Origin of the sequence: Cyanobacterium sp. HL-69 (assembly GCA_002813895.1) — a bacterium.
Taxonomy (GTDB): domain Bacteria; phylum Cyanobacteriota; class Cyanobacteriia; order Cyanobacteriales; family Cyanobacteriaceae; genus Cyanobacterium.
Window position 1 is genome coordinate 865,072 of sequence record CP024912.1, and the last position, 57,671, is coordinate 922,742.

The following is a 57,671-nucleotide window of genomic DNA, read 5'->3' on the forward strand; positions in this document are numbered from 1 at the left end:
TTGGGATCGAATATCATTATATCCCCATCACCAAAGAAAATAAAGCCGAACAAGAAGCCAAACAAATAGAAATACTAAAAAAAGCCCATATCGACTTAGTAATACTCGCTAAATATATGCAAGTACTAAGCCCGCAATTTATCCAGCAAATTCCCAACATAATTAATATTCACCACTCCTTCTTACCAGCCTTTGTGGGGGCAAAACCCTACCATCAAGCCTACTCTAGGGGAGTAAAAATCATTGGGGCAACAGGGCATTATGTCACCCAAGATTTAGATGCAGGGCCTATTATTGATCAGGATGTAGTCAGAATTAGTCACCGTGATACCGTTGCCGACTTAATCAGAAAAGGAAAAGACCTTGAAAAAATAGTCCTTTCTCGGGCTGTCAGACTACACCTCCAACAAAGGGTATTAGTATATGGCAACAAAACCGTAGTTTTCGGATAGAAGTCAAGGATATTGAGAACATTACAAACAATTATCCATTCTCAATTATTTATTACATCCACAGCCAGTGTGTCCGCAACCACTACCACTAGGATGTCCGTCAGCACAAGCCTGACAACAATAATACTGCTCATTTTTTTGAATGGCATCGCTCAAGTTAACGATACATAAACAAGAAGGACAAGCACATTTCATTTGAGTAACCGTAGTCATAATTTTTCTCCTAATAAATTTAGAAATTGATTTATGTCAATATCATAACACATGAACAGTTATTCATAAGTAAGTAACAAAAAATTAACAATGGCTTTATTTTTTAGAAGATTTCTGTTGACAGTAATCACAAACGCCAAAAAATTCTAAGGTGTGGTAATAGACGGTAAAATTTTTCGACTCACACCACTGATGTAATTGTTCATCAATGGGACAATCCCTGAGAGGAATAGACTCACCACAAGAAACACAGTTGAGATGATGAGGGTGATGCTCATGTTTGATGATACTGTAAAAAGCCTCACCGCTGGGGGAAACTCGCTCTTGAATTAATCCTTCTTGGTGCAATGCCTTGAGACTACGATAAACCGTTGCTAGTCCTGTGCTAGAACCCTGCTCACGGAGTTTAAAATGTATTTGTTGGGCGCTAATTTCTTCTTTTATTTTCTTGAGTAAAGCTAAAATGAGTGTTTGATTTTTGGTAGTTCGCATTATTTAGTAAAAAAATTGCAATGATAATTGGTAAGATTTTGCGGAAAGGGCTGTAGCCCTTATTTTACCAATACAATGAATAAAATTAATTATTAACTGCCTGACTATACATCTTTCTCACTGAACCCAAAAGACTCTTGAAAATAGATTGAGAAGTTTGATTTTGAGGATTCAAATCTTGTAGATAGTGTAATAGTTTTGCTTCCTCCACGTCAATATCACCATCACTGTAAACTAGACCACTAATAGACTCTAATAGTTTTTGATAATCTTTTGTACCATGATTTTTCCCTAAATAAAGTTCTAACCATTCGTAACACTGATTAATAGAAATAGGCTTTACCTCTGATAATAAACTTTTAATTTCTGGATCGTTTATTAAGTCGGTTTCTGTGGCCATTTTTTTTAAATAATCTCTTTCTTCTTGATGAATGATGCCATCAATCCAAGCGGCACCGATAACAATTTTCATCAATAGTTTTGTTTTATTGGCTGTATTCATTTAATTTATCCCTTGGCTAGTTTGATCATAAAAAAACCATCCATATTATGACGGTGAGGGAAAATTTTTATTGCCCCCTTTGATGTTATCGGAAAATTTGCGGTTATATTGTTTCTTTCTGTAACAATGTGCCAATCAGGGTGAGACGTAAGAAAAGCCTCGATTACTTCTTCATTTTCCATAGGGTTTAGGGTACAAGTGGCATATACCAGACAACCGTTATCTTTTACCCCCTTCGACATATTACTTAAGATGGCTAGTTGTTTTTTTGCTAACTCAACAATTTTTTCTGGTTTTTGTTGCCAGCGAATGTCGGGGCGTTTGTGTAGTGTACCTAATCCAGAACAAGGAGCATCGATTAAAATTTTATCATAAAGTTGTACGGTGCGATCGCACTTTACCTCCTCACCATCAGCATTTATCCCTGCTAAAAACTCAAAACTACTACTATCCCCCTCTTTTATCTCAATGGATTTTAAACCCAAACGCTCCACATTTTCCCTAATTTTTTCTAATCGAGAAGATCTATTATCACAGGCAACAATCATCCCCTTATCTCCCATCAACTCAGCTAGGTGAGTAGTTTTGCCCCCTGGGGCCGCACAAGCATCAAAAACAGTCTCACCAACCCTCGGCTCTAAAAAATGACCAACTAACTGGGCGCTACTATCCTGCACCGAAAATAAACCCTCCGCAAAACCTTTTAAATTGCGTACATTACCCACCGATGATAACCTCAACCCTTGGGGTAAATGGGACAACAACTCACTTTCGATGCCATCGGCTTTAAAAGAATTTTTTACCTCTTCAGCGGTTGTCTTTAAACTATTTACCCTTATATCAAAAGAAGGAGATTCGTTGTACCACTGCAATAACTTTTTAGTTTCCTTAACATTTAACTGTTTCAAAAAAACTTCCACAATCCAATCAGGAAAACTATACTTTACCCCTAATTTTGGTATCAATTCCAAAGGCAAAATTAAAGGATCTTCTATTTCAGCTTTTCTAAGATAAGATCTCAAAATACCATTAACTACCCCTGACAACTTTGTTAAGCCGTTTTGTTTTGCCAATTCTACGCTAGTATTTACAGCAGCGGATGGGGGAATTTTATCAAGATACCTTAGTTGATATAAACCCAAGTGTAAAATAACTCGCAACGGCAAAGGTTGTTGAGCAGCTTTTTTTGTACCCAATTGATTTACTAAACTGTCGAGAGTCCTTTTTCTTCTGACTATTCCATACAACAACTCCGACACCAAGCCCTTATCCATAGGATTGAGGTTTTGATTTTTGCTCAAAATTCTTTCTAAGGCAATATCAGTATAAGCCTTGTTTCCATAAACATCCTGTAGGGCAAAAAAGGCTAGTTGACGGGGAGAAATTTTTGGATTCATTTAAAACTGGGGAATAGGGAATGATGATAGTAAGTAAGTAGGCATAATTAAATCGATTTAGGCAAGGGGTTTCAACCCCTTGTTCATAAGAGTCTTAAGAAAATAAGAGCTATAATTAATTTCGCCAACCTACTTATTTCTTGGCGTTTTTTTACTCTTTTAGAGGATATTATCATCTCACAAATTTATTACTTTTCCATTAAATTCTCAAGAATGCAAACTTTTGCTACAAATAATCTTTTGACCACAAAAAACAGTGCTACCGTATAAGTATAGATACAATCAGTTAATGGAGTTTAATCCATGTATAAACCCAGCACCACCCAAGATTTCTGCGCTCAAGACTTAGAATTAGAAATCTTGGGTAGATTTCGCTCCATTGTTGCCATACTACCCTCAGATTGCAAAATATTTCGTGAACCTTGGGACTCATCAACGATACTATGTTTTGATTTTAGCCTTTGTCCTTATCAACTAGAAATTGTTAAAGAAAAAGCAGATATTTTAATCAATGCGGCTCAACGATTGTATTTAGGAAAATCCATTGTATTCCGTTACAATAACCAACCAAAAGCATTTCGTCAAGTTTCTTAATAATTGATGTACCAAGTTAGTAAAGAAGTTGCTACCACGAAAACCCGTGATGGGATAACATTGGTGGCGGATATTTATCGCCCTAAAACCGAGGAAAAGTTACCTATTCTGTTGATGCGTCAACCCTATGGACGGGAAATTGCTTCTACGGTGGTATATGCCCATTCCAAATGGTATGCCTCCCAAGGATATATTGTGGTTATCCAAGATGTGAGAGGGAGGGGTGATTCGGGAGGAGAGTTTCATTTATTTGAGTCAGAAATTGATGATGGGGAAGATACTCTTAACTGGCTTAGTACCCTCGAAGGTAGCACAGGGAAAGTGGGAATGTATGGTTTTTCCTATCAGGGTATGACTCAGATATATGGTGCTATTAGTAAACATCCTGCCTTGAAAACCATTTGCCCTGCCATGATTGCTTCGGATTTATATGGTGATTGGGCCTATGAAAATGGGGCTTTTTGTTATGAGTTAAATTTGGCTTGGGCGATACAGTTGGGGGCGCAAACGGCAAGATTGAAAGAGGATTTTTCTGCTTATAATTTACTTTTTTCGGCTTCTCGTAATTTACCTGTATGGGGCATTCCCTCTGGTGTGGAGGAGGCTTTGAGAAAGTATGCTCCTTTTTATTATCTTTGGTTAAATACTCCCCCTGATGATGATTATTGGCGAAAATTATCTCCTCAAAGTTATCTTGATAGGATTGATTTACCGATGCTTCATATTGGGGGTTGGTTTGATGGTTATTTGCGGGGTACTTGGAATTTTTATCGGCAAATGAGGGCTAAAAGTGCTTTTCAACAGTCTTTAATTATTGGGCCTTGGTGTCATATTCCTTGGGGTAATACTAAGGGCGATCGCACTTACTCTGTTACGGCAAATAATAATATTAATGAGGCTCAAATAAGTTGGTTTGATTATTATTTAAAAGGTGTTAAAAATAATAAAATTCCTAAAAAAAATATAAATTTATTTCTCATGGGACAAAATAAGTGGATAAAAAAGAAAACTTTAGACAAAGAAAAATACACTAAATTCTATCTAAACAGTACAGGATTAGCTAATGTTAGAGACGATAATGGTAAGTTATTAAGCAAAAATAAAAAAATATCAGAGGATATATTAGTAACTGACTTTTGGCGACCTACCCCTAGTTTAGGGGGACATAATAGCGTTAATGCTGGAAGTTTTGAAAGAGGAGAGTTAGAGCAGCGCACTGATATTATTACTTATACTTCAGATTTTTTGACGGAAAAGCTAACTATAATTGGGGATATTTCTTTACAGTTAAAGGTGGCTTGTAATCATTCTACTTTTGATATAAGTGCGGTACTTTCTCAGGTTTATCCTGATGGGAGGGTATATAATTTTAGTCAAGGTCATATCACGGTACAAGAGCATCAAGGGAATAAGCCCATTATATTTAATCTCCAACCCAGTGCGATCGCCCTTAAGAAAAATACAGCCCTCCGTCTTAGTATCAGTGGTAGTGCTTTTCCTGCCTATGCCCTGAATAAAGGAGATAGTCAAGAAGCCCAAACCATTACCTTAAGAGTTTTTTGTACCGAAGAATCATTTTTGAGATTGTAAAATATTAGTATAAGCACCACGGGCATTAGAATTTACACCACTACGCCAGTTATCATCGTTGATAGGTTGCCATGAAACATTACCAATTACCTTTGTGGGGTCAAAATTGTTATTAAAAGAAGCATAAACCCTGTCTGTGGAAATGGGAATCACCTGAATTTGTCGTAATTCCAAGGTTTCCTTGTCAAACAAAACTCGACCAATAATGTTCTCAGGAATAGGTAAAAGAACAGGATGAATAAAATTTCCCAAGCTCTCAAAAATAACCCCTCTCTTGCCCCTAGGAGACTCTACAATCCTTATGGGTGCAAGGCGATGGGGCCCGTGACCAAAAACTATATCCCCCTCAAAATTTTGCACAAAATTAACGCCTATATCCACTAATTGTTTTTGAGTTTTCGCTGTCCAACTATGAATAGAAAGGATGCGAATATCGGCTTGGGAGTCACGGAGCGATCGCAATATAGTTAGTTCATCCTTTAAACAAGCGGTGTAGGTACAATCCCCGTAAGCAAGATAGAGACTAGCAAAAGCAACCTTGACGGGTGTATCTTTTATCATCATGGTTTTAACTACCGCTTCTTTTTGTTCCCCTACCCCATGCCATAACCAACTAGCATTTAATTCCGAAGTTAACCTTTCCATGTGCCTAGCGGTGGCAAATACTCCGTCAACCCCTTCCTCAGCGCGATCGCAATCACGGGTATGATTATTCGCCAAACCAATTAAATTAAAACCCCTTTCATAGATGCCCTTCATGTTGTCAGGATGGGATGCAAACGCAAAAGAGCGAGGCCCCAAAGGCGCCCAAAACTGTTGACATGATAAGCCCAAGGTGCTTTCCCAATTCATAAAAGATAAATCTGCCCGATAGGATTTTCCCGTATCATCAAAAGCATCTAATAACTTCCCAAAGTTTGCTTGTACCCCAGGAAAGACGGCATCGGTTAACGTCATGGGTTGCCGATGGGTGTGAGCCATTCCTGCATCTCCTACCCCCCGAATATCGATAAAATCCTCTGCCTGTTCATAGTCAAGGGCGATCGCCCCTAGGGTGTCATAAAAATTAGTTTGATTAGGCTTATTTTTAATATTAATGGCAACTACAGGGGTTGTAGGCTCAGGGAGAGGAAACCATTTTTGCTCTACCATATCCCCTTCACCCTCATCTTTTTGGGTTACAGTATCAGAAACAACCTCCACCACAAGCTCATCGGAATGATGACAACCCACTAGATGGAAAACAAACAAAAATCCCAGCAAACATTTATTTATCATAAATCAAGATAATTCTTTTAAAAATGTCCTCAGATGTAAACAAAAATTAAAAAAGTTTTTTTTGAAAGGAAAATGTTCATCAGATAACCATTACAGCCCAAAAATTTAGAAATAACCGAGACATTTATGAGGCTGATTTTTTTTCCTCCACCATGAATAATAAGCAATAATCTTAAAAAAATATTACGAAATGTCAAGAAATGCTACTAAAATAGGATAGAGAAATAGTAGTAGTAACAAAAAAAGAGATGCGAGTAGCAATTGCAGGAGGAGGGCTAGCAGGTTTATCCTGTGCCAAATATTTAACCGATTTAGGACATCAACCTATTTTGTTGGAAAGTAGAGATGTATTAGGGGGTTTAGTAGCCGCTTGGAAGGATGAGGACGGAGACTGGTTAGAAACTGGTTTACACGCCTTTTTTGGTGCTTATCCCAATATGTTACAACTCATGGGAGAATTAGGCATTTTAGACCGCCTACAGTGGAAACAACACACCCTCATTTTTAACCAACCCGAAAAACCTGGCACTCTCTCCCGCTTTGATGTGCCTGATATTCCTTCCCCTTTTAATGTAATTACTTCTATTCTGCGCAACAATGATATGTTGACTTGGAGTCAGAAGATTCGTTTTGCTATTGGTTTATTTCCTGCCATTATCCGTGGTCAAAAGTATGTGGAGGATATGGACAAATATAGTCTTATTGAGTGGTTAAGGATTCAGGGCATTGATGAAAAAGTCAATACTGATATTTTTATCGCTGCTTCTAAGGCTCTTACTTTTATCAACCCCGATGAGGTATCCGCTACCATTATCCTCACGGCGTTAAATAAGTTTTTGCAGGAGCGTTATGGCTCAAAGATTGCTTTCTTGGATGGAGCGCCCCCAGAGCGTTTATGCGCACCCATTGTGGATTATGTCACCGAAAAGGGTGGAGAGGTACGCACTAGTTCACCTTTGAAAAAAATTGTCTTAAATGAGGATGGCTCGGTAAAACATCTTTTAATTAGAGGTTTGAATGGAGCAGAGGATGAGATTATCGAGGCGGATGCTTATGTGTCGGCTATGTCGGTGGATGCCATGAAGTTATTGATGCCTGAGCCTTGGAAAGAAGAGCCTTTTTTCCAAAAATTAGAAGGGCTTGAGGGTGTACCTGTAATTAATGTCCAAATTTGGTTCGATCGCAAATTAACCGATGTGGATCAACTTTTATTTTCCCGCTCTCCTTTACTCAGTGTCTATGCGGACATGAGTGTTACTACTAAGGAATATTATGACCCAGAACGTTCTATGTTGGAGTTAGTGCTTGCCCCCGCCGAGGAATGGATTGGTAAATCCGATGAGGCTATCATTGAAGCCACCATGGAAGAGTTGGCAAGGCTTTTCCCTGAACAAATTCCCCACGAGGCGAAGGTGCGCAAAGCGAAAGTACTAAAAACCCCTCGTTCGGTATATAAAGCCATTCCAGGTCGTCAGGCTTACCGCCCTAGCCAAGCCACTCCTATTTCTAATTTCTTCCTTTCTGGTAGTTATACTATGCAGGAGTATTTGGGAAGTATGGAAGGGGCTGTATTATCTGGTAAATTGACCGCTCAGGCGATCGCCAATAAAAAAGTACCCGTGAGAAAACCAAGTATGGCAAAAGGTGAACCTACCTTTGTAGGATAATCAAAATTATTTATTTCCCAAGGGGTGTAACTTTTGTGGATTTTTCATAACTTTGTTAGACTCCTAAAGAAATAAATAGTTAAAATTTGTCAGAAAGTGAGACAATACTAGAGAATTGTCATTATTTTCATTTTTAAACTTAATCTAGTAATTATTTCAGCAGGGATGAATGCTGCAACTGCCTAAAAAACTAAAACCAAAACACCCCCTAGCTTCCGTCGAGGAGTCCTATGAATATTGTCGTCAGGTAACGGCGAAGTATTCCAAGACCTTTTATCTTGGTACTTTGTTGATGCCCAAACAAAAAAGAAAGGCAATCTGGGCTATTTATGTCTGGTGTCGTCGCACCGATGAATTAGTAGATGGACCTCAAGCTAAATTTACCACCCCTGAAACCCTTGATTCGTGGGAGACTCAACTAGAGTCGGTATTTGATGGACAACCCATTGATGATCCTGATGTGGCTCTGGTGGATACTCTTACCCGTTTTCCTATGGATATTCAACCCTTTCGGGATATGATAGCTGGTCAGAGAATGGACTTGTACCGCAACCGCTATGATACTTTTGAGGAATTAGATTTATATTGTTACCGTGTGGCGGGTACGGTAGGCTTGATGTCTTCGGCGGTGTTGGGGGTTGATGATCGCAATGTCAGCGTCCCTTGGAATCGTCAATCTATCATTGTACCCGAACAAGAGGCGATCGCCCTTGGTATTGCCAATCAACTAACTAATATTCTCAGGGATGTGGGAGAAGATATTGATCGTGATCGTATTTACCTACCCCTCGAAGATTTAGCAATGTTTGACTATACCGAAGAAGATTTATTTAACAAAGTAATCGATGACCGTTGGCGTAGCTTGATGAAGTTTGAAATCCAACGGGCCAGAAAATACTATGTGGATGCGGAAAGGGGTATTAGAGCCTTAAGCCCTGATGGTCGTTGGCCTGTGTGGTCGGCATTAATGTTGTACCAAGGTATTCTCGATGTGATCGAAAAAAATGGCTATGATGTTTTTAACCGTCGTGCCTTTGTACCTACCGCCAACAAAATGCTTTATTTACCTGTGGCACTATTGAGGGCTCAAGTTTTGTAACCTAGAAATTAGATCTTAGATAAAACTTGTTTTAGATTTTCTAGGTCAATGGGTTTAGAGATATAACCATTCATTCCTGCATTCAAGCATAAAGTGCGATCGTCTCCCATAGCCCCCGCCGTCATGGCAATAATATGGGGTTGTTTGTTGGGAGGATGATTTTTCCTAATCCAGCGGGTCGCTTCTAAACCATCCATCTCTGGCATTTGCACATCCATTAAAATAACGTCATAGTCTTGACGTTGTATTGCTTCGATAACTTCTAATCCATTGGATGTCACATCTGCTGAGTAGCCTATTTTCTTGAGGTTTAGTACGGCTACTTTTTGATTGATGGTATTATCTTCTGCTAGGAGTATTTTAAGGGTTTTATTATGGGAAGATGGTTCCGATTCATTGGTACAGGTTTCTTTATTTATGGGGGCTATGTGCCTAAGCGCAGGGACTTTAATGGTAAAGTAAAAAGTCGCTCCCATGCCTATTTCACTTTGTACCCAAATTTTTCCTCCCATATTTTCCGTTAATAATTTACTGATAGCTAATCCTAGCCCTGTACCGCCATATTTACGATTGGTGGCCGAGTCAACTTGACTAAAAGACTTGAATAATCTATCTTGTCTTTCTTTAGGAATACCAATGCCGGTGTCTTTAACCGCAAATTGAATTTGATATTCATTATCTTTGGTATTATCAATTTTAAAACCGTTGATGGTTAAACTTACTTTTCCTTTTTCTGTAAATTTAAGGGCATTTCCCAAAAGATTAACCAAAATCTGACGGATACGGGTTACATCTCCCATAAATATTTGAGGAAGTTTTGAGGAGTAGTCATAATTGAGGTCTAGGTTTTTCTTTTTTGCTTGAAATTGTAATAAATCCAAGACGCTTTCAATACATTGTTGAAGATTAAAGGCTTGGATTTCTAAATCTAGGTTTCCTGACTCAATTTTGGAAAAGTCGAGAATATCATTGATAATGGTTAATAGACTATCGCTACTACTGCGAATTATCTCGACAAAATTTCTTTGTTCTGGGGTTAATTCTGTATCTAATAATAAGCCTGTCATACCAATTACCCCATTCATGGGAGTACGAATTTCGTGGCTCATCATGGCGAAAAATGCACTCTTAGATTTGGTGGCACTTTCGGCGGTTTCTTTTGCTTGGACTAACTCTTGCTGGATTTTGATGCGATCGCATATGTCACAAATAAAGCCATGCCAAACAATACTACCATCGGGCTGTTTGGTGGGGGTTGCCTGTGCCGAAATCCAAATAATACTACCATCTTGGCGACAAATTCGATATTCACAATACCAAGGAGTTAGTTTTGTGGCGGATTCTTGAGTGGATTGATTAACCAATTCCAAATCTTCGGGATGAATTAAGTTAATTATGGGACTGGCATCTTCGATGACATCCTCTGGCTTCAATCCGTATATTTCTTGAATGGCATTACTGGCATAGGGAAGGCAAGAAGTACCATCGGGGCGAAGGCGATATTGATAAATTAACCCCGGAATGTGCAAGGCAATTTGATCTAATCTTTGCTTAAATTCTATTAGTGCTAGTTCCGTTTGACGGCGATCGCTTATATCCGTTATCATAGCCAAAGCTCCGAGATATTCTCCCCTTTCGTTAAGATTGGGAGTAGTAGAAACGATCGCCCATAAATCAGAGCCATCTTTGCGACTAAATCGGAAATCATGTTGTTCTTTAATACCCTGAGCTCTTTGTTTTAAATACTTTTGAGCTAATTGTTGGGCTTCTTGATCCATAAAATAAAATAAAGGCTTACCCAACATTTCCTCTGGACTATAACCCAATATCTGTGCCATTTGAGCATTCACAAAGTTGGTTTTACCCTCCTTATCAATCATCCAAATCCCCTCGGTGGTGGTTTCTACGATACGGCGATATTTTTCTTCACTATTTTTGCGCTGGGTAATGTCAATAATGGTACCAAAATAACCAGTTATGTTTCCTTCTTCATTTTTTATACTGACTCCATGACCAGAAACCCAGTAAATTTCTTGAGTTTTTTGATTCACAAAACGATAGTCAGAGGTGAAAAGAACATCATTAATAATTGACTGATGCCACTCTTCAAAAACTCGCTCTTTATCCTCTGGATGTAATGCCTTTGCCCAACCTGTACCCATAGCGTCTTCATATTCCATGTTCGTCATTTTGAGCCATTGAGGATTAACATAGTGACAAAATCCTTGCTCATCGGTTTGAAAAATTCCTACAGGAGCATTATTCACTAAAATTCTAAACTTTTCCTCACTTTCTTTGAGAGCCGTTTCGATAATTTTTCGGTAATCAATATCGCTATGGGTACCGATAAATCTTACTGGTTTGCCCTCTGAATCTTTTTCTATGACTTGCCCTCGGTCTAAAATCCATTTGTACTGACCATTTTTACAGAGCATTCGATGCTCATTTTGATAAATGTAAGTTTCACCGCGCAAATACCTTTCAATATCCTCATAACAAGAGTCTATGTCGTCAGGGTGTACCCTGTCGCTCCACTCCTCGAGGCGATCGCTTATTTCCTCATCTTCAAAACCCAACATTCGTTTCCACTGCTTAGAAAAATGAACTTCATTGGTTTGAGGATTCCAATCCCAAGTACCATCCCCAGAGCCTTCTACAGCTAATTGCCAACGGGCTTCACTTTCCCTCAAAGCCTGTTCTGTTTTTTTGCGCTCAGTAATATCGAGAATCGTTGCCAAAAAAACTTCCTGATTTTCTTCTTTGATTAACTGTAAATGAACTTCTACGGGATACAAAGTGCGATCGGCTCTTTGATGAATGGTTTGATATATTAATGAATCTTTTTCCCCGGTGCGTAGAGGTTCTATTTTTGTTTGAAATTGCCCCCAATCAAGCTCTGGTTTAATATCCACCATAACCATTCTCTCTAGGGTTTCCATATCGTACCCTAAGTTATCGATAGCTTTTCGATTGGCATATAAAATGCGTAAGGTATCGGCAGAAAAAACTATAACTTCATTCAGGCTTGATTCTAAAAAGTAAGCTAAACGATTACTTTGAGCTTGAATATTACTATTTTTCGTCACATCTATGATCAAGTCTTGCTCATCAGAAGCAACCAACGGAGGATTAAAAGATCGAGTTTTTCTGGTATCAATGCTTTCTAACAAACTATTGGGAGTAATAATACCAATTCCCTTACCGTTGTCATCCACAATGGGTAAAATCTTGATTTTCTCTTGGGAAAACAAAGTAATTAAATCATCAATATCCTCTAATTCATTACTTCGACGAGAGACAAATTTTTTGGTCATTACTTGGGAAACTGAAACGGATTCCAAAGGTAATTTTTGAGCCAACCATGAAATTATATTTTCTGGATAAATTAATCCTACTAGATAATTATTCTCTTCTACAAACGCACAGCTTGATTGTGGAGTTGCTTTTTTACTCTCATCATCCACACTGTTTTTCCGGTTTATCTTTTCGATAACTTTAATAAGTTTTACATCAGATGCAACAATGACAACATTTTTTTGAATGTAGGACGGCGGTAAATTCATTGTTTGTTAATGGCATGGGCATATCTTGTAATGGTATCTTATGAAAGAGTATGTAGAGAAAATAGATCAAAAAAGCCCCCGCAGGGGCATAAATTAACTCAATTATTTGTTGGCACGGGGTTGAATGACTCCAAAACCACCATGATTTCTGATATAGATTACGTTAATCTCATTGCTTTCTTTGTTACGGAACATATAAAAGTCGTGGTCAACTAATTGTAGTTGCTCTTTGGCTTCATCAATGCTCATAGATTCCATGGCAAAGTATTTCATTCTGACTACCTCTTCTGGTAGTTCCGCGTGGCGATCGCCTATTAAACTACCCTCTACAGGTTTTTCTTCAATGGCCTCCACGGTTTTTTCCACGGGGTGAATTTTCTTGTCGAGATTTCTTTCTTTATATTTGCGCAATTGACGAGTAATTTTGTCGGAAACTAAATCAATACTGGCATACAAACTTTCACTATCTTCTTGCGCTCTAATGATTGTACCGTTAGCATAAACAGTGACTTCAGCTTTGTGTTTATTACTAATACGAGCGTTACGGGCTACAGATAAGTGAACGTCAACTTTACTAGCTAAATTTTGGAAATGTTTAACTGCTTTTTCTAATTTTTCCTCCACATAATCATGGATAGAATCAGTAACTTCGATATTGTTTCCTTGAATTAATAGTTTCATAATTTATACTCCATTTTACGCGCAATATTAATATCTCAACTTAAGTATTTTGTTGGATATTTTTTCATTTTTTCTTTTAACAAAAACTAAAAGAAGTTAGCTAGTTTTGTCTTTATCGTATCTAATCTACATGGCTTTTAGCTATATAAGACTTTTTTTCTTGGCTATTTTTTTTCTTGATCATGTATGTTTTAAGGCTTAGATATAACTATTAAACAATTGCTTATTAGTTAATAATTCCTCCTTTTTTCTCTATACTAATACCATAACACTTTTATGATCTAAAAAGCACCTATTTTTAACTTATTTTTAGGTTTACTCTTTTTGTGTAAAGTTTGATTACAAAAGCTCTCTGTTGTAACAAATTGTCTCTATTCTCCAGAAAATAGGAGAAATAATTAACGGTTTAAAAGCTCTGGAATAAACCACGGAGAATGAGTGATGGATCAGGTAATAAGTGATGAAAGTTTGAAAAAAAGAGTTTTCCCTGATATTTTTAAGGAATATTATTAATATTTATTTACATTAACGATGCCCAAAAAAACTAGATTTTGTGGACTCATTCTAATTAGTACCATACTAACCATTACTCCTAACTACTTTTATCATATAGTAAAACCCGTTCAGGCTCAAAACCAACCCCTAAAAATTGTTTATCCTCCCAATAACCATCAAACCCTTGCCCCGTCAATTTTTTTAATCGGTTCAGCCCCCCAAAATGCCACCGTATCAGTGAATGGACAGAGTATCGATACATCAGCCCAAGGATTTTTTGCCCCTAGTTTCCCGCTACAGATGGGAGAAAATACCTTTGTAATTCGTTCTCAAAATCAAGAAATCAGGAAAGTAATTACGAGAAATTCTAGCGAACCTAGTCAGCAGGATTTGAACAGTTTAGCCCCTAATTTACTCTATCCCGCCGTTGACATAGCCCGATTACCTGATGAATTGGTGTGCTTCGAGGCGATCGCCCCTAAAAATGCCCAAGTATCCGTCAGATTAGATCAAAATACCATTAATTTGCAACCTAGCGAAACCGTAGTAAATCTCCCACCTAATTCCGCCATTTTAATAGCTAATAATACCCCAGAAATAATAGGCGATCGCCCATGGACTGCCATGAAAGGATGTCAACAACTCGACAACCGTAGTAGGGTAGAAAATCCCGTCTTTGTCATGGAATATCAAGGGCAGACTATCACCCAAAACCAAGTCGGAAAAATCGAAACCCTTTCTCCCCAAAACCTGAGAGTAATCGAAGTTACCGCCGAAAATGGGGTTTCTCGCACAGGCCCTAGTACTAATCATTCTCGCCTTACCCCCCTACCCCAAGGCACCCAAGCTCAAGTCACAGGCACAGAAGGAGAATGGCTCAGACTTGATTATGGCGCATGGATAAGGGAAAATGAAACCCGTACCCTACGCACCCAAGCCCCCCCAATCAGTAACATTCGCAGTGTCAACTCCCGCACTACCCCCCAAGGTACAGAAATTATCTTCCCGTTACAAAATCCTGTACCCATCACCATCACCCAAGCCGATGACACCTTTACTCTCTCTCTCCATAACACCATCGCCCAAACCGATACCATCCGTTTTGATGATAATCCCCTCATTCGTCGCCTCGACTGGCACCAAGTAAACCCCACCCAAATTGACTATATTTTTAGGCTTAAAACTTCTCAGCAGTGGGGCTACGATGTCCGTTATCAGGGCAATAATTTAATTTTGACTCTAAACCACCCTCCCACTATTTCATCGGCAGAAAACCTACGGGGAGCAACCATATTATTAGATCCAGGCCATGGGGGTGATGAGTTGGGGGCAGTAGGGCTTAATGGTTATCCAGAAAAGGAAATTAACCTTGTTATGTCCAAATTAATCGCTCAACGGTTGAGGGCAAAGGGGGCGGAGGTGGTTTTTACTAGGGAGGATGATAGTTTTGTGTCTCTGGGCGATCGCATGGCAATGATTGATAGGGTTAAGCCCACCCTTGCTTTATCCATCCATTACAACGCCCTACCCGATGCAGGAGATGCCATTAATACCAAAGGTATAGGAATGTTTTGGTATCATCCCCAAGCCCATGATTTAGCCATCTTTTTGCAGGATTACTTGACCACTAATTTAAACCGTCCTTCCTACGGAGTTTTTTGGAACAATCTTGCCCTCACTCGTCCTCACACCGCCCCTAGTCTTTTATTAGAGTTAGGATTTATGATTAATCCTGAAGAATTTGAATGGATTATTAATCCCCAAGCCCAAGAGGAATTGGCTGATGGAGTTGCCGATGGAGTTGCACAATGGTTATCGAAAACTAGGTAAGTAGAAATTATTTCCCCATACACTATTCCCCATGCCCCACCCCCACGGGTGGACTTTTTGATCACAGCCTAAGATAGTATGGAGTAATAAAACTTAAACTTTATTTATGTTTATTAATATTTATCAACCAGACAAGGTGAAAAAGTTTGTTGAGGATAAGATTTTATTCGGCAATGAGCTTACCCCTGAATTGGCAGCTATTTTAACTGTATATTTTGTTCAAGGTATTTTAGGTTTGGCAAGGTTGGCGGTTAGTTTTTTCCTGAAGGATGAATTAATGTTATCCCCTGCCCAAGTATCGGCTTTGATGGGGGTGGCTGCTATTCCCTGGGTGACTAAGCCTGTCATCGGCTTTTTTAGTGATAGTAAGCCTTTATTTTCCTATCACCGTCGTAGTTATCTGATTTTATCAGGTTTTCTAGGGGCGATCGCCTGGTTGAGTTTGGCTACCATTGTAAGCAGTGCCTGGGGCGCTACCATTGCCATTTTAATGACCTCCCTATCCGTTGCTATGAGTGATGTAATCGTGGATTCTGTGGTGGTAGAAAGGGCGAGGAATGAATCTCTGGAAACCGCTGGTTCACTACAATCGGTAACATGGGGTTGTTCGGCATTGGGGGGTATTATCACCGCTTATTTTAGTGGTTTATTATTAGAATATTTCAGCGCCTCTCAGGTGTTTATGGTTACGGCTTGTTTTCCTCTGGTGGTGGTAGGGGTAGCATGGTTTATCATTGAAAAACCTGTCACTGAAAAGGAAGAAACTCCCACCGCTTGGGGGCAAACCAAGCAACTATGGCAGACTTTAAAGCAAAAAACTATTTTAGCCCCTGTAATTTTTATCGCTCTTTGGCAAAGCACCCCTAGTGCTGACTCTGCTTTTTTCTTTTTTACTACTAATGAGTTAGGATTTCAGGCGGAGTTTTTGGGTAGGGTGCGCCTTGTCACCAGTGTTGCTTCTTTGATAGGGGTACTTTGTTATCAGAAATGGCTCAAACAAATTTCTTTTCGGGTAATGTTGGGTTGGAGTGTGGTGTTGTCTTCTTTGTTGGGGATGACGAGTTTAATTTTGGTTACTCATTTTAACCGCACTTTGGGTATTGATGATCATTGGTTTAGTTTGGGTGATAGTTTGGTGTTGACGGTTATGGGACAAATTGCTTTTATGCCTGTGTTGGTTTTATCTGCCCGTCTTTGCCCTGAAGGTATCGAGGCGAGTTTCTTTGCCCTGTTAATGTCTATTTGGAATTTGGGTGGGTTGATTTCCCATGAGTTGGGGGCATTGTTAACAAACTGGCTAGGGGTGACGGAAACTGATTTTTCTAATCTGGCTTTGTTGCTTTTGATTACTAATTTATCTAGTCTATTACCTCTATTTTTGATCAATTTTTTACCTGATTATGATCCTCAAGATGTACCTTCTGTTAATCTACCTATATCCGAGGTTTATGAACATCATAGCCCTGGGGCGATCGCCTCTAATGATATAATGCCCGAAGTGGTTTTATCTTCTGGTAATCGTCGCAAGAATAAATAGGGCATGCTGGAAGTTATTGAGTTAGGTAGGTAATAGTTTACTTTTTTTACCATGGTGGGCAATGCCCACCCTACCTAAGAAAATAATGAAATTCTATATTACTATTGCAATTGTTTCTGGTGTGATCACTTTTTCGTCAATCCTTTGGTATCAAACTTATAATAAATCTGATTCTGTTGATTTTGATCCCGCAATGTTGCACGAAATGGAAAATTACTTCAAACAAAAATTATGCACTCAAATCATGATTGATCAAAGTAATGGTCATAATATAGAACTTCCAGAAGATTGTCCTGCTCACTAGCACGGAAATAATGACTGCACTTTATACTAATTGCTCTTAAGCATTTTGCCTCTTGATTACTAACTTAGAACTACAAAAAGTTAACTAAAATGGGACTTATTTTTTTAGAAAAATGCTCTTGGGGATAGTGTTTTGCTTCTGATATTTTCTTTAATGTAATATTAGGATTTGCTTTGGCAATAGCTTCTACTGGATCGATACTAAGCCAAGGATCATCTATTCCCCAAAGAATTAGACAAGGTTTTTCCCATGTTTTTAACCCTGCTTCAATTTCTTTCATACTATCAAGAAACTGCATTCTTCTAACCATTGTTACCATGGTTCTACCTGCCAAAGAAGAAGTTATAATGGGTTTACGGTAGTAGGCTAAATTTTCATCAGAAATGACATATCCTGCACCTTTTTCGAGAGTTCGATCTACAAATAAAGGATCTTGGGTTATCATATCACCAAGGAAAGGAACGCCACATTGTTTGATTAACCAAGGTACTTTTGCACTGGTAGAAATAGGACTATTTAAAATAATTAATTTATCAATTTTGTCTGGATTTTGGAGGGCATATTGAATGCCAATGGTAGCTAAAAATCCTTGGATTACTAAGCTAACTTTTTCTACTTTAAAGGCATCAATAAAATCTGTTAATGCTTTGATATAGGCTTCGGGAGTGTAGGCAAAATCTCTTTTGTCTGGTTTATCAGAGTTCGCCCATCCTAACCAATCAGGGGCGATCGCACTGTAGCCAGATTCCGCTACAAAGGGCATAATTTCTGTCCAACAAAAACTCTGGGATGGTAAACCATGAAGAAAAAAAATAGGGCTTTTATCTGTTTCTTGAACAGGAAAACAAGAGCGAAAAAACCATTCTACATTACCGACTTTTCTTTTATTTTCTACTATTTTCATTATAGTTTTATATATATTTTTATCTATTTTTCTAACTTTTCAGTTTATCATCAATGTTCCCTGATAAGGTAATGAGCAGTTTAGAATAGTTAGATATTTGCCCTCTAAATTTTATAAACTCTCTGCCTTCGCTGTCTTTGTGTTTAAGGGGAAAAAGAGAAGTTTTAAATTTTCAACCATTGCTCTAATATTTGAAAGTGATATTATTTTATTAAAAAATGAGATATTATAGTTAGGTTTATTATGATTTTTAATAAGTAAATAAATTATCACAAGTGTTTATATCTAAAATAGATTACGAACAATTAGACGCTATTATTTTCGATTTGGGGGGAGTTATTATCGAGGTTGATATGGGTTATCCCTATGATTATTTTGCTCAACATACTTCAGAGGATAAAGATATTTTAATTGAAGATTTAAGGGCGATCGCCCTTGGCTACGAAATAGGAAAAATAGGAGATGAAGAATTTATTAATCAAGTAAAAGAAACTACCAAATTAAATAAAACTGACGAAGACATAAAAATAATTTGGAATGGGATGTTAGGGCAAGTACCATCAAAATTAGGGAAATTATTACATAAAATCAAACAAGAGAAAAAAACCTTTATTTTAAGCAATACAAACCCTATCCATATAGAAGAAGTAGAAAAAAGATTTAAACAATCCATTCCAGAATATCCCCTAGAAACATTATTCGATAAAATTTACTACTCCTATGAAATAGGATTACATAAACCAGACCAAAAAATATTTGAATATATAATCAAAGCCCATAACCTAATACCCCATCGCACCCTATTCATAGATGATAATATCCATAATGTGAATAGTGCCAAAAAGTTAGGCTTACAAACAATACACATGAATCCCCCCATGAATTTACCCCATGTCTTTTCTTCTCTCTACCAAGAAAATAAATAACCTTATCGACAACCAAGCAAAAAATAACCCATAGGGTTTTGCGAGAGAAAACCGTTTAAATATAAAATAAAACTTTCACCACCCACAAAAAATGAATCCTAGCGTGTCAAATCCCCTCAGCCAATGGCGAAAAACAAGCCTCATCGGTAAAAGCGTAGGTTTACTTAGTAATTGGCATCACACCAGTTATTTATTGCAATATTCAGATGCGATCGCCTCTATGCTGGTATGTATATTATTAATATTAGCCCCCTTTTCCAGCACTACCTTCATTGGGGTAATGTTACTCGCCATTAGCAGCTTTTGGCTACTGCTTACCATCGCCGAAACCAACCCCAATCAAATTACCAGCATTCACCTATGGATATTTTTTTACTGGTTAGCCTCTATTATTTCCACCGCCTTTTCCCCCCTCAAAACAGCCTCCTTTTCAGGATTAGTAAAATTTAGTCTTTATCTCGTATTTTTTGCCCTATGTGCAAGGATATTTAAACATAAAAAACTTTTAGAATGGATAGCCACCACTTATCTCCTCATTTCCCTTATTGTCAGTGGTTACGGTATTAGACAAAAAATAATTGGTGTAACCCCCCTTGCTACATGGACGGATACAATATTGCAAACCGCTGATTTGACAAGGGTTTATAGCTATCTAGGCAACCCCAACCTTTTAGGAGGTTATTTACTTCCTGCCATTGCCCTTGGTTTAGGGGCATTAATTTTATGGAAAACCATACCCCAAAAAGCCCTTGCCCTAGTCATCGTTGTTACCAATATCACTTGTATTTACTTTACAGGAAGTAGAGGAGCATGGTTAGCATTAATTGCCCTATTATTTACCTTTTTACTAGGGTTAAATTATTGGTGGGCGGAGTATCTTTCTCCTTTTTGGCGTAAATGGTTAGTGCCGATAATTTTGGGTATATTTTCTCTTTTGATTATTACTGCCATTATTTTAGTTGAACCTTTGAGGTTAAGAATTTTGAGTATGTTTTCGTGGCGGGGAGACAGTAGTAACAACTTCCGTATTAATGTTTGGTATGCAGTATTTCAAATGATGCAAGATTACCCCATCACGGGCATAGGTTTGGGTAATCAAGTTTTTAACCAGATTTATCCTTTGTATATGAAAACTAATTTTACCGCCCTAAGTTCCTATTCTATCTTTTTAGAAATTCCCCTCGAAACAGGAATTATCGGCATTACTTTTTTTATGGGTATCCTTGTATCTGTGTTAAAAAGGGCAATGGCAGAAATCAAAATGTTTAAGGAAGCAAATAAAACCATAGGTATTTGGATAATTGCCAGTCTTGCCGCTTTGGTAGGTTTAGCCACCCAAGGGGTATTTGATACCGTTTGGTTTCGCCCTCAAATCAATACTCTATGGTGGTTATTAATTGGAATTATTGCCGCTTATCCTCTCAATGCAATGGAGAACAGAAAAATTGACAATTAACCATAGACCATGGACAATTAGGGTTATTCTGGCATTGCTAAATTTGGAATAGTATTTTGAAGTCAAAACAACAATATTTTTTCTTTATCCATGAACGATGTTTAATGGAATGTAGAAGTTTTTCAATAACTATCATTAGGCAAAAGCACTAATACATAAAACTTTTAAAGTAAACTATTCTCCACCTTCATGACTTTACCGTTTCATCAAAACCTATCTATCTCATTAGTAGGTTTGTATTTAGGCATCCTTATTCTTGTCTCCGAAATTCTACGGCGTTATTATCAGGCAAACTCAGAAATAACTAGAAAAATTGTTCACATCGGGGCAGGTCAAGTTATTCTGTTAGCATGGTGGTTAAATATTCCTAGTGATCTAATTTTACTGGCATCTATCGGGGCGAGTATTGTGGCAATTCTTTCTTATTTTTTACCAATTTTACCTAGTGTTAATGGTGTGGGTAGAAAGAGTTTAGGAACTTTATTTTATGCTTTAAGTATTGGCATTTTAACCTTTTTATTTTGGGATAAATCTTTACCGCAATTTACAGCTATCGGTATTTTAATTATGACATGGGGAGATGCTTCGGCGGCTCTTATCGGACAAAAATGGGGCAAAAATAAGTATCAGTTTCTTGGGAGTACAAAAAGCTGGGAAGGTTCATTTACTATGTTTGTAGTAAGTGCGATCGTTATTTTGACCATTTTATTTTTTGTTTATCCTTGGCAGTATTATTTTGTAATAGTTGCTTTATTAACTGCTTTAATAGCTACCATTTTAGAAAGTTTTTCCATCGTTGGTATCGATAATTTAACCGTACCAGTTTTGAGTACAATTTTTTGCTACTATTCATTATATTTTTTTATTTAAAAAGAGGATTAATTTTATGTTTCATATATCCATAAAACAAGATGATTATTTAACTTATATTTTAGAAGATAGAGAAAATAATTCTCGCTTGGAGGTTGTACCAGAAAAAGGAGGTATCATTACGGCATGGAAATTGAATGGGCAGGATATATTTTATTTAGACAAGGAAAGGTTTAAAAATCCTCAGTTAAGTGTCAGGGGAGGTAATCCTATTTTGTTTCCTATCTGTGGAAATTTGCCCGATGATATATTTGCCTATGGGGGAAAGGAATATCAATTAAAGCAACATGGCTTTGCGAGGGATTTACCTTGGGAGGTTGTTTCTCAATCCACCGATGAAGCGGCAGAAATAGTTTTAAGGTTGACTAGCAATGAGGAAACTTTATCAGTTTATCCTTTCGAGTTTGAGTTGACTTTTACTTATCAGTTAGTGGCTAATCGATTGATAATTAAACAGCAATACCATAACAAGTCAAACCAAGTAATGCCTTTTTCGGCGGGATTTCATCCTTATTTTTGGTGCCAAGATAAGAATAGTTTAGATTTAGATATTCCTGCTTCTGAATATACTAATAAAGCAGGAGATAAAACTTTTCCTTTTTCTGGAGAACTAGACTACAATCAAGACGAGATTGACATTGCCTTTAAAAAGATTACTGCGGATACTGCTTCTTTTGTTAATCACACAAGAAATATCAAGGTATCATTAGAGTATTCTGAGCTTTTTTCTACCTTAGTTTTTTGGACTCTCAAAGGTAAAAATTATATTTGTCTTGAACCTTGGAGCGCCCCCAGGAATGGTTTAAACACAGGAGAAAGGATAACTAACCTTGAACCTAATACAAAGTGTGAGGGGTATTTTGAAATTAAAGTTAGTAACGTTTAACTTTACTTTTCAGAATTTATGGGTCGCCTGAGATTCGAACTCAGGACCAATCGGTTAAAAGCCGAGTGCTCTACCGCTGAGCTAGCGACCCTCATCGCTTCAACTTAATTTAGCGACATTAACTATACTAACGAAGTTTTTTTAAACATGCAAGTTTTTCGGAGATCTTTTTTAAAGATTGATATGCTTTGGAACTTTGTTGTTTAGTCTTGTTTTAATCATACTACACACAAACCACTTTTAGGGAAAGAGTTAGTAGAAAGTTATCAAAAATTTAAACTAGTGTTAAGGTAGAATGTTGCCAAAGTTTAGTGCGGTTGATGATAGTGGAACATAAAAAGCCTGACCATTTATTTCTATTTTTAGAAGTGTTTATCCAAGAGGGGGGTATCCAATCCTATGTCAAGGATGTGTTGAGGGCATATCAAAAGTTAGATTATCAAGGCCAAGTGTTGGTTTTACGGGATAAGTATCCTGTGGATGATGATTTAATGAGCGGTAATTTGAGGTTTAAGGGTTTTGCTGATGCTTCCCCCATGATGGGTAGAATTCGGTTTATGGTTAATTTATTGTGGGGTTTGATAATCCATCGCCCCCAAAGGGTTTTTTGTGGACATATTAAGCTGGGTGGGGTGACGAGGTTATTTTGTGGTTTGTTGAATATTCCCTACACTGTTTTAACTTACGGTAAGGAGGTATGGGATACTTTACCCCCAAAACCAAGGCAGGTTTTAAATGATGCTAACCAAGTTATAACTATTAGTCGCTACAGTTGCGATCGCATTTACGAATCTAATAACATAGATAAGGATAAAATAGATATTCTGCCCTGTGTAGTGGATGCCCAGAGATTCACCATTGCCCCAAAACCCCCTGAATTGCTGGAAAAATATAACTTGCAAAATAGTAAGGTATTATTAACCGTAACTAGACTATGGTCAGGGGATATTTATAAAGGAGTAGATGTTACTATCCGGGCATTACCGAAGATCTTAAAAATTTATCCTGATGTAAAATATTTGGTAGTGGGTAGAGGAGATGACCAACCAAGACTGAAAAAGTTAAGCCGAGATTTGGGCATCGAAGAAAAAGTAATCTTTGCTGGTTTTGTACCTACCCCCGAATTAGTAAGCCATTACCAAGTCTGTGACGCTTATATTATGCCCTCCCAAGAAGGTTTTGGCATTGTTTACCTTGAAGCCATGGCTTGTGGTAAGCCCGTATTGAGTGGGGATAATGACGGTTCGGCAGATCCCTTACAGGATGGGCATTTGGGCTGGAGAGTACCCCATCGAGATGTGGATGCGGTGGCAAATGGTTGTATAGAAATTTTACAAGGAAATGACCGCCGTTGCGATGGAAAATGGTTACGGCAGGAGACTATAAAAAAATTTAGTTTACAAGTTTTGGATAAAAGATTAAAGGAATTAATTGAGGGGTAAACAAAACAGAGAAATTACGACTTATTGTCTAAACCTAACCTCTCACTTTCGCCACCATAGCCCTCACCAATCCATCAAGGGTGTATTCTTGGGCTTCCATATCTACTCTACCAAATATTTCTTGACAAGTAACAGAGGTTTGAGGACCGATAGAGGCGATCGCAATGTGATTAAATAAAGAAAGGGTATCGTGGGGATGTTGTGCCTTTACCATGGTATAAAAATTACCCACAGTTTTAGAACTAGCAAAAGTAATCATATCAATAATGCTATTTTGTAGAGCATCTAGTATGGTTTCATCCATTTCCTTGGGGCAACCCGACTGATAAGCCGACACCTCTGTTATGTGCGCCCCCTTTTGGGTTAAATGTTGCACCAGAATTTCCCTCCCCCCAGTTTCTACCCGAGGGAAGAGAATTTGTTTTCCCCTCAATGACTCCGGAAAATTCTCCGCCATGGAGTCGGCGATAAAATCAGGGGGAATAAAGTCTGCTTGTAGATTATACTCCTGTAAAACTTGGGCAGTTTTTTTTCCCACCACCGCAATTTTGATTCCTTTTAAGTTTGTTTGGTTTTTTCCAGCCTTTTCTAATCTCTGCCAAAAATAGTTTACCCCATTGGCACTGGTTAAAATTATCCATTCAAAATTATTAATATGTGCGATCGCACTATCCAACCCATCCCAACTAGAAGGGGGGGTAATCTCCAGCGCTGGCAACTCAAACACTGTTGCCCCTTTTTTCTCCAGCATTTTCCGAAACTGACTAGAAGAAGAGATAGCACGGGTAACTAAAATAGTTTGTCCAGCTAAAGGATAATTGTCTGTATATGTAGGCATGCTGAGGACAGTTGTTATAAAACCATTTATCGATTTTCAACCGTCCTTGGCAAACTGTCAACTATTTATGTCCGTTGTGGACTTATCATTAAGTTTTTTAAACCTTTGAGCAATTAACAATAAAATATAGACCAGTAATACATAAATGAGGGCGAGAAAAGGAATGAGCATGGAAAAACCTCCGAAAATAAGGGTAACAACAAACCAAAAATCGAACACTTTTAACCAACGAGGATCAAAATGTTCAGGAATAAAATAGCATTGGCTATAGAGTATATCTAAGCAAACAGCTTCAAATTTGCACCGCAAAGCATTGCAATCCATCACTGTAGTTGCACCGATATATATTATGAATAAAAATTACGTCCGCTTTTGTCGTAAATTCAGCTTGAATCTTTAACAGGCATATTAACTTTGTCTCACTACCCCATTAGTAACCAAAAATAACCGTTACTATTTTCAAAAACTCCTCAATAATTATTTATCTACGGGGCTATTAAAAATTCATAGGTAGCACAAAAGAGATGGGAGATGAAAAAGAAACCAGACTTAACCCCAAACAAGGTCAAACCATCTATCCTCACACTCACATATTACTGATAAAACCCTGTTCACTAAAAGTCGAGGCTTTCAACTCTAATCAAGCTACGCCTAAAGCCACAAATATTCACGACATATTTTAGCGTGAGAGTTTTTTTAAACTTAAGAGAAAGTTATTTATTCCCTGAGTATATGATAGCATAGATTTTCAAAAATTAGAATTTTTTTTATTTTTTTTCTCAAGCCATAACCCTTGTCAAATATAGAATTGGATGCTTTTGTTTTGTTTCAAAGTATGAGAAGATGAAGAGTTGCCGTGTCAGTAAGCAAACCATAGCTTAAAATAGTAATAAGATATGTGAACTTTCGTAAACTATTTTTGCTAATACAACTCATCAATGACAACTGTAACCTCTCTATTCCAGCCCGTTGACCAAGATTTGCACCTCCTAATCGACAATTTAACCAAGTTAGTAGGCGCCCAACATCCCATTCTAGGAGCGGCAGCAGAGCATTTATTCAGTGCAGGGGGAAAAAGAATTCGCCCAGCGATTGTATTACTCGTGTCTCGTGCCACCATGGAAAAAGAAGACATAACCTCTCGCCATCGGCGCTTAGCAGAAATCACGGAGATGATTCATACTGCTAGTTTGGTTCATGATGATGTAGTTGATGATGCAGAATTAAGAAGACAAGTTCCCACGGTGAATAGTTTATTTGGCAATCGCATTGCTGTTTTAGCAGGGGATTTTCTCTTTGCCCAGTCATCATGGTATTTGGCAAACCTAGATAATTTACAGGTAGTCAAGTTATTATCTGAGGTAATTAGGGATTTTGCCGAAGGAGAAATTCAGCAGGGTTTGAGTTGCTTTGACACGGATGTATCTTTAGAAAAGTATTTACAAAAGAGTTATTTTAAAACCGCTTCTTTGATGGCCAATAGTGCCAAAGCCGCGGCCGTATTGAGTGATACCAGCAAGGAAACGGCACAAAAAATTTACAACTATGGCAAAAATCTGGGATTAGCTTTCCAAATTGTGGATGATATTTTAGATTTTACCTCCCCCACGGAGGTTTTGGGGAAACCGGGGGGCTCAGATTTAGCTAGTGGAAATTTAACTGCCCCTGTCATATTTGCTATGGAGGAAAATCCTTCCCTTACCATGCTCATCGAGAGAGAATTTAGTGAGGAGGGAGATTTGGAACAAGCCCTAGAATTAGTTTATGATAGTAATGGTATCGAGAAATCTAGGGCAATGGCTGAACATCACAGTAAGTTAGCTTTACAGGAGTTAGATTGTTTATCCCCTTCCCCTTCTACTCAGGCTTTGATGGAGTTGACTGATTATCTTTTAAGCAGAATTAAATAATTGATAGTTGAGAATGGATAATTAAAGTTGTTTTTAATTTATCTTTTTATTCTTAATTATTTATGGGAGTAAACAGGAAACAGCATCCCTTAATTATGATATGAAACATCATTGAATTACCATAAACTTTCAATCTTTTTAATAGCATGGCAAGTCCCTATTTCCTTAAATTATTTTAAAAATCTTTCTTGTAGAGTTAAAGTAATAATTGAACGGATAAAAAAGAGGGAGAATAATCCCGTTAAACCAAATAAAATTACTGCCCATTGACTATAAATAGTTGAAACCAGTAAAATGGCATTTAGTAAAGAAAAACCCATTAAAGAGCCATAAAGAATGGTTTTTAGCGCTAAATAAATATTTTTAAACATCCTTTCATTTTCTAAAGATCGCACCCTAAGCTGTAATTCTCCGCCGTCTAATTTGGCTTGAAATTCTTGCATAAAGCTTTCAAGGGAGGAGGGTTTATTGATTTTTTCCTTGATAAATATTTTTGTCTGATTAAAAACAGTTACTAATAGATTTCCTTGATTTCCTGAGCGAATAATATTTTTGACAAATGGTTGACTAGCCGCCATTAAGTTGTATTCTGGATCTAAATTTCGAGCTATGCCATCGAGGGTAGTTAAGGCTTTGACGATAAATGTCATTTGGGGTGGTAAACGGAAGGGTTGTTGCTCAAACATGACATAAATTTCGGTGCTTATTTCCTGAAAGGCGTTGACATCTACGGGTTTATCTCTAAATTTTTCAAGGAGAAAACTAATCAATCTTTTCACTGCACTCATGTCTGCCATACGCTCGATTAAACCCATGTAAATGAGCATATCTAACACTTTATCTGTATCTTTACGTAGGATAGCAAAAAAAGTTTGAACCATTTGTTCTTGGGCTAGTCCTTTCACTTCTGCCATGGTGCCAAAATCGTAAAAAATAATTGCACCATCATCCCTTACTGCCATATTACCAGGATGGGGGTCTGTTTGGAAAAATCCATCTTCTAATAGTTGTTTTAAGTAACTACAAATACCAGTTTCGATGAGAGGTTTGAGGGGAATGGCTTTTTTTTGGAGGGCTTCTTTGTCGTTGATTTTGATACCTGGAAGATATTCTAGGGTTAGAATGGTGGCGGTGGTATATTGCCAATATACTTTGGGGGCGACTACTTTAGGATAGTTATGAAAGTTATTACGAAAACGTTCTGCATTTTTTCCTTCGTTTATATAGTCTATTTCTGAGAATAATAGTTCGAAAAATTCTTGATAAACTAATTTCAATTCATACTTTTTAAAACCAGGCAAAATGCGATTACCTAGGTTAATAATTTGTTTTAATACTTGAAAATCGAGGTTAAATAATTTATCTAATCCTTTTCTTTGTACTTTAATTACTACTTCTTCCCCTGTTCTTAATTTTGCCCAATGTACCTGCCCTAGACTAGCTGCGGCGATGGGGATGGGTTCAAATTCTTGATAGATACTATATATAGATGTGTTTAATTCTGCTTCGATAAGGGCGATCGCCTCTTCAGATGCAAAAGCAGGAACTCGATCTTGTAACTTACTAAGTTCGGTAATATATTCTATAGGAATTAAGTCAGGACGAGTAGATAATGCCTGACCAATTTTAATAAAAGTAGGGCCTAATTCTATTAACTTATTAACCAACCATTTAGCTCTTTTATGTCGTTGAAAAGAACTATTTTTTCTGAAACAAAAATCTTGTAAAAGATAAAATATAAATCGGAAGGCGATATTAAAAATCTGCCATTGACGTTTGAGGGGGGAATAACTGCTACGCTCCCATGATATATTCGGCTCAGTAAACTTCATGCACTTCTTGCGGTAAAGTTATGGTAAAAGTGTTGATATAGTCCTTAGAATTAGGAGATAAAATACTAGAAACTTCAATAGTACCATTTAAATTCTCTACCAAGGACTTAACTAAAGCAAGTCCTAATCCAGTACCCCCATTAGTGACATTTTCAACGTTATTACCCTGATAAAAAGGTTGAAAAATATTTTCTTGTTCCTCTGCCGCAATTTCTGCTCCAATATTAGATATTTCAATGATAAAATTATTCAGATGCTTTTCAATGATTAAATATATCACTGTTTGAGCGGTAGAAAACTTGATGGCATTAAAAATTAACTCCTTAATAATTAAATCAAAACTGTTCAAATCTGTTAATAAAAAATCTAACTGAGCATTAACATTTAAACTAAGTTGAGATTCCGTTAATTTCTCTATAAACTTCTGACGAATATCTTGTAAAAAAGATGAAATATGTACTTTTTGAGGGCTAATTTCCATCTCTTTTACTCTTAACTTTTGAATAGTCAAAAGATTATCAACCAAGTTAATTTCCTTGTCGCATTCCTGTTCTAAAATATCTATGTAAAGTTCTAAAGATTCATTGACATTACGTAACTTAAGCATTTTTATTCCTGTTTTTAAGTTAGATAAAGGAGTTTTTAAAGCATCACTCATACTAGCAATAAACTCATCCTTTACCTTATTAGATTCTCTTAATTCCTCTAAATGAAATCTTAGTTTATTAGATAATTTTGCCTGTACATCGAGGCTAAATCTTAGTTGACTGGTGCGCTCGTTTACCAGAGATTGAACTTTCTTAACAGTTTGTTGATTAATAATATCAGAAGTTACTTTTTTGCCAATCCACTTAAAAGCCTCTATTTCAGCATTAGTCCATATTTTTTGGCTGTAGCTTTGTAAAATTAAACTACCCAAAATATTAGGTTGATATTTAGTTTTTTGTCTTTCTAAATAAAGAGGAATAAATAATAATGAATTGATTAAATGAAGGTCAAAAACTTCTGTCCAGTCTCCCCCTTCGGCGTATTTATTAATGTCTTTTAAAGTATCTAGTATTAATACATCTGGGGCAGTTTTCCATCCATGGGATATAAGAGAAGACTTAGATAATTCATAATATTTTATTTCTTTATCCGCATCATAATTTTGAGACTCACAACAATCAAAAACCTTTTCTAGGGTAGCCGAAGGTATAGGTTTATTTTTCTGATAGGATTGAGTAATATGATCGTATTTAAACCGTATAATGGAAAGTCTATTTAGTTTAAGGACTTTTACGGTGTTAATCAAATCAAGATCAAAAATAGCGTCCATTTAAATAATATTATTAGCCCTTAATCAATATCCTCTATCATACTTACTTATTCCAGAAAATTTAACAACTAGCTAGTTATTATCAATTATTTTTATTTCACTGGTTTATGGGAAGTGGTATTGGAATCTAATTTGGGTTTAGTATGAGACAATTCTCGATGGTTATGATTTTTATTTCGAGGTAAGGGTTTTGTACGAGGACAAGCATAAGGGATTACTTTTTGTATTTTAAGGGAATCTCCTTCTCGACGACAAAGTATTTTGTAAACATAGCCACTCCACAACTTTTTATTTTTTAACCAATCATAGGTATTATTAAAAGTGTATTTAAATTTTTTAATAAAACCCGTTTCTCTGGCTTGTTGTCGTACTTCTTTTAAGCCCATAGAGCGCTGTACAGTGAGATTTTTTTGTACTGTCCACACTCCTATAAATTCCCATGTTTCCCAGCCTCTTTCATTGGTAGGCATATTCATATCCCAAGCAATAATTTGTAATCCCACCAATTTGTTATTTTTCATTTTGGGATAGCCTCGAAACCAATGGGCCCCTAAAACTCCTTCTCTATTGTGGGCTAACCATTTTAGCCTTGCATCTTTAAAGGTGGCTTCCAAGACGCAACCATCGGGCAATATTAGGTTATGACAACTATTTTCTTCAGTGGGGGGTACTAATATACCATGAACCTCGGCGATCGCCTGATGACAACCATTACCTGCTAAAATTTTATAGCGATTCTTGTGGGACTGGGAGGAAGATATTATTTTTTTGTCGGAATGCTGATAGTGGGAAGCCACGGTAACTTTTTCCTTGACTATGGTTTTTTTGCTTTGGACATTCTCCCATCGCTAAATCAAAGATTATATTGACGAGGGATGCCGTACATTTTACTTTCTACGCAAGGAGAAGGTTTTTTGTGCCATTAACTCCCAGTGAAAAATAATCTTGTCAAAAAGTTATCACATTTTGGGCTGAGATGTTAATTAAGTTTTTGGTTGACTTTTGAGTATGGGTAAATGTTGCCCTCGGAAAATTTCTTCACTAGCTTTTCCTAGGCTATCCATCATACCTCCCATTTCACGACTAATGCTTAATCCCAAAAGAATTGGAGGGGTTAGAATACTAATACCTAACTCTAGGACAAAGGGATTATGATTATTTTGATTATCCATATTAATATTTTTGTGCTCACAGGGCTTTAAAATGATTTTACTATAAAAAATACTTTCTTTATTGGTTTTTATCAATTAAATTAAAAGAATTAATTCATTTTGTTCTTTCATTTAGTAAATAGTATTTTAATAAGAATAACTTAATTCATCGAAACAACTATATTGCTAATTATAAAAAATAACAACTTTTGGTAAAAAAATATAAAAAATAAAAGCAAAATAATTTTTATATTACTAAGTATGGTAACCAATTACTAAATTTACATTGTACTAATTAATTTTATGAACTTTGGACAATCGATAGGATTTTTAGTATTTTTAATTTCACTTTATGTACTGTGGAAAATTAAACAATTAATTTTATTAATTTTCATGGCAACAATATTTGCCGTGGCATTGAATCGTTTAGTCAGGATATTTTTAAATTTCAATGTTAGTCGTAAATACGCCACCCTAGTTATCGGACTTATCAGTTTACTTGTTTTTAATATATTAGTAGTGGTTATTTTACCGCCCTTTATTGAACAGTTTCAACTATTGATTAATACTTTACCCAAAGTTTGGGAAGAGATAAACCCTAGTTTAGAAGAGTTTTACTCAAACTATTTAGAGGGTAATTTTGCCGTACCTAGTTTTAATGATGTTATCGGTAATTATTCCAGTCTTAGCAGTAATTTAGTTAATAACTTTTTAGTCGTATTTTCTAATGTTGTCGCCGTAACATTACAAATTGTCTTTGTTTTATTTCTGACTGTTGTTTTTTTACTAAATCCTTCCCGTTATCGTCGTTATTGCCTCAAACTCTTTCCCTCTTTTTATCGCCGTCGTGCCTCAGAAATATTTGATAAAAGTGAAATTGCCATTGTTAGTTGGTTGAGTGGAATTTTAGTTAATTGTCTATTTATTGGCACTTTAAGTGGTGCTGGTTTGTTAATATTTCAAGTAAGATTAGTTTTAGTTCATGCCCTTTTGGCTGGACTTTTGAATTTTATTCCCAATATTGGTCCTACCATTAGCGTTGTTTTTCCTATTATGATCGCACTACTCGATTCCCCGTGGAAAATTGTAGCAATTTTAATTTGGTATTTTATCATTCAAACCATCGAAAGCTATTGGCTAACTCCAAAGGTAATGGCAGATAAGGTTTCTTTACTTCCTGCCATAACTCTTTTTGCTCAAATATTTTTTGCCCAGTCTTTCGGAATAATTGGTTTATTACTAGCGCTTCCTTTGACAGTAGTGGTTAAAACTTGGGCTGAGGAGTTGTTGTTTAAAGATATTTTGGATAAATGGCAAGGAGAAAATTTACCTGTTGAAGTTAACCCTGAAGAGAATGGGGAAAAAATAGCCTAAAAAAGTGGTGGGCAATACCCACCTAACTTAGTCACTATCTATCCTCAATCAGTGATCGTATTAGCTAACCACCCAACCCGCACTTAAAACCACTGTGAGGGCAACGAAGGTAATACTCAAGGCCCATGTGATACGGTTAAGAGTAGCCTCTGCGGTTTTCACACTGGTAAACAATTGTGCTTGTCCGCCAATGCCTCCTAGGCCATCTCCTTTGGGAGAATGGAGTAAGACTACCACGATTAATAATAGGGCTGATACTGCCCATACGATTTGTACAATTTGATAAGCTGTCATGTAGTTAATATATGAATAATTTTACTATGGATGCCTTCCCTATTATGGCTGATTATGGAATAGAAGAAAAGCATCGATAGGGAGAAGGTGCGATAATCTACACCGAAATACTAACAGGGGTGCGACTTTGCTTAACATCATACCCTGCTTTAACGATCATCGATCGCCCCGTCATCTCCGCAGGTTGAGGTAGTTGTAAAATTTCGAGGATAGTAGGGGCAATATCCGCCAGTTTACCATCATCCCGAAGATTTACATCACCACCATGACCGGGGATTTTGCGTTTTTCCCCTTCGATGAGAATAAAAGGTACTTTATTGGTGGTGTGAGCAGTCCAAGGATTATTTTCCTCATCACTCATATATTCCGCATTACCATGGTCTGCGGTAATTATCACTGTACCACTAACTTGGTTAATGGCTTCTAATAGTTTTCCTAAACATCTATCCACCGCCTCAATGGCTTCCACTGCCTTATCTAACATTCCCGTATGTCCTACCATATCAGGGTTAGCATAGTTTAACACCACAAAGGCATATTCCCCCTTGGTGATGGCTTGACAGGCTACTTGAGTTAACTTTTCGGCGGACATAGCGGGGGCTTTATCATAAGTGGATACCATGGGGCTTTGCACTAATTCTCTGTCTTCCCCCTCAAAGGGTTGCTCTAATCCACCGTTGAAAAAGTAAGTGACATGGGGATATTTTTCGGTTTCAGAAGTACGAAATTGTTTTAATCCTGCGTTGGCAATGACTTCCCCTAGAAGGTTGGTAAGTTGTTCTGGTTCAAAGGCAACTTTTACAGGTAAATTGGGATCGTATTGAGTGAAAGTAGCAAAGCTCAGAGGTTTTATTAATTCTCTTTCAAAACCATCAAACTTTTCCATAGTAAGGGCGTAGCATAGTTGACGAGCCCTATCAGGACGGAAGTTATAAAATATTACTCCATCTTGTGCTTCGATGGCACCGGGGGCGAGACGAGTAGGTTCGATAAATTCGTCGTTTATGTGGTTGTTATAGGATTCTTGGATAAGAGTTTCGGCACTTTCTTGGATGATGTTATCATCTTGGGTATATAAATCATAAGCTTTTTTGGTTCTGTCCCAACGACGATCTCTATCCATGGCAAAATAACGTCCACAAACAGTTACAATTTTACCCACACCAATTTTGTCGATATGTTCTTGAATCGCCTTAACATAGTTGATAGCGTCACTAGGGTTGGTATCTCGTCCATCGGTAATAACATGGACACAAACGTCACTAATTCCCTGTAACTTGGCTAAGTCTAGTAAACCGATTAAATGGTCTAAATGGGAGTGTACTCCCCCATCAGAGCATAAGCCGATTAAGTGTAATTTGCTTTCAGATTTGATGACATCCTGACATACGGATTCAAGGGCAGGGTTATTAAATATTGAGCCATCTTCTACGGCATCGGAAATTCTTACTAATTCTTGGGGTACAACCCTACCAGCCCCGATGTTTAAATGTCCTACTTCTGAATTTCCCATCTGTCCATGGGGGAGTCCCACCGCCTTTCCTGAAGCACTGATAAGGGTATGGGGATAGACTTGGGTTAATGTATCCATTATAGGAGTATTGGCAAGGGCGATCGCATTTGCCCGATCATCCTCACGAAAACCCCATCCATCTAATATTACTAGCACCACTGGAGAAATTGCCGCCTGACTCATAATACTTATTCCTAGTCTTCTAAAATTGTCTAATTAGCTGCAATTCGATAATAACATTGAAAGAGTGAACAGGGAACAATTAACCGTAAAGAGTTATCCGTAAATCTTAACAAGCCTTATGCTATCTTACTTTGGAGGTTGGGAAAATTATTTATTCTCACTAAAAAAAACACAAAATATACTTGATTTTCAAGAAATTATTATCTCTGTTAATCCATAGGTCTATGACCCTAGTTCTAAAATTTATTGATCAGATAATGATTCTTCATTCAAAGTCTTGTCAATTATATCCATTGTATAACATTTGATATACAGGATTAATGTTTATATAAACAGGTTTAGATTACTTTATAAGTTTTAAAAACAAATAATAACCATTATATATAGACTGTTTAAGGCAATTCTAAATAAAAGATTAAATTATTTTTATATTTGATTTACCTTAGATTTTTTGATAAATATTGACTATATAATTGATAAAAAGTTTTAATAATTTTCATGGGAAGAAAAAGGAATTAACCTTATGATGATGATTTCGTGGTCAAAATAGGTTAAGTTGTCGGGAAACAGGGGCAAAGGAGCGACGATGATAGGGGGTGATGCCATATTGCCCGATCGCCCGAATATGTTTTTTGGTACCATATCCTTTATTATGCTCAAGGTCATAATGGGGGTATTGTTGGCTATATTCCACCATTTTTTCGTCTCGCCATACCTTGGCTAAAATACTGGCAGCGGCAATTAGGGGCGATCGCCCATCACCCTGTATCATAGTAATCTGGGGATATGGTAGCCGAGAAATAGCCTGATTACCATCCACCAAACAAAGCTCAGGGGTATATTTTAACTGAGTCAGTGCGTCATACATTGCCGACAAAGAAGCCTGAAGGATGTTAATTTTGTCGATGGTTGCCACATCTACCACCCCCACAGCATAATCCGTCACCAAGGATTGAATTTGAGGTACTAGGGCTTCTCGTTTCTTCGGGCTTAACTTTTTACTGTCTTTTACTCCTAAATCAGCCAAAAGGGCGATCGCACTTACAGGCATCACCACGGCCACCGCTACCACCTCCCCAAATAGACAACCTCGCCCCACCTCATCAACCCCCGCTACCAAAGCAGTGGGGGAGAGAGAATCAAGGACAAAGCCGTCATCCATCATAATTACTCTTCAGAATTGTTCGTTTTAGAACGACGACGACGGGTACGCACCACAGGGCGATCGCCATTTAAAGCCTCCTTAACCACCGCTTCTGCGATGGTTTCAGGCTCAGATACCTTTGTCATTACTTCTTCCTCAGACTCCACAGGTAAACTATTATCATCATCATCCTCAACCACTTCAACATCACCCTCATAACTCTCCTCAAGTCTCAAAGGCAAAGACATCTCAACCTTAACATCCTTCTCCTGCTCAGTATGAGAATCATCGCCCACATCTACCGAAGAAGAACTAAAAATAACCTCTGAATCCTTTTCCACCGTTTTATCCGATAAATTATCATCCTCTTGAGGCAAAGAATCATCAGGAGACTTCACATAAACCAACACCGACTTAGGATCCTTAATTTCCCGATCCAAATGTAACAAAGGAGAAACCCCCATCATCGCATAAATATCCTGTTGTGCCTCCGACATGGTTACCACCACTTTCTCCAACGTAGTCTCATCTCGACGGGCGCTTCTGGATAAATAAGTGCGCTCCTTACGCTCAGGTTTCGGAGAATCCCCCTCATTACCATTCTTATTACTTGTACCATTATTATTAGTCGTATCATCCTTATCTAGACCATCACGACGACGGCGACGGCGACTACTTTCCGTTTCCCTAGCACCATTTACCGAAGCACTATCCTTCTCATCTGGGGAAATAGCCCCATCATTACTGACATTGATAATAGGTTTACTATCATCAATAGTTGGCTTCTCAACCCCTTTAGTAATCACCACAGGCTGACTAAAATTCGTCACTATTTCAATGTCTTGATGGCCTGGTAGATGAGCCATAACACCCAAACCCCCACACTGAGAACAAGTCTGGGCAAACAACTCATAAATATTTTTACCCTGACGCTTCCTGGTCAACTCCACTAACCCCAACTCCGTCAACTGAGCAATTTGTGGTGCTGCCTTATCCGACTTCAAAGCCTTCTCAAAATCTTGAATTAAGTCCAACTTATCCTGACGGGAATCCATATCGATAAAATCGACAATAATTACCCCACCAATATTACGCAACTTCAACTGGCGAGCAATTTCCACCGCCGCTTCCCTATTTGTCCAAGAAACCGTCTGGCGAGAAGTAGCCGAGTTAGTAAACGAACCAGAGTTGACATCAATCACTGTCAATGCTTCCGTTGGCTCAATAATAATATAACCTCCGGAAGGTAAATCAACCCTAGGTTTCAGAGCTTCTTTGATGGCTGCATTTACTCGGAAATAATCCAAAATGGAAGTATAACCTTGATGACATTCAATCACCACTCCGCTAGGATGACGACTTGCACTCCAATCATTAAGCTGTTTTTTTACCCGCTTAACACTATTGTCCGAGTCAACCACAATGCGATTAACCTCGTCTGTGTACATATCCCGTAATACCCTTTGAATAAAATCATCGTCACGATTTAACAACGCTGGGGCTTTTACGGTATTTGCTTCCTGTTTAATTTTTTCCCACTGCTTCTGTAAAAACTCTAAATCCTCGATAATAGTCTCTTCCGCTTTCCCCTCCGCTTCCGTACGCACCAACAAACCCATTCCCGCAGGTTTAGAAAGAATAGACAATGCCCTGAGACGATTTCTTTCATTTTCATTCTTGATGCGACGGGATAAACTGACCCCCTTACCATTGGGCATCAATACGAGATAACGCCCTGGTAAACTAATATTACCCGTTAAACGAGGGCCTTTATTACCCGTAGGCTCTTTCATTACCTGAACTAAAACCTTTTGATGGGGGCTTAATAATTCCGTAATAGCCGCTGCATTTCTCCGTAACCGAAGGGGACCTAAATCGGTTACATGGATAAAACCATTTTTTTCCGCATCACCAATATTGACAAAAGCCGCATCAATACCAGAAATTACATTTTCTACCGTTCCTAAATAAATATCTCCTACCTGTTGATTTCCTGTAGCGACTACCAACTCTTGAATTTGATCTTCTGCAAAAACCGCCGCAATATGATTTTTTTCAGCAATTATTATTTGTTTTGACATTCAATATTCCTCGAAATTTTTAAATCTTTATCAATATGAAAAATTACTTTTAAACAGACTAAAAATGTGGATATAGTTCCCCTAAATAATTTATCCAAATTTTAACTTAATTTTCTCCCTTTGTAGAGAGGTAGCACCATCAATCCATCATAGCTAGGGGAATTAAAACCTCATAATCGAAACAGGATTACCACCACAGTTTCCTTACAAATACTATTATTGGTAGTTTTAAAAAACAAAATGAGTTATCAAAGTACAAAAGAAGTTTTGACTATATTAAAATTAATACTTTTTTGTCAACTATAATATATAGTAATAAAATTTAAGTGGGTGGTATTTATAAATTAATATTTCAAGATCACTTCCTTTTTTTCATATAAATCTTATGCCATTAATGATGGTTATATATCTTCTACCTAAATCACTAAAACAATAGTCATTTCCTAAAAAATATTCCATCTTCACCATCCCTAGACTGCTATACAAATTTACACAAGTTAAACAAAATTGATTGGCTTAACTTAACCGCAATCTCATCAAAACCGAATTTTTTTGTTCTAGTCTGGAGGTTATTTAAGGTAAATCCAATTATCTTAGGAATTATTTATTACTCCAACACCTAAAACCTTTTTTTTATAGAATACTGAAATCGACTTTCTATCAGATAAAACATATAAATCTTCTGAATGATATTCAATGGTTTTAATATTTACTGGAGCTAAGGCTGTAGTATTCAGATGGTAAAAATTTTTGTTGGGTAGAAGAAGAGAGGGAAGAAAAAGACCCCTAGTATCAGGTTTCATCTCTTTTCCTATGGAACAATGAAAAACAGTTTATTTTCATAGGACAAACTTTGTGGGAACTATTGATAGTTTTTCTAAAGTTTGTTGTTGACTTTATATTATCTTAACCGATCTTACCATTTTTCGGTAATTTAGCCATCACACCTTAAGAAAATAAGTTTATCCTACATTATTTCTCTTCCCTTTTAGGGGTTCCTTGGGTTGTAATATGGAATATAATTTAGTAGTGCTCACCACTGAGATATAAAGATATTATCATGATTGTCAATAATTAGAAATCATATCTAAAATTGACAACGCTTTTCTTTACTATCATTGGTTTTTCATTAAATAACTAAGGTAAGTATTTTGTAATAACATTGCCACCGTCATGGGGCCTACTCCCCCTGGTACTGGGGTAATATAAGAAGCAATATTTTTAATGGCTTCGTAGTCAACATCTCCTACCAATTTTCCTTTTCCTTCTGCTGTTTCGATGCGATTGATACCCACGTCAATGACTACGGCATCTGGTTTCACCATATCAGCGGTAATCATTTCTGGTTTGCCCACCGCTGCTACGAGTATATCAGCATCTTTGGTGACTTCGGCTAGGTTAGGGGTGCGAGAATGAGCGATGGTGATGGTGGCATTTTCTTCTAATAACATGAGGGCGAGGGGTTTACCGACAAGGATACTTCTACCCACGACAACGGCTTTTTTTCCTGCTATGTCGATGTTATATTCTTTGAGGATTTCCATTACTCCTGCGGGGGTGCAACTGCGCAATCCTTTTTCTTGTCTGACTAATTTACCCAGGTTGTATGGGTGAAGTCCATCGGCATCTTTTTCGGGAAGAATTTTGAGGAGTAAACCGACGGAGTCTAGGTGCGGAGGTAGGGGGAGTTGTACTAAAATTCCATCTACGCGCTCATCTTGGTTTAACTGTGCGATCGCACTTTCTAACTCTTCTTGGGTAGCATTGGCTGGGAAATGACGACTAAAAGATTCCATGCCGACTTTTTGACAGGATTTTTCCTTGTTGCGTACATAAACGGCACTAGCGGGGTTATCTCCCACCATCAACACTGCTAATCCGGGCGCTCTTTTTCCTTGGGCTACTTGTTCACTAATTTGGGTTTGTAGCTTGGTTTGTATTTTCTGGGCTAAACTTTTACCGTCTAAGATTTTAGCAACCATGTTAGTAATAATTATCTGAGTTATTATGATACTTGAACTTTAACTTTTGATGATTATATAAGCATACTTTCCTTTATGGTCATTTTATTGTAATTATTTACTTATGAATCGATTTTTTTACTCTTGGCGTTCTGTTTTAATCGTTACTTCCCTCCTCACTTCTAGCTGTGCCTACCTTATTAATGGAGGTTTTGCGGGAGAAAATCAAGTGAATATAGAAACCATATCAACATTAGAGCAGGATAATGATGTTGAGGTTAAGGTAAAGGGTACTGTTAAAAATGTTATTCCCTTAGTCAATGGATATGCTTATGAAATAGAAGATAATACAGGCTCTATCTGGGTAATGACAACGGGAGAAAAACCAGAAATAGGTCAAAAGATTACCTCCCAAGCCATGGTTAAACGAGAGGAAATTATCATCGGGGAAGAGGATATGAGTAGTTTTTATCTCAAAGAAATAGTTGAAGAGGAAACCAATCTTTCTGAAAATGACATGGAAGAGGAAATTAACGCTGATGATACGATGGAATCTGAGAAAGATAATCAAACCCCAGAAACGGATAGCGAGGGATGAGGGATAAAAAATGTTTTTGATGGATTGGAAACATTAATTTATTGGACGTGACTGATTTTAAATATGATTTATCGTTTTGGTAGAGAATCGGGAATGGTAATAATATTTTCATGTCCTAATTTTGAGCATCATCTCTACCCCTCATCACCCGAACCCCTAATACCTAACTAACTGTTTCTAACTTACCGATGGTTTTATGTTCGTCGGTAAAGGTTTTTTGGGCTAACCTTTGTATATCCTCGGCACTAACAGCATTAATAGCTTCTAGGCGAGTAAAGACATTACGCCAATCCCCTGTTTTTGCTTGATATTGCGCCAAAAGATTTGCCATGCCCGAATTAGAATTTACCGAGCGTAATAAACTGGCGGTGGCTTGGGTTTTTACCCTTTCTAACTCATCCGTTGATACTAACTCCGTTTTTAGCTTTTCTATCTCCTTATCTAATTCTATGGCTAATTCATCGAGCGATCGCCCCGGGGCAGAAACTCCATAAAACAACATCAAATTTTCATACTTATTACCAGGAAAACCACTAAATCCAGATACACTGAGGGCAACCTTTTCCTCCTCTACCAAAGACTTGTATAAACGAGAAGTGCGGCCATCACTTAAAATCGAGCCCATAATCTCATAAACCACATAATCAGGATTGTTTAAACTAGGAATGTGATAACCCTCGAAATATAAAGGCTGAGAAGGATATTCCACCACCAGATTTCTGGTTTCTCGTTGCTCAGGTTCGTTTATAGTAAGGGAAGAAGGTTTAACACTATCGGGAAAACGTCCAAAATATTCCTGCGCCATACTTCTAGCTTCATCAGGGTTAACATCACCTACCATGGCAATGGTAATATTACTGCCCCCGTAATGAGTATCAAAAAAGTCTTGTACATTCGCCGTAGTCAAATTACGAATATCTTCCTCAAAACCAATAACAGGACGACGATAGGGATGGGAAACAAAGGCAGTTAACAAAAATTCTTCCACCATTTTACCGATGGCAGAGTTATCCGTGCGTAGTCTTCTTTCCTCTAAAATTACGTCTTTTTCCTCATAATATTCCCTAAATACAGGATCTAAAAATCGATTGGATTCCAGATACATCCACAACTCTAGTTTATTGGAAGGAAAATTATAAAAATAAGCCGTATAGTCGGCGGAAGTAGCAGCATTTAAGCCAACGCCCCCCTCAATTTCTACAATTTGCCCAAATTCATTTTGATTTACATACTCACTAGCTTTTTGATTTACTTCTCTAAATTGAGTTTCTAATTGAGCTAATTTTTCTTGATCATTTTCTGCCCTTGCCTGTTGAATTTGGTCAAAAAGACTGTCTAATTTTTCTAAAAGAGGCTTTTCTTTTTCATAGTTAATAGTGCCTATTTCTGATGTTCCTTTAAAGGCTAAATGTTCTAAATAATGGGCTACTCCTGTTTGCCCTTCTGGTTCATCCACTGCCCCTACATCTACATAAGTAACAAAGGAAACAATGGGAGCTTGATGGTTTTCAAGGATAATAAATTTTAAACCATTGTTAAGGGTAAATTCAGTGACATTATTTTTTACCTGTTCTAAATAAGGAGTAATTGACCGATTTTCGATACCTTGTGCAAAGGCAGAGTTAAGATTAACATTCCAAATTAATAAAGTTATTAATAATAGATTAAATATTTTTTTTAGGGCTGAGGTATATGATTGGAAGTATGGGACAAGAGGCTTAATTCCCTTGTTGTTATAGATTATATTTTTCATGATTTATTTACTATTTAGATAGATTATTTTAACTATGGGGGCAAGGGGCTTAAGCCCCTTGTTATAAATTCTATTTACTACGTTTTATTTTTTCTAAGACTTTATTTAATAAAAGTTCTAACTCTGGTAATTTTAACAGTTTGCCAATCAGTAGGAAAAGTGCGATCGCCCCTACACTAGCCACAGAGAGATTGATAAATTGTAAAATAAAACTTTCGTCACCCCAAAAAGAAGTTAAACCCTGATGGATACCCCAACAAGCAAAGCCAGAAATAACACTAGCAACTACCAAGATGACAAACACCCCAGCCCATTCGAGTAAAGGCAAACCATTGAGACGACGATGTAAAAGAGCAAGGAAAATGAGTAAGGAAATCACATTAACCCCAATGGTGGCAAATACCAAACCCTGCACCTCAAAACTCCTCACCAAGACGTAATCGAGAAAAGCATTGAGAAAAATATTAAAAATACTAATCTGAAAAGGAGTGTTTCCATCCCCCAAGGCATAAAACACCCGCACTAAAACATCCCTCGCCAAATAGAAAAACATCCCCAAACCGTAGGCAAGTAATACAGGGGCAACAATGGAGGAAGCGTCAGCACGGAATACTCCCCTTTCGTAGATAATTCTGACAATGGGCTGTGATAATGCCACAAAAATGGCACTAAAAGGGAACATGGTTAAACCTGTTAATACAAGACTTTGACGAATTTTTAGTTTTAATTCTCCCCAATTTTCAGGCTCTGTGAGACGGGAGAACACAGGTAAAAAAGGTACGAGAATCACGTTAGAAATGATGCCCACAGGGGTTAAAACCACAAAATTGGCGTAACGCATCGCAGCCGCCGCATTGGGCAAATAGGACGCAAAAAACAGGTCTGTATAGACATTGATATGTAACATTCCCGATGAGAGGGTAGCAGGTACCATTACCTTCATCACATCCTTTACCCCTTCCCTACCAAACTCGAACCGTAAACGAAAACGACTCAAGCCCGATTTCGACAGGGCTATTTGTTGGGCTAACCATTGCCATATACCCCCTAACAGGGTTGTTGATGCTAAGACGATGCCCCCTAGTCTCAAATATTCAGGGTCGTTTATTTCTCCCCCCAAAAACCAGAGTAAACCCCCCACCCCGATGATGGTGGTTAAGCTAGAGAAAAGGGGACTTAAACTCGGTAACCAGTACTGATCTGAGGCGTTGAGGCTACCAAAGCCGATGCCCACCAAACCAGCAAAAATGGCCAGGGGTGCCATGATTTGAAATTGGGTAATGGCGATCGCCCTTACTTCTGAATCTAAACCAGGGGCGATTAAATCAATAAAACGACTGGCATAAACAATCAAAATAATAGTGACAATAAATAAAATACCCGTCACCAAAGTAGTAACTGTTTCAATGAGGGGCGCTGCTTCTTTTTGATCTCGTTTTGCCAAGACGCTTACCAAAGCGCTGTGGAATGGCCCATTTATCCCCCCCAAAAGGATTAATAAAAACCCGGGTATCACATAGGAATAAGCGTAAGCATTCGCCACAGTTCCCACCCCAAAAGCCGCTGCCACTACCTGCTCCCTTACCAGCCCCACCACTTTACTGATAAAAGTTGCAACGCCGACAATTCCTGCAATATTGCCAATGGATCTTGTTTTACCTTTGTTCACGCCTAGAAAAGAATATTATGACTTGACCTATTATCGATGGACTGTGAACAATTGACAATGTAAAATTAATAATTAACCCCTAACCATGAACAATTTTTATTTAATGATGATCATGATGGTCATGATTCATAGGAGCAGATTCTTGTTGTTCAACGTTTAATCTAATCAAACTCATATCCTGTCTTCCATAGCTCATAACGCCCATGGTAACTTGTCCGAGGGCAAAAATTCCCATAGAAACCAAACCAATGGAAAATACTCCCATGGGTACTAAGCCAATGGAAATTACGCCATGGGGAATAGCACCGATGGAAATTAAACCATGGGGGGAAATACCGATGCAAAGTACACCGTCATGGGGGGCAATACCAATTTGAATTAGTTTTTTATTTTTTAGAGTTAGTCTCATGGAGGGCAAAATATATAATATCAGGATGACCAAAATATATATACCAAGGGTTTTTATGTCAAAAGACACTCTGTCAAATTTATCTGTCCATAATGAACAAGTGGGGTAATTTAGGGCAGGGAATAGGGAATGGTGATACTATCTTGAATACTAAGCTAGTTTAATCATTGAGCTATATTTCACATCATAATTAAGTAGTGGCATTTTTTTTATATGTATAAATGAGGAAACCTATAAACAAAAAATCTTTGCAAGAGAAAAAAACTACTTCAAATAAGCGATAGTAACCCCTGTACCCCCTTCATTACGGGGGGCTGTCTCATACTTACTCACTTGGGGATGCCGTTGCAAAAAGTCGTGAACCCCACTGCGTAAACTCCCTGTACCTTTACCATGGACTATCCATAACAGTCCTAATTCTGTGGCAGAGGCGATCGCCTTTTCCAGCACAGGTTCAGCTAAGTGGACTCTTTGCCCCCGAATATCCACAGTATTTTTTTCTACCCTTATCCTTGCGGTGGTTTTAGTCGCTTTATTATTATTTTGCGCCTTGGGGGCTTTTTGTTTCACCTCAGTTTTAGGGGATTTTTCCTTCTCAAACCTCTTACCATCCAAAGATTCAATATCTGTGAACGGTAGCACCATTTTCATAAAGCCAAAACGAGCTGTTAACTGTTCCCCTGTTTCATCCACATCAAGCACTTCGGCGGTTTGCCCAATGCTCAAGATTCTGACCCTTTCCCCTACCTTGGGCTTATAACTAGATTTTTTCTGAGATTTATGAATGGGGGTTAAAAAGCGATCGCCAATTTTCTCCAGATTTTCCCTTGCCTGTTGCGCCCCTTGGGCGGTGGGATTACCTTTTTTCTGTAACTCCTTAATCACTTGAGCAATCTGGCTTTTGGCATCCAGGAGCATTTTTTGCACCGCTTGTTCCTGTTGAGATTTTAAATCCCTTTCTCTATCCTGTAAAGAGGTGGCTTTAGCTTCGACTTCTTGATAAAAACGCTCGGTTTTAATTAATAAATCCTCCGCCTGTTTATGTTTCTCCTCTTGCTCCCTTCTTTGGTTTTCCAACTCCCCAATTAACTGGTTGACATCTTGGGAACAACCCCCTGCCAACTCTTGGGAATCCTCGATGACTTCTGAGGGTAAACCTAACCTTTGGGCAATAATTATGGCATTGGAGCGCCCTGGGATGCCCCACAATACTCGATAGGTGGGTTGAAGGCTCACATCATCAAATTCTACGGAGGCGTTTTCAAAGCGACTATCGTTATATTTTAGGGTTTTCAATTCCCCATAATGGGTAGTGGCAATGGTTAATAGATTATGCTCGGCAAGGTGTTTTAAGATGGCAATGGCGATCGCCGTTCCCTCGGTGGGATCTGTCCCCGCCCCCACTTCATCCAGTAAAACAAGGGATTTTGAGAGCTTATTAACTGTTTCTTTTTCCTCGGGGGAGAGGGATTCATCTTCAGGGTTTTCGGGCTGGTTAGAGGCTCTGAGGGCATCTACAATGCGAATAATACGGCGGATATGCCCAGAGAAGGTGGATAAGTTTTGTTCTAGGGATTGCTCATCTCCAATATCGGCCAAAACCTGCTCAAACCAAGGTATCTGCACAGGATCTTTGGCCGGGATAAAAATACCCACTTTTGCCATGAGGGCGGTAATGCCAATGGTTTTTAGGGTGACGGTTTTTCCCCCAGTGTTGGGGCCTGTGATGGCTACTACCCTTGTATCTGGTTTAATCAAAACATCGATGGGTACTACAGCTCCCCCTTCTTCTTTTTTTTCTTGCCACACCAAGAGGGGATGGCGTAGTTGACGCAGGACAATATTTTCTTGGGAGGAAAAATCAACAAATTCGGGAGGATTTCCTTCTAACCAAAGGCTATATCTGGCTTTAGCGGTGGCTAAATCAAGGGCAGTGGCGATCGCCAATAACTCTTCTAATTCTTCCCATACTTCGGCTACTTTTTCGGTTAAGGTTCGTAATATTTTTTCTTCTTCCCTTTTTTCCTGTCCTCTACTGGTTTGCAGACGGTTGCCCAAGTCCACAATAGCTCTAGGCTCTAGGTATAGGGTTGATCCTGTGGTGGAGGTATCGTGTACAATGCCCGTTATTTGCCCACTATGGGAAGCCTTGAGGGGTAGTACGAAGCGATCGCCCCTTTGAGTGACTACAGGCTCTTGGAGGGCGTTACCGTTGCGCTGGATAATACTTTGTAAGGTTTGTTGTATTTTACTTCTTAAACCTTTAATTTTTTGCCTAATTTCTCCTAATTGGGGAGATGCTCTTTCTGTGATTTCCCCACGATCATCTATGCAATAGTGAATTTCTTTCTCTAATTCAGGGAAAGTTCTTAATGTCTCGACTAATTCTTTGAGGGTAGGAGCATCTTCTAACTCTTCAATTACCCTTCTTAATTTCCTAATTCCAGCCAGGGTTGTCGCAAGATTTAGTAATTCATCCCCCTTGAGCATCCCCCCTAGTTTTGCTCTCTCTAAGGCATCGCCGATGTCGTGGATACCTGAAAATGACCAGTTAGGGTTCAAACTGGTTTCGATGCGATATACTTCTTTGGTTTGCTCTAATAACTTTTTGGTTTCCGACAAAGTTTTGGGTACAGTCAAGTGGCTAGATGCGATCGCACCTAACTTTGTAGCGGCAAATTTAGAAAGATGATGACATAATCTTTGCCATTCTAAAAGTCGGAAAGTTTCTTGTTCAATCAAAGCAAATATAGATAAGGTAATTGATAATTGAGAATGGATAATTAATAATGATAGTTAGCTGTTAACTGGATTTATCCCAGACACAAACATATTTACCATGGGCAATTCATACTCTTAATTATTGCACAAGAGAATGACCTCTAAATCTATTCCCTCAAGAAAAAATTAACCAAAATCAACTATAAATTAACCCACTAGCAAACTATGATCATAACGAGGTGCTTTACTCTCCGAGGATTTTACTTGATACTTAACAAGATTCGCCAACTCCTCTAACTGACTGATAGCCTCTGCACCTTCTAGCTTCATCAATTCTCGATCATCTTGCATTTCAGTCCATGTAATACCATAATCAGAAACTAGAAAGCGGATTAGATGATTGTCACCCAAACTCACCATAAAAGAAGCGCTCGTCAACTGAGTACCACAGGTATAGCAGGATGCAATATAACCTCTTTTCTCTAAAACAATGGCTAAGGCTTGGAGATTCATCACCAAATCCTTCACAAATTCTCTATACTCTTGTGCAAGTCTTATAAACATTTAGTACCTCCTATGGGTAAACTTACTTTACATTCTTAACAATAATTTAAGATTTGCCAAATTTATTATATGTTATCTTGATTCAAAAATGCAAAGATTAATATTTTGGGTAACAATTTAAGCATACCCTAATTAATTAAAATATGACGCATTTAGTTATTTTTCGTTCCTAATATTGCCATGAAACAACCACACCAATGGCGTTTTATCCCCTTGCTTAACCTTTCAGGAAAGGAACAAATGGCGATCGATAAATGGCTATTAATCCAACACCAAAAATATAATCATCCCCCCACCCTGCGTTTTTATACTTGGAATCGGCCCACAATTTCCCTCGGATTTAGTCAGAAAAAAAAATATCCCCCCCACTGGAATAACCTGCAATGGCACGGAAAATCCATAGATATAGTCCAACGCCCCAGCGGAGGTAGAGGAGTATTACACCAGGGAGATTTAACCTACGCAGTAATTTCTTCTCAGTTTGAGGGTAACTTAGATGAAGTTTATCGTCAGATTTCTCAGTTTCTCATCATGGGTTGGCAAAGATTAGGGGTTAACCTTTCCTTTGGTAAACCTCACCGACAATATTTCAAATCATCCAACTGCTTCGCCCTTTCTACCAACGCCGACTTAACAGATAGTCAGGGAAATAAGTTTATTGGCAGCGCCCAGCTAAAAAAGGGTAAATTTAGTCTTCAACATGGTTCAATGCTCTTAAATCCTACCCCAGAGCTATTTAAGAAAGTTTTTAATACCTTACCGCCCCAAGCTGTGTTAGAGAATTTTCCTAATATCGACACCATTATTGAAACTCTCCTTAATGCTGCCCAAGAATATTTTAACGCCGAATTTATCCATCAACCTCTTTCCTCTAAAGAGTGGAAATTAATTGAAATTGAAACCAAAGATATTCTCCATTAGAGTTGTTATTTTTCCCTACCTCAAATATTCCCAACCTTAACAAATAAACTTTTTCATCAAAGCCTAATTATTGATTCTTAATTCTCTCATCATATCCTGTTGAATAACCTCTTGCCCTCTCGTCATGGCGTTGTGTAAATCAGAATTATTAATCATTAACTTTTGCCACTTGTGCGCGTATCTGAGAGTATAACCAAAGCCTAAACTACCGAAAGTAAAGATGGTACAAGTAATAACGATTAAATATTTAAAAACTCCATTGTCACTTTTCTCTTTTGAGTTAGGGGAAACCTTTTTTAAATTCTGAGATTTTTTTACCTGATGATTAGATTGCTGTTTCCTCATCTGCTGAGTTTGTGTCTCTTTACTCATACTCTTAACTGCGTACCTTTTTGTTTGAGGGGATGAACTTGTACGAGCCGATTTAGTGCGAGATACCTCAAGATTGTGAGAGCGAAGTTTGGATCTATTATTTCCTCTGATAGTATGTCTTGTCATGGTAAAAGTTGAATTAAATTGGGTAGTGATTACGTCAGTAAAAAAATATTTAAACCCTTATAAATATTTTTGAGAGAATTTGCGTTAACTGGAAAAAGACAGTTATTCTCCCCTTTTTTGCAAATCTCATCGGGATTGAGATAAAATCATTGCTAAATAATTAAACCAATTATAGTTCTCTTTTTCCTGAATTAAATAATTATTATCAGTTAATTTTTGTAATGATACATCCTCTCTTTTTTCTATTTAAGGTACGCTGAAAAAAAAGGGGCTTGCCCCCTCTCTAACTCCTACACTAATATTGGTAAGCTATTAACCCCTGCAGACACTTGATTCGTGGTTGCTACCGAGGTATCAATGTTTGCTAAGAAATTACGTCCTATGGTTTCAGCATTTGAACCAATGTAGCGATTCTCTAAACCGCCAAAAAGAGCATCTGTAAATAAGTCTGCACTGGTAATTTTATTTCTGACTCTTATCGTATCGGTATCTCTTGCTCCTAATACAATTTCTAATGCGATCGCAGGTAAACTCACTTCTTCTTGATCAATCGCATTACGCCAGAAAGATAATCCTGCAGTATCGACATCACGATTAAAAGCATTACGATAAACCAAATTGATTCGACTATCTATAGTCAATGCGCCAAAAAGACGATTACTCTCGCTAGAGTTACCAAAATCATCGATAAACTCTTGGTATAATGCCCTCTGAGTTTCTGACAAAGAATTTAGCGTCACTCCGCCCCGTGGAGAATAAAATATGTTGTTGTCTCTTAAAACCTGATTCCAGAAGTTACGTCCTGCAGGATCTGCGGGTCTTCCATAATAACCAACATAAGCTAACTGGACTGTTCCAGATTCTAATGCCAATGGATTATTAGTTGAGGTAAAAGTGGTATTGGTTGAAGATCCACCCCCTCCGCCACCACCGTTTGTGGGAGGAGTTTCACCTCCATTATCATCATTAATAACGAAAATTCTTTCTTGTAAAGCTAAGCTAGTTTGTGGATTTGTAGTATTATTATTTTTGATTTCTATTTTATAGCCCAGTCTTGTATCCGGTGCGACAGACTTTACACTATTATTTGTTTCTTCAAATCCTGCGACTTTAATTCTAAAAGTATCCCCGGGGTCGTAAAAACCACTATCAACTGTTACTGTTTTGATTAGTGGATCAGCGCTTCCTTTACCAGCCTTGCCAGATTGTTCTCTTCTAACTTCCCCTGTTCTTTCATTTATTACACTAATATATCCTCTCGTGTTGTCAGAATTCAAAGCAGTAACTCCATTATCACTACTTCCAGTAACCGTGATAGTCAAAGTATCTTCACCATTAGCCGTTAACAAACTGAATTCGTCTGCATACCCTACCTTTGCTCCTTCAAGTTCATTGAGAAAACCTCTGATTTCAGTAGTTGCAACAAAAAGATTATCTGAATTCTCTAAAATTCCCGTTTGACTGATACTTTGTTGACCTGTCCCGATAATTTCATTAAAAATACTATTTTTTGCATCAAATATAAACTCTGGTTGAACTAAATCACCGTTAAGATCGATGGGATTAATTCTCACGGTGGAAACATAAGGGATTTTACTATCCGGATTAGGAAATAAAACGTTAAGGGCATTCTCACTTCTGCCTACCACCAATAATCGGTAAGTTTTTCCTGTTTCCAATAATTTATTTTCTATTGATACAGTGTTATCTGAAAGTTGGAAATCTATTACTGAATTATCATTAGGATCTACCAAAATAAGTTTTTTATCTACATTGCCAGTAACTTCAAAAGTTACCTCAGTGAAAGCATTTTGATTATTCAAAATAATTGGATTCATTCTAAACTCGAATTCATCAACTGGCTTCCCATCGGGTCTTGTTTGAATATTAGACAGATTAAAAGTACGTAGAAAGTCTTTGATTTCAAATGTTCCTGGTCTTCCTATGCTTGCAGCGTTGACTAAAGTACTCATCTTTTGTTCTTATTTTTCGGTGATTTTGGAATTACAATTTGGTTTCTATTACTATGTTTAAACTCTACACTAAATTGACGTTAATACTAACTATTTTTAAATCCAATACGCTTACTCATTTTTGTTTCATTGATTTTAAATCCAAATTCATCTAAAAGCATTGATTTAATCATTTTGCCCTAAAACAGCAAAAGTGCTATCATTAAAGAGAAATAATTTTCTTTCAAAAAAAATGCCCCTAAGTCTTTTCATTTCTCTTGGGAAATAAGTTTCTTACTCTATATCTTATCAAGTTGTTAAATATGTAACCTTATAAGTTACTTTTATTTAATAAAAATAATATACTCTACAGGCAAAAAAACATTTTAAGAATGTTTTTCTTTAATCTATTCTTTAATCGACTTTAACTATAAATAAACTTTTAGATATTGTTAGCATTCTCAGAAATTCAGTCCTTCGAAATTGCATACATCAAATATTGACAACAAGTCCAGAAAAAAGCTATGATGATAAATTGTGAGTTTTGGACAAATAAAAAATCGATGTCTATAAATGCAAAAGCCATAATCCAGTCCATCGAGGCGGATTATATGAAAGAGAAAGGCTCATTACCATCCCTTAACGTCGGCGACACCATTAAAGTAGGTGTTCGTATTCAAGAAGGTGGTAAAGAAAGAGTACAGCCCTTTGAGGGAACCATAATCGCCATGCGTAATGGTGGAATTAACGAAACCATTACCGTCAGAAAAATCTTCCAAGGAGTAGGAGTAGAAAGGGTATTCCTTTTACACTCTCCCAAAATTGCGGACATCCAAGTAATCCGTAGAGGTAAGGTTAGAAGAGCTAAACTATACTATCTCAGAGATAGAGTTGGTAAGGCCACCAGAATCAAACAACGTTTCGATCGCCCTATAGAAAAGGCCGCTAAAACTAAAACCAAAACTAAAGCTAAATAGTTTCACCTTGTCATCTTAAACACCAGAGTTAACCAAAAACACCAACAGTGACTGAAAGCACTTCAGGAGCTTTGATACTTGACAAATAAAACTAAAGTTAGTTATAGTATCTAAATATACGTCCTTAGTTCAGTTGGTAGAACGTCGGTCTCCAAAACCGAATGTCAGGGGTTCAAGTCCTCTAGGACGTGTTGGTAAGAAAGGTTAATAATGTTGTGCTTAAGTGACCTTATAATAAAGATTCAAGGGTGAGATAAAATCGCTCAAGTAATCATCGTAGGTAAATATAAGGAGTCATCATGACCAACAAAGAAACTATTAAGCAAAAAGGCAAAGAGGCTGAAGGGTCTAAAAGCGACAGAGCAACCTTCATAGAAGAAACTAAACAAGAATTAACCAAAGTTGTTTGGCCCTCCCGTCAACAACTCGTTAGTGAATCTGTGGCCGTAATCTTAATGGTGACAGTGGTAGCTACCGTAATTTATTTAGTTGATAATATATTTAGCTGGTCAGCTGGGAAGGTGTTTTAATGGGTTTATACTCGGAAAACGATACCGAGCAGAAAAAAACTGTGGCAGTGGGTAAACCCCGCTGGTACGTAGTACAAGTTTCCGCAGGTTGTGAAAAAAAAGTTAAAACCGACATTGAACAAAGAATCCACGGCTTCGATCTAGCTGATAGAGTTCTTGAGGTGAGAATTCCCCAAAGCCCTAGTGTTAAAGTCCGTAAGGATGGCAGCCGCTACCAAAGTGAAGAAAAAGTATTACCCGGCTATGTCCTCGTAAATATGGTCTTAGATGATCATGCTTGGCAGATGGTCAAAAATACTCCCAACGTCATCAACTTTGTAGGTGCAGAACAAAGACGGGCTGTCGGCAGAGGTAGAGGTCATGTAAAGCCCTTACCCCTATCACCCTCCGAGGTAAATCGCATCTTTAAACAAATGGATGACGCTGAACCCGTGGTCAAAATTGATATGGAAATTGGGGATCAAATTTTGGTACTCAGTGGACCATTCAAAGACTTTGCTGGGGAAGTTATCGAAGTGAGCGGTGATAAGAACAAACTTAAAGCCCTACTGTCAATCTTCGGTAGAGATACCCCCGTAGAACTCGAATTTAATCAAGTAGAAAAACAAGGATAAAAATAAAAGGAATAAACGATGGCAAAAAAAGTCGTTGCACTAATCAAACTCGCTTTACCCGCAGGTAAGGCAAACCCCGCTCCCCCCGTAGGTCCTGCCCTCGGTCAGCATGGGGTAAATATCATGGCATTTTGTAAAGAATATAATGCCCAAACCTCTAACCAAGCAGGGATGATTATTCCTGTGGAGATTTCTGTTTATGAAGATCGTAGTTTTACTTTCATTCTCAAAACACCTCCTGCCTCTGTTTTAATCAAAAAAGCAGTGGGTATTGATAAAGGTTCTAAAGAGCCTAACCGTGAAAAAGTAGCTCAAATTACTGAAGATCAATTGAGAGAAATTGCTCAAACCAAAATGCCTGACTTGAATGCCAATGACATTGAAGCAGCCATGAAGATTATTGCAGGAACAGCCCGTAATATGGGTGTTACCGTAGCTGAGTAATTATTGTTTTTACCCAGTAAATTATTTAAGCAAATTATCCCAACCTATAAACTAACTATTTTGAAGACCTTTGTTAACTATTGAGTCCTCAAAACTAAGAAAAATTATTAAGGGGAGAAGTGCTAACTTCGTTAATTGACCCAAAGGAGACACATAAATGAGTAAAAAATTAAGTCGTAGATACAAAGAGGCATTGGCAAAGGTTGAGCCTAGAGCTTATGAACCTTTAGAAGCCCTAAATTTATTAAAAGAAACCGCCACCGCCAAATTTGATGAGAGTGCGGAAGTTCACATTCGTTTAGGTATTGACCCTAAATATACTGATCAACAACTAAGAACCACCGTAAGCCTTCCCAAAGGTACAGGTTTAACCGTTAAGGTTGCCGTTATTACCAGAGGGGAAAAGGTAAAAGAAGCCAGTGAAGCAGGGGCTGACATTTACGGTGAAGAAGATTTGATCGAAGAAATCCAAAAAGGAATGATGGATTTTGATGTATTAATCGCTACCCCTGACATGATGCCTAAAATTGCTAAATTAGGTCGTGTCCTAGGTCCTAAGGGTTTGATGCCCTCCCCTAAAGGTGGTACTGTTACTACGGATTTACCTTCGGCTATTAATGAATTTAAAGCTGGTAAATTAGAATTCAGAGCCGATCGCACAGGGATTGTTCACATTCTATTCGGTAAGTCTTCCTTTAGTGCAGAAGATTTACTCGCTAACCTCAAAGCATTACAGGAAACCGTTGATCGTAACCGTCCTTCTGGTGCCAAAGGTCGTTACTGGCGTAGTGTGTTTGTATCTTCTTCCATGGGTCCTTCCATTGAAGTTGATATTAACTCCCTCAGAGATCTTAAACTCAGCGAAGTTTAATTGATTTTTTAAAATCTGGTTCACCCCTTGCCCATGCGCGTAGGGGTGTTTTTTTTATAAACTTTTGATAAAAATTATTTCGTATTAGAAAAAGAGATATATGATATAGGTGTAGAAAAGTTTTTATTATACTTACTCAACGAAATGAACTACTATGAAAATTAAATCAAAGGCTCAATTTTTTGGGTTAGGGTTTCTCACAACCGTTAGTTCGGTTGCTCTTATGGGCGCCCCTGCTTTTTCAGCGACATTGACATCATTTGTTGGTGATGAAGATGCTTTTTTAGATGAGATTTGTGAAATAAGTTTTGGCAATTCAATTCCTGCCGATTGTGCAAGACAACTTAAAATAGGAGAAATTCAAGGACTTTCCAGAGGACCGAGTAAGAACGTAAATGGACTACAAAGTGTATCTTTTGGGAAAGATGGGTCTAATAGTTTAATTAGTTTAGTTCCAAATACAACATTTCAAAGTGCTATCCTTGTTTGGGAAAATGGAAAAACAGCTGACTGGGAACTAGACTGGAATCCAATGACTAATATGGCAAGTTTCAATATGAGCTATGCTTCTGGCTCATCAATTAATCTTTCTTACGACTATGGAACTAATCCTTTTGATACATTCAACTCCCTTGCTCTAATTACTTTTGTAAAAGATACAGCCTTAAACCCAGAGTCAACGTTGACTTTATCAGAAGCAACCTTCAGCGATAATCCTACTACGCCACAAACATCCTTTACAGAGAGTACGGTAACATCAACCTCAGGATTTAATAAATTATTTTTCATTCTTGATGATAAATCTATTGAGAATGGCTCAGATATAATTAATCTAAAAGGTACATATACTATGTCTTGGGATGGAACAGGAAATACTCCTGGTAATCAAGCCGCAGGATTCCAGATTCAAATGTACGACCCACAAAGCACTCCTGAGCCTACTGCAATATTAGGTTTACTTGGTGTTGGAGCATTAGGACTTGTTAGTAAAAAACGCAAAGTAGAAGTAAACTAATTATCATTTTGTTTACCTTTAATTATTACCCTTCTTGTGGTGTAAGAGGGGTTTTATTTTGGGTAAAATTTGGGGAGAGATCTCCCCTACTGTATTCAATAAGGGAGAATAATTAGTTATTACTCCTCAAAGTCCGCATCTACAGCATCACTACCACCGCGGACGGTGACGAGGTCAATTTGTTGGCGATAGTAGTCAACGCTCTTGATTTCCACTTCTACTCGATCGCCCAGACGGTAAGCAGTGCGGTTTTTTCTGCCCACGAGACAGGTGTGACGGGCGCGATATTCGTACCAATCATCCTTGAGGGAGCTAACATGGACTAATCCTTCTACGAGGGAATCTTCGATTTGTACAAAGAAGCCATAGGATTGTACGCCCGTAATTAAGCCACTGAATACTTTACCTGTGCAGTCCTTCATTTTTTCGGCTTTCTTTAGCCCTGCCAAGTCTTTTTCGGCATCATGGGCGATTTTTTCACGCTCGTTAAGGTGGGTAACAAGGGAGTGTAAATCTGCTTCGAGGTTACTTTGGATGGCTGGGGGTAAGACATTCCAGTTAATATCTCCATGGCAGGAGTTACTATTGAGATCTACTCCTTTTTTGGCGTTGCTGTGTCTTCTGTCGCGCCCATTTTCAAATAATGCTTTTAATACTCGTTGAATGTGTAAGTCGATATAGCGTTGTCCGGGGGATACACAGTGGGTGTAGATGGGGTAGGCTAAGCCGAAATGGGGGGCTGGGTGTTGGATATATTTATCGGCTTTGAGGGAGCAAAGGAGGAGGTAGTTGAGGACTTTTTCGTAGTCGGATTTACTAAACTCTTGGGTAAGGTGGTAGTAGTCGAGGGGAAATAAGTCTTCTTCGGATTCTAGTTTGAAGTCTAGTTTGAGGTTGGCCACTAATTTTAGTAAGTCTTCCAATTCATCCCAATCGGGCTTGGCTTGGGTGCAGTAGATGGCCGGTAAGCCTAATTCGTGGAGATGTTCGGCAACTAATTTTCCTACTAACACCATTAACTCTGTCATTAATGATAATACAGGTAGTTGGGAATAAGATGCGATCGCACCGATTCTACCCTCATCTTTAAAATAGGAGGTAATATCATCTAGGGCAATATCAAAACCACCCCTTTGTAAACGTTGCGCCTTCACTAGGGGGCTAAGGGTGAAAAACATCTCATTGAGAAGGGGAAAAACATCCTTCAATTCTGCCTTGGCACTACCCAAACCGATGATACTCTGTACCTCTTTATAGGTCAAGCTATGGTCAACCCGAATCACACTAGGATGAATATTGTACTCTACCACCTGACCTTTATCGTCAAAGGTGATAAATATAGACACCGTTAAACGATCTTCATTAGGTACTAAAGAACAACATTTTTCCACCTTGGGGGGCAACATCGGAATAATTTTATCTCCTAAATGTACGGTGGTGGCTCTTTTACGGGCTTCCCTATCAATGTGGGTATCTGGCTGTACGAAGTGAGTCACATCCGCCATATGCACCCCTAAACACCAGTTTCCATCTTCATTCTGTTCTAGGGTGAAGGCATTTTCCACCAACAAATCCAACTCCCCGACGTTATCTTGCTCTAGGGTGATGGTTAATTTATCCCGTAAATCCATGCGTTTTGCCAATTCTTCTTCGCCAAAATCTGGGGAAATTTCATCGGCTTTTCTAAAAATTTTCTCGGAAAATTCGTGGGGTAAATCATGTTTAGAGGAAACAATATCGGTGTCCGCTGCTTCTTCTGCATCACTACCCAATACCCGCATTACTTTACCCATGGGGGGGTTTTGTCCGATGGGGTACCTTAAAACATTCACATGGACAAGGTGATTGATGGCTTCAGAGATGGATTCGGGTTCATCTTTTAGTTTTACCTCGAATAAGAGGCGATCGTCTAACGGCACGGCATGATATTCTGAGTTATCTTCCACAACCCTTGCTAATACTGAAGGATTGGCTCTTTCAGTGATTAATTTTACTTCCCCTTCAGGGGATCTTCTTCTGGTACCTTCTTTGATAATCTTGACTAAGACGCGATCGCTATTCCACGCATTACTGAGGTGACTTTCTCTAATATAAATATCATCGGCATCCTCTTCATCTTGGATAGCAAAGCAAAAACCTTTACTCGAACAACGTAGCTTCGCTTCTACCACATCCGCTTCCGACACTCGGCGATACTTGCCAAACTCCTTGGTTACTACGCCAACTTTTTCTAGGACATCGAGGGCAATTTGTAGTTTTTCTAGTTCTTCAGGCTCTTCACAACCTAGTTTTTTTTCTAATACTTTCCCTGCCACCAGCTTATCTTGACTTAGGTGAGAAAGAATTGTAGCGATTGAA

General features: G+C 37.9%; 50 protein-coding genes and 2 tRNA genes (2 of these 52 only partly in view). 24 read left to right on the forward strand and 28 right to left on the reverse strand.

What is annotated here, in order from left to right; translation table 11 throughout:
• A protein-coding gene (gene purU / locus AA637_RS03875; RefSeq protein ID WP_446683975.1) for a formyltetrahydrofolate deformylase crosses the window boundary here: on the forward strand, positions 1–452 show its 3' portion. The gene continues 415 nt to the left of window position 1, outside the view; 452 of the gene's 867 nt are visible here — the last part of the coding sequence; its start codon lies off the left edge, out of view; its stop codon occupies positions 450–452.
• 45 nt (positions 453–497) lie between these two features.
• Here purU and AA637_RS03880 read toward each other — a convergent pair whose 3' ends face one another.
• The 4 genes from AA637_RS03880 to AA637_RS03895 form a co-directional block, all read right to left on the reverse strand.
• On the reverse strand, positions 498–665 hold the full coding sequence (locus AA637_RS03880) for a metallothionein (protein ID WP_071891688.1): 168 nt from the start codon (positions 663–665) through the stop codon (positions 498–500).
• A 96-nt stretch (positions 666–761) separates the two neighbouring features.
• Positions 762–1,157, reverse strand: coding sequence for a Fur family transcriptional regulator (locus AA637_RS03885; RefSeq protein ID WP_069790410.1), 396 nt, complete (start codon positions 1,155–1,157; stop codon positions 762–764).
• An 85-nt stretch (positions 1,158–1,242) separates the two neighbouring features.
• The gene (locus AA637_RS03890) at positions 1,243–1,659 is read right to left on the reverse strand and encodes a tellurite resistance TerB family protein (RefSeq protein ID WP_446683976.1); all 417 of its coding nucleotides are present in this window, start codon (positions 1,657–1,659) and stop codon (positions 1,243–1,245) included.
• Positions 1,660–1,664: 5 nt separating this feature from the next.
• A complete protein-coding gene (locus AA637_RS03895) occupies positions 1,665–3,056 on the reverse strand; it encodes a 16S rRNA (cytosine(967)-C(5))-methyltransferase (protein WP_446683977.1) in 1,392 nt (463 codons plus the stop codon).
• Positions 3,057–3,359: 303 nt separating this feature from the next.
• On the opposite strand from AA637_RS03895, the gene AA637_RS03900 reads away from it, so the two are divergent.
• Entirely contained in the window at positions 3,360–3,650 is a 291-nt protein-coding gene (locus tag AA637_RS03900) for a hypothetical protein (protein ID WP_446683978.1), read from the forward strand.
• A 6-nt stretch (positions 3,651–3,656) separates the two neighbouring features.
• Positions 3,657–5,240, forward strand: a complete 1,584-nt coding sequence (locus AA637_RS03905; RefSeq protein ID WP_446683979.1) for a CocE/NonD family hydrolase — start codon at positions 3,657–3,659, stop codon at positions 5,238–5,240.
• Here the strand turns inward: AA637_RS03905 and AA637_RS03910 are convergent.
• Positions 5,223–6,518 (reverse strand): CapA family protein, encoded by a 1,296-nt coding sequence (locus AA637_RS03910; RefSeq protein WP_446683980.1) that lies wholly within the window; start codon positions 6,516–6,518, stop codon positions 5,223–5,225. The two genes, AA637_RS03905 and AA637_RS03910, sit on opposite strands and share 18 nt — an antisense overlap.
• A 248-nt stretch (positions 6,519–6,766) precedes the next feature.
• Between AA637_RS03910 and pds the strand changes: the two genes are divergently transcribed.
• On the forward strand, positions 6,767–8,185 hold the full coding sequence (pds, locus tag AA637_RS03915; protein ID WP_446683981.1) for a 15-cis-phytoene desaturase: 1,419 nt from the start codon (positions 6,767–6,769) through the stop codon (positions 8,183–8,185).
• Positions 8,186–8,354: 169 nt separating this feature from the next.
• A complete protein-coding gene (crtB, locus tag AA637_RS03920; protein ID WP_446683982.1) occupies positions 8,355–9,284 on the forward strand; it encodes a 15-cis-phytoene synthase CrtB in 930 nt (309 codons plus the stop codon).
• A gap of 8 nt (positions 9,285–9,292) precedes the next feature.
• Here crtB and AA637_RS03925 read toward each other — a convergent pair whose 3' ends face one another.
• Together AA637_RS03925 and hpf are read right to left on the reverse strand one after the other, a co-directional pair.
• Positions 9,293–12,847 carry a PAS domain S-box protein gene (locus tag AA637_RS03925; protein ID WP_446683983.1) on the reverse strand — a complete coding sequence of 1,185 codons (3,555 nt, stop codon included), beginning with the start codon at positions 12,845–12,847 and terminating at the stop codon, positions 9,293–9,295.
• Between the two features lie 102 nt (positions 12,848–12,949).
• On the reverse strand, positions 12,950–13,528 hold the full coding sequence (hpf, locus tag AA637_RS03930; protein WP_446683984.1) for a ribosome hibernation-promoting factor, HPF/YfiA family: 579 nt from the start codon (positions 13,526–13,528) through the stop codon (positions 12,950–12,952).
• Between the two features lie 531 nt (positions 13,529–14,059).
• On the opposite strand from hpf, the gene AA637_RS03935 reads away from it, so the two are divergent.
• The 3 genes from AA637_RS03935 to AA637_RS03945 all read left to right on the forward strand — a co-directional run bounded on the left by AA637_RS03935 (position 14,060) and on the right by AA637_RS03945 (position 17,694).
• A complete protein-coding gene (locus tag AA637_RS03935) occupies positions 14,060–15,853 on the forward strand; it encodes an N-acetylmuramoyl-L-alanine amidase (protein WP_446683985.1) in 1,794 nt (597 codons plus the stop codon).
• Positions 15,854–15,959: 106 nt separating this feature from the next.
• Entirely contained in the window at positions 15,960–17,390 is a 1,431-nt protein-coding gene (locus AA637_RS03940) for a folate/biopterin family MFS transporter (protein ID WP_446683986.1), read from the forward strand.
• 61 nt (positions 17,391–17,451) lie between these two features.
• Positions 17,452–17,694, forward strand: coding sequence for a hypothetical protein (locus AA637_RS03945; protein WP_446683987.1), 243 nt, complete (start codon positions 17,452–17,454; stop codon positions 17,692–17,694).
• Between the two features lie 70 nt (positions 17,695–17,764).
• Here AA637_RS03945 and AA637_RS03950 read toward each other — a convergent pair whose 3' ends face one another.
• Positions 17,765–18,598, reverse strand: coding sequence for an alpha/beta fold hydrolase (locus AA637_RS03950; RefSeq protein ID WP_446683988.1), 834 nt, complete (start codon positions 18,596–18,598; stop codon positions 17,765–17,767).
• 275 nt (positions 18,599–18,873) lie between these two features.
• On the opposite strand from AA637_RS03950, the gene AA637_RS03955 reads away from it, so the two are divergent.
• The 4 genes from AA637_RS03955 to AA637_RS03970 all read left to right on the forward strand — a co-directional run bounded on the left by AA637_RS03955 (position 18,874) and on the right by AA637_RS03970 (position 22,736).
• Entirely contained in the window at positions 18,874–19,524 is a 651-nt protein-coding gene (locus AA637_RS03955; protein ID WP_446683989.1) for an HAD family hydrolase, read from the forward strand.
• 91 nt (positions 19,525–19,615) lie between these two features.
• On the forward strand, positions 19,616–20,980 hold the full coding sequence (locus AA637_RS03960) for an IctB family putative bicarbonate transporter (protein ID WP_446683990.1): 1,365 nt from the start codon (positions 19,616–19,618) through the stop codon (positions 20,978–20,980).
• 189 nt (positions 20,981–21,169) lie between these two features.
• Complete coding sequence (locus tag AA637_RS03965) at positions 21,170–21,850, forward strand: diacylglycerol/polyprenol kinase family protein (protein WP_446683991.1); 681 nt, start codon at positions 21,170–21,172, stop codon at positions 21,848–21,850.
• A 16-nt stretch (positions 21,851–21,866) separates the two neighbouring features.
• The gene (locus AA637_RS03970; RefSeq protein WP_446683992.1) at positions 21,867–22,736 is read left to right on the forward strand and encodes an aldose epimerase family protein; all 870 of its coding nucleotides are present in this window, start codon (positions 21,867–21,869) and stop codon (positions 22,734–22,736) included.
• A 19-nt stretch (positions 22,737–22,755) separates the two neighbouring features.
• On the opposite strand, the gene AA637_RS03975 is transcribed toward AA637_RS03970, so the two are convergent.
• Positions 22,756–22,827: transfer RNA gene (locus AA637_RS03975), tRNA-Lys, on the reverse strand.
• Positions 22,828–23,062: 235 nt separating this feature from the next.
• Between AA637_RS03975 and AA637_RS03980 the strand changes: the two genes are divergently transcribed.
• Positions 23,063–24,178 carry a glycosyltransferase family 4 protein gene (locus AA637_RS03980; RefSeq protein WP_446683993.1) on the forward strand — a complete coding sequence of 372 codons (1,116 nt, stop codon included), beginning with the start codon at positions 23,063–23,065 and terminating at the stop codon, positions 24,176–24,178.
• A 34-nt stretch (positions 24,179–24,212) separates the two neighbouring features.
• Here the strand turns inward: AA637_RS03980 and AA637_RS03985 are convergent, their stop codons facing one another.
• Positions 24,213–25,016 (reverse strand): uroporphyrinogen-III synthase, encoded by an 804-nt coding sequence (locus tag AA637_RS03985; RefSeq protein WP_446683994.1) that lies wholly within the window; start codon positions 25,014–25,016, stop codon positions 24,213–24,215.
• A 57-nt stretch (positions 25,017–25,073) separates the two neighbouring features.
• Positions 25,074–25,343 (reverse strand): hypothetical protein, encoded by a 270-nt coding sequence (locus tag AA637_RS03990; RefSeq protein WP_446683995.1) that lies wholly within the window; start codon positions 25,341–25,343, stop codon positions 25,074–25,076.
• Between the two features lie 611 nt (positions 25,344–25,954).
• Here AA637_RS03990 and sds point away from each other — a divergent pair.
• Entirely contained in the window at positions 25,955–26,926 is a 972-nt protein-coding gene (gene sds, locus AA637_RS03995; RefSeq protein ID WP_446683996.1) for a solanesyl diphosphate synthase, read from the forward strand.
• A gap of 170 nt (positions 26,927–27,096) precedes the next feature.
• On the opposite strand, the gene AA637_RS04000 is transcribed toward sds, so the two are convergent.
• The 4 genes from AA637_RS04000 to AA637_RS04015 all read right to left on the reverse strand — a co-directional run bounded on the left by AA637_RS04000 (position 27,097) and on the right by AA637_RS04015 (position 31,248).
• Positions 27,097–28,758 carry an ABC1 kinase family protein gene (locus tag AA637_RS04000; protein WP_446683997.1) on the reverse strand — a complete coding sequence of 554 codons (1,662 nt, stop codon included), beginning with the start codon at positions 28,756–28,758 and terminating at the stop codon, positions 27,097–27,099.
• Positions 28,745–30,076, reverse strand: a complete 1,332-nt coding sequence (locus tag AA637_RS04005) for a sensor histidine kinase (protein WP_446683998.1) — start codon at positions 30,074–30,076, stop codon at positions 28,745–28,747. Before AA637_RS04005 ends, AA637_RS04000 begins: the two co-directional genes overlap by 14 nt.
• Before the next feature lie 92 nt (positions 30,077–30,168).
• Entirely contained in the window at positions 30,169–30,873 is a 705-nt protein-coding gene (locus AA637_RS04010) for a hypothetical protein (protein WP_446683999.1), read from the reverse strand.
• Positions 30,874–31,059: 186 nt separating this feature from the next.
• Entirely contained in the window at positions 31,060–31,248 is a 189-nt protein-coding gene (locus AA637_RS04015; protein WP_446684000.1) for a hypothetical protein, read from the reverse strand.
• 282 nt (positions 31,249–31,530) lie between these two features.
• Here AA637_RS04015 and AA637_RS04020 point away from each other — a divergent pair, with 282 nt between their 5' ends.
• On the forward strand, positions 31,531–32,601 hold the full coding sequence (locus AA637_RS04020) for an AI-2E family transporter (RefSeq protein ID WP_446684001.1): 1,071 nt from the start codon (positions 31,531–31,533) through the stop codon (positions 32,599–32,601).
• A gap of 60 nt (positions 32,602–32,661) precedes the next feature.
• Here AA637_RS04020 and secG read toward each other — a convergent pair whose 3' ends face one another.
• The 5 genes from secG to folD all read right to left on the reverse strand — a co-directional run bounded on the left by secG (position 32,662) and on the right by folD (position 39,798).
• Positions 32,662–32,895, reverse strand: coding sequence for a preprotein translocase subunit SecG (secG, locus tag AA637_RS04025; RefSeq protein ID WP_069790433.1), 234 nt, complete (start codon positions 32,893–32,895; stop codon positions 32,662–32,664).
• A 97-nt stretch (positions 32,896–32,992) separates the two neighbouring features.
• Positions 32,993–34,591, reverse strand: a complete 1,599-nt coding sequence (gene gpmI / locus AA637_RS04030; RefSeq protein WP_446684002.1) for a 2,3-bisphosphoglycerate-independent phosphoglycerate mutase — start codon at positions 34,589–34,591, stop codon at positions 32,993–32,995.
• A gap of 541 nt (positions 34,592–35,132) precedes the next feature.
• On the reverse strand, positions 35,133–35,756 hold the full coding sequence (locus AA637_RS04035; RefSeq protein WP_446684003.1) for a ribonuclease HII: 624 nt from the start codon (positions 35,754–35,756) through the stop codon (positions 35,133–35,135).
• A 2-nt stretch (positions 35,757–35,758) separates the two neighbouring features.
• Positions 35,759–37,816, reverse strand: coding sequence for an Rne/Rng family ribonuclease (locus AA637_RS04040; RefSeq protein ID WP_446684004.1), 2,058 nt, complete (start codon positions 37,814–37,816; stop codon positions 35,759–35,761).
• Positions 37,817–38,931: 1,115 nt separating this feature from the next.
• Entirely contained in the window at positions 38,932–39,798 is an 867-nt protein-coding gene (folD, locus tag AA637_RS04045; RefSeq protein ID WP_446684005.1) for a bifunctional methylenetetrahydrofolate dehydrogenase/methenyltetrahydrofolate cyclohydrolase FolD, read from the reverse strand.
• Positions 39,799–39,901: 103 nt separating this feature from the next.
• Between folD and AA637_RS04050 the strand changes: the two genes are divergently transcribed.
• Entirely contained in the window at positions 39,902–40,375 is a 474-nt protein-coding gene (locus AA637_RS04050; protein ID WP_446684006.1) for a hypothetical protein, read from the forward strand.
• Positions 40,376–40,538: 163 nt separating this feature from the next.
• Here the strand turns inward: AA637_RS04050 and AA637_RS04055 are convergent, their stop codons facing one another.
• The 5 genes from AA637_RS04055 to AA637_RS04075 form a co-directional block, all read right to left on the reverse strand.
• On the reverse strand, positions 40,539–42,128 hold the full coding sequence (locus tag AA637_RS04055; protein WP_446684007.1) for a M16 family metallopeptidase: 1,590 nt from the start codon (positions 42,126–42,128) through the stop codon (positions 40,539–40,541).
• A gap of 70 nt (positions 42,129–42,198) precedes the next feature.
• Complete coding sequence (gene murJ / locus AA637_RS04060; protein ID WP_446684008.1) at positions 42,199–43,797, reverse strand: murein biosynthesis integral membrane protein MurJ; 1,599 nt, start codon at positions 43,795–43,797, stop codon at positions 42,199–42,201.
• Positions 43,798–43,897: 100 nt separating this feature from the next.
• On the reverse strand, positions 43,898–44,206 hold the full coding sequence (locus tag AA637_RS04065; RefSeq protein WP_446684009.1) for a hypothetical protein: 309 nt from the start codon (positions 44,204–44,206) through the stop codon (positions 43,898–43,900).
• Positions 44,207–44,470: 264 nt separating this feature from the next.
• Positions 44,471–46,948: an endonuclease MutS2 gene (locus tag AA637_RS04070; protein ID WP_446684010.1), complete on the reverse strand. Its 2,478-nt coding sequence runs from the start codon at positions 46,946–46,948 to the stop codon at positions 44,471–44,473.
• Positions 46,949–47,134: 186 nt separating this feature from the next.
• Entirely contained in the window at positions 47,135–47,491 is a 357-nt protein-coding gene (locus AA637_RS04075) for a DUF1815 family protein (protein ID WP_069790826.1), read from the reverse strand.
• Positions 47,492–47,671: 180 nt separating this feature from the next.
• On the opposite strand from AA637_RS04075, the gene AA637_RS04080 reads away from it, so the two are divergent.
• Positions 47,672–48,412: a lipoyl protein ligase domain-containing protein gene (locus AA637_RS04080; RefSeq protein ID WP_446684011.1), complete on the forward strand. Its 741-nt coding sequence runs from the start codon at positions 47,672–47,674 to the stop codon at positions 48,410–48,412.
• A 63-nt stretch (positions 48,413–48,475) separates the two neighbouring features.
• On the opposite strand, the gene AA637_RS04085 is transcribed toward AA637_RS04080, so the two are convergent.
• Entirely contained in the window at positions 48,476–48,784 is a 309-nt protein-coding gene (locus AA637_RS04085) for a hypothetical protein (protein WP_446684012.1), read from the reverse strand.
• Between the two features lie 416 nt (positions 48,785–49,200).
• Positions 49,201–50,883, reverse strand: a complete 1,683-nt coding sequence (locus AA637_RS04090; RefSeq protein WP_446684013.1) for a hypothetical protein — start codon at positions 50,881–50,883, stop codon at positions 49,201–49,203.
• Between the two features lie 548 nt (positions 50,884–51,431).
• Here AA637_RS04090 and rplS point away from each other — a divergent pair.
• The 7 genes from rplS to AA637_RS04125 all read left to right on the forward strand — a co-directional run bounded on the left by rplS (position 51,432) and on the right by AA637_RS04125 (position 55,313).
• Positions 51,432–51,839 (forward strand): 50S ribosomal protein L19, encoded by a 408-nt coding sequence (gene rplS / locus AA637_RS04095; protein ID WP_446684527.1) that lies wholly within the window; start codon positions 51,432–51,434, stop codon positions 51,837–51,839.
• A gap of 118 nt (positions 51,840–51,957) precedes the next feature.
• Positions 51,958–52,030: transfer RNA gene (locus tag AA637_RS04100), tRNA-Trp, on the forward strand.
• Positions 52,031–52,138: 108 nt separating this feature from the next.
• Positions 52,139–52,369, forward strand: coding sequence for a preprotein translocase subunit SecE (secE, locus tag AA637_RS04105; RefSeq protein ID WP_069790822.1), 231 nt, complete (start codon positions 52,139–52,141; stop codon positions 52,367–52,369).
• Entirely contained in the window at positions 52,369–52,983 is a 615-nt protein-coding gene (gene nusG / locus AA637_RS04110; protein WP_446684014.1) for a transcription termination/antitermination protein NusG, read from the forward strand. The genes secE and nusG overlap by 1 nt, the downstream gene beginning before the upstream one ends.
• Before the next feature lie 18 nt (positions 52,984–53,001).
• The gene (rplK, locus tag AA637_RS04115) at positions 53,002–53,427 is read left to right on the forward strand and encodes a 50S ribosomal protein L11 (RefSeq protein WP_015223542.1); all 426 of its coding nucleotides are present in this window, start codon (positions 53,002–53,004) and stop codon (positions 53,425–53,427) included.
• A 157-nt stretch (positions 53,428–53,584) separates the two neighbouring features.
• Positions 53,585–54,298 (forward strand): 50S ribosomal protein L1, encoded by a 714-nt coding sequence (gene rplA, locus AA637_RS04120; protein WP_069790820.1) that lies wholly within the window; start codon positions 53,585–53,587, stop codon positions 54,296–54,298.
• 154 nt (positions 54,299–54,452) lie between these two features.
• Complete coding sequence (locus AA637_RS04125; protein WP_446684015.1) at positions 54,453–55,313, forward strand: PEP-CTERM sorting domain-containing protein; 861 nt, start codon at positions 54,453–54,455, stop codon at positions 55,311–55,313.
• Between the two features lie 119 nt (positions 55,314–55,432).
• Here the strand turns inward: AA637_RS04125 and AA637_RS04130 are convergent, their stop codons facing one another.
• Positions 55,433–57,671: the 3' portion of a ribonuclease R family protein gene (locus tag AA637_RS04130; RefSeq protein WP_446684016.1), read on the reverse strand. Its footprint extends 8 nt past the window's final position; only the last 2,239 of its 2,247 coding nucleotides appear in the window; its start codon lies beyond the right edge, outside the window — the gene reads right to left on this strand; it ends in the stop codon at positions 55,433–55,435.

What these genes read in the sequence shown, in the direction of transcription:
- AA637_RS03880 (WP_071891688.1), bottom strand. Translation starts at nt 665, where the DNA reads ATGACTACGGTTACTCAAATGAAATGTGCTTGTCCTTCTTGTTTATGT.
- AA637_RS03885 (WP_069790410.1), bottom strand. Translation starts at nt 1,157, where the DNA reads ATGCGAACTACCAAAAATCAAACACTCATTTTAGCTTTACTCAAGAAA.
- AA637_RS03890 (WP_446683976.1), bottom strand. Translation starts at nt 1,659, where the DNA reads ATGAATACAGCCAATAAAACAAAACTATTGATGAAAATTGTTATCGGT.
- AA637_RS03895 (WP_446683977.1), bottom strand. Translation starts at nt 3,056, where the DNA reads ATGAATCCAAAAATTTCTCCCCGTCAACTAGCCTTTTTTGCCCTACAG.
- AA637_RS03900 (WP_446683978.1), top strand. Translation starts at nt 3,360, where the DNA reads ATGTATAAACCCAGCACCACCCAAGATTTCTGCGCTCAAGACTTAGAA.
- AA637_RS03905 (WP_446683979.1), top strand. Translation starts at nt 3,657, where the DNA reads ATGTACCAAGTTAGTAAAGAAGTTGCTACCACGAAAACCCGTGATGGG.
- AA637_RS03910 (WP_446683980.1), bottom strand. Translation starts at nt 6,518, where the DNA reads ATGATAAATAAATGTTTGCTGGGATTTTTGTTTGTTTTCCATCTAGTG.
- pds (WP_446683981.1), top strand. Translation starts at nt 6,767, where the DNA reads ATGCGAGTAGCAATTGCAGGAGGAGGGCTAGCAGGTTTATCCTGTGCC.
- crtB (WP_446683982.1), top strand. Translation starts at nt 8,355, where the DNA reads ATGCTGCAACTGCCTAAAAAACTAAAACCAAAACACCCCCTAGCTTCC.
- AA637_RS03925 (WP_446683983.1), bottom strand. Translation starts at nt 12,847, where the DNA reads ATGAATTTACCGCCGTCCTACATTCAAAAAAATGTTGTCATTGTTGCA.
- hpf (WP_446683984.1), bottom strand. Translation starts at nt 13,528, where the DNA reads ATGAAACTATTAATTCAAGGAAACAATATCGAAGTTACTGATTCTATC.
- AA637_RS03935 (WP_446683985.1), top strand. Translation starts at nt 14,060, where the DNA reads ATGCCCAAAAAAACTAGATTTTGTGGACTCATTCTAATTAGTACCATA.
- AA637_RS03940 (WP_446683986.1), top strand. Translation starts at nt 15,960, where the DNA reads ATGTTTATTAATATTTATCAACCAGACAAGGTGAAAAAGTTTGTTGAG.
- AA637_RS03945 (WP_446683987.1), top strand. Translation starts at nt 17,452, where the DNA reads ATGCCCACCCTACCTAAGAAAATAATGAAATTCTATATTACTATTGCA.
- AA637_RS03950 (WP_446683988.1), bottom strand. Translation starts at nt 18,598, where the DNA reads ATGAAAATAGTAGAAAATAAAAGAAAAGTCGGTAATGTAGAATGGTTT.
- AA637_RS03960 (WP_446683990.1), top strand. Translation starts at nt 19,616, where the DNA reads ATGAATCCTAGCGTGTCAAATCCCCTCAGCCAATGGCGAAAAACAAGC.
- AA637_RS03965 (WP_446683991.1), top strand. Translation starts at nt 21,170, where the DNA reads ATGACTTTACCGTTTCATCAAAACCTATCTATCTCATTAGTAGGTTTG.
- AA637_RS03970 (WP_446683992.1), top strand. Translation starts at nt 21,867, where the DNA reads ATGTTTCATATATCCATAAAACAAGATGATTATTTAACTTATATTTTA.
- AA637_RS03985 (WP_446683994.1), bottom strand. Translation starts at nt 25,016, where the DNA reads ATGCCTACATATACAGACAATTATCCTTTAGCTGGACAAACTATTTTA.
- sds (WP_446683996.1), top strand. Translation starts at nt 25,955, where the DNA reads ATGACAACTGTAACCTCTCTATTCCAGCCCGTTGACCAAGATTTGCAC.
- AA637_RS04000 (WP_446683997.1), bottom strand. Translation starts at nt 28,758, where the DNA reads ATGAAGTTTACTGAGCCGAATATATCATGGGAGCGTAGCAGTTATTCC.
- AA637_RS04005 (WP_446683998.1), bottom strand. Translation starts at nt 30,076, where the DNA reads ATGGACGCTATTTTTGATCTTGATTTGATTAACACCGTAAAAGTCCTT.
- AA637_RS04015 (WP_446684000.1), bottom strand. Translation starts at nt 31,248, where the DNA reads ATGGATAATCAAAATAATCATAATCCCTTTGTCCTAGAGTTAGGTATT.
- AA637_RS04020 (WP_446684001.1), top strand. Translation starts at nt 31,531, where the DNA reads ATGAACTTTGGACAATCGATAGGATTTTTAGTATTTTTAATTTCACTT.
- secG (WP_069790433.1), bottom strand. Translation starts at nt 32,895, where the DNA reads ATGACAGCTTATCAAATTGTACAAATCGTATGGGCAGTATCAGCCCTA.
- gpmI (WP_446684002.1), bottom strand. Translation starts at nt 34,591, where the DNA reads ATGAGTCAGGCGGCAATTTCTCCAGTGGTGCTAGTAATATTAGATGGA.
- AA637_RS04035 (WP_446684003.1), bottom strand. Translation starts at nt 35,756, where the DNA reads ATGATGGATGACGGCTTTGTCCTTGATTCTCTCTCCCCCACTGCTTTG.
- AA637_RS04040 (WP_446684004.1), bottom strand. Translation starts at nt 37,816, where the DNA reads ATGTCAAAACAAATAATAATTGCTGAAAAAAATCATATTGCGGCGGTT.
- folD (WP_446684005.1), bottom strand. Translation starts at nt 39,798, where the DNA reads ATGGTTGCTAAAATCTTAGACGGTAAAAGTTTAGCCCAGAAAATACAA.
- AA637_RS04050 (WP_446684006.1), top strand. Translation starts at nt 39,902, where the DNA reads ATGAATCGATTTTTTTACTCTTGGCGTTCTGTTTTAATCGTTACTTCC.
- AA637_RS04055 (WP_446684007.1), bottom strand. Translation starts at nt 42,128, where the DNA reads ATGAAAAATATAATCTATAACAACAAGGGAATTAAGCCTCTTGTCCCA.
- AA637_RS04065 (WP_446684009.1), bottom strand. Translation starts at nt 44,206, where the DNA reads ATGAGACTAACTCTAAAAAATAAAAAACTAATTCAAATTGGTATTGCC.
- AA637_RS04075 (WP_069790826.1), bottom strand. Translation starts at nt 47,491, where the DNA reads ATGTTTATAAGACTTGCACAAGAGTATAGAGAATTTGTGAAGGATTTG.
- AA637_RS04080 (WP_446684011.1), top strand. Translation starts at nt 47,672, where the DNA reads ATGAAACAACCACACCAATGGCGTTTTATCCCCTTGCTTAACCTTTCA.
- AA637_RS04085 (WP_446684012.1), bottom strand. Translation starts at nt 48,784, where the DNA reads ATGAGTAAAGAGACACAAACTCAGCAGATGAGGAAACAGCAATCTAAT.
- AA637_RS04090 (WP_446684013.1), bottom strand. Translation starts at nt 50,883, where the DNA reads ATGAGTACTTTAGTCAACGCTGCAAGCATAGGAAGACCAGGAACATTT.
- secE (WP_069790822.1), top strand. Translation starts at nt 52,139, where the DNA reads ATGACCAACAAAGAAACTATTAAGCAAAAAGGCAAAGAGGCTGAAGGG.
- nusG (WP_446684014.1), top strand. Translation starts at nt 52,369, where the DNA reads ATGGGTTTATACTCGGAAAACGATACCGAGCAGAAAAAAACTGTGGCA.
- rplK (WP_015223542.1), top strand. Translation starts at nt 53,002, where the DNA reads ATGGCAAAAAAAGTCGTTGCACTAATCAAACTCGCTTTACCCGCAGGT.
- rplA (WP_069790820.1), top strand. Translation starts at nt 53,585, where the DNA reads ATGAGTAAAAAATTAAGTCGTAGATACAAAGAGGCATTGGCAAAGGTT.
- AA637_RS04125 (WP_446684015.1), top strand. Translation starts at nt 54,453, where the DNA reads ATGAAAATTAAATCAAAGGCTCAATTTTTTGGGTTAGGGTTTCTCACA.